The organism is Duganella sp. 3397 (assembly GCF_031456625.1).
In the GTDB taxonomy this organism is placed as follows: Bacteria; Pseudomonadota; Gammaproteobacteria; order Burkholderiales; family Burkholderiaceae_D; genus Rugamonas; species Rugamonas phyllosphaerae.
Genome location: NZ_JAVDVB010000005.1, coordinates 569026 through 626533 on the forward strand (window position 1 = coordinate 569026; position 57508 = coordinate 626533).

Here is a 57508-nt window from a genome sequence, read left to right on the forward strand (position 1 = left end):
CGCAGGCCGGGCAGGGCCCCGAGGTAGGTGTCGTACATCAGGTAGTTGTAGCGGTGTTGGTCGATCAGGCGGCAGGCGATATCGGCCAGCAGCAGGTACATCACGCCGTCACTGTTGACGCCGAGCAGGCGATCGGTGGCGGCGAAGTCGCCGTAGATGCCCAGGTCGCAGTAGGCCACCAGCTTGCCGCTGGCATCGAGCACGCCGTAGTAGCGGAAACTGTCCACCGCCACGTAATGGTCGGTGCGGTCGGCGTAGGCCGGGTCCATCGGACGACCCTGGCGCACGTGTTGCGAGGTGTTGATGCGATGGATGTCGTCGATGTAATCGTTGCGGTCGATCTCGGCCACCGTGTAGCCGCGTGCACGGGCGCGCCGCGCCTGGTAGCCTGCATGGTCTTTTTGCGCCACCGACTGCAGGTAATCGGCGCCGCTGGCGAACGCGCGTAGGTCGATCAGCGCGACCCCCAGCGACTTGTTGCGCACGATGCGGTAACGCGGGTGCGGCATGGTGAAGCTGGCGTGGGTGCGCCGTACCAGCTCGGGATTGAGCGTGGCGTCGAAACACAGCCGGGCGCGTGGCAGGCGCACGATGTCGCCGATCAGTCGCAGCCGCGCCAGCACGGTGGGCCAGAATCCGGAATTGTCAGAGGTGGTCATAGAAGTCGATCAGCTTGGTGGACTGGCTGCGCCAGTTGTAGCGGGTGCGCACCGCGCGGCGGCCGTTTTCGCCCATGCGGCGGGCGATGTCCGGGTGGCCGGCCAGGTAGTCGATGGCGGCGGCTATCGCCGGCGGGTCGTACGGATCGACACACAGGCCGCAGGCGCCATCCGTGCCGCCCGCGCCGCTCACTGAGCCGTTGGCGCCATCGCCTTCGATGATCGCCCGCCAGCGCGGAAAGTCGGAGGCGATTACGGGTATGCCGGCAGCCATGTACTCGAACATCTTGACCGGCAGCGCGTCGAGGTGATTGAGCGTGGGGTGCAGCGTAACCAGTCCCGCGCGCGAGGCGCCCAGCAGCGCCGCCACGTCGCCGCGCGCCAGCTGGCCGAGGGCGTCGACGTGGCGCCAGCCGGGGCGGGCGCGCAGTTGCGCGGCCAGTGCCGGTTCGCTGAAAGCGCCGGCCAGCTGCAGCCGCACCGGGGTTTGCAGCAGTTCGCAGGCGCGCACCAGTTCGGCGATGCCGCGTATCGCCGAGAGCCCGCCGGCGTAACACACTTGCAGCGGCTTGTCGGCCCAGGCCAGGTCGGCGCCGAATTCCTCGGGCATCGGGTAGTTGTTGATGTCCACGGTGGCGCGGTTGATGCGCTCGAACCGTTCGCGGATGAACGGCGTGGCCGTGATCACGCCATCGAGCCGGCGGCAGGCCTGGTGCTCGAACCGTGCATAGGCGGCGGCCAGCGCGCGCCGCGCCCAGGGCGGCAGGTAGGGCTTGCCGAGCAGCTGGCGCGGCACGTCTTCGTGGGCGTCGAAGATCACCTTGCAGCCGTGGCGTTGCAGCAGCAGGCCAGCCGGCAGCAGCTCGGGATCGTGCAGCTGCACCACGTCGGGCGCCAGCGCCAGCGCGCAGCGGTAGACCCGGGTGGTGGCCGAGATCATCCGTTGCAGCCGTCCGCGCGCGGCCCCCGCATCGACGATATGCACGCCATGGCAATGTTCGTCGCCACGGCCGTCGGCCACCACCAGCGTGACCCGGTGGCCGTGGTCGGCCAGCGTGCGGCACTGCTTGCCGAAGATGCGGGCGTCGTGACGCGGATGGGCAGACGTCAGGTGGGCGATGCTGAGCATGTCAATCTCCGGCGCGGTACCGCGCATAAGCGCCCAGCGCGGCGCCGATCAGCATGTCGCTGAAAAAATGCGACAGGCACAGTAGCAGCAGGGTGCTGGCCAAGAGGCTCCAGGCCAACAGGAAACGGTGGTCGCGGCTGGTGCGTCCACCCAGCAGGTAGCCGTGGATGGCCAGGTGCGTGAGCGGGTAAAGCAGTAACGCCAGCAGCGCTGCAAAGCCCAGCAGGCCCAGGTCCACCCACGCCGACAGGATGTTGTGGGCATAGCGCCCACTCGGGTAGCTGCCGTAGTCGCCCAGAATTGGATGGTCGGCGATGGTGCGCAGCGCCTGTTCGGTCAGTGCATGGCGCGCGCTGGCCGACGTGGAGTGCGACAGGTCGAGCAGTTCCAGGGTGCGGTTGCCCGGCACTGCCGCCACCAGCGCATCGAGATTGAGCTGCAACAGCATGATGGCCCCTGCCATCAGCACCAGCATGGCCAGGCGCGAACGGGCCGCGTGCAGCTCGAACAAGGGGATCAGGAACAGCAAGGCGCCGAACTCGCTGCGTGCGGTGTTGATGTACAGCGTGGGCAGGCCCAGCGCATACAGCGCCCAGCGCAGCGCCGCGCGCCGCGTGCAGGCCAGCAGCACCACCATCGGCAGCAGGTACGAACGCGAGAACCCCTGGTAGGTGGCCACGCTTTCCGGGTCGCGCGCGGCGCCCAGTGCGGCGAGGTAAAACGTGCCATCGACCGCGTAGGCGAACACCACTGCCGACATGGCCGCCAGGCTGGCCAGCAGCATGACCTGAAAACGTTTCGATTCAAAGTCGAGGGTCTTGAAGATCACGAACAGCAGGAACATGTACAGCAGGCCCAGGGTATGGTGGCTGGTGGCGCCACCGCCAGCCAAGCCCATGTGCAGCACGATGATGGCGGCGTAGTAGGCCAGGAAGGCCAGCCACGCGACATCGACCCGGTGCACGCGCCAGCCTTGCGCGCTCATGCGCAGCAGGTAGGACAGCAGCAGCGGCGGCAACATCAGCAGCGAAATCCAGGCAAAGTAGCCGCCCAGGTAGGCGCGGATCAGGCCCAGTCCGAGCAGCGTCTGGTAGGCGAAAAAGCCGGGGAACAGCAGCCAGAATGCCAGTTCGGCCCAGGTCGGCCCGAGCAGACTGAGCAGACCTGGCGCACCGGCGCGGCTGCCGGCCGCATGGACCTGCGCCAGCGGCGTCGACTGGAAGGTGATCGCGTCAGCCGGCAACATGGAGCCTCCGGCCCGACGGGCGCTCGCGTGCGTAGCGGTAAGACAGGTGCAGGTACACCAGGTACAGCAGCGAATAGCCGATGCTGTAGGCCAGCACATTGTGCGCCAGCGACAGCGGTGCCACGAAGGCAGCCACCGTGGTGGCAAACAGCGCGACCTGCCATAGCAGCTCGATCTTTTGCCGGCCCGCCACCGAGAATACGTAGCTGAGCGGTCCGGCGACAAAATTGAGGAAGAACAGCGGCGCCATGATTTGCGCCAGTTCGCCGGCGCCGCGCCAGGCCGGCCCGAACACCAGGCCGAACAAGGCGGGGGAGGCCAGCCACAGCACCAGCGCCGGCGCCGCGCCCAGCGCCAGCAGCACGCGCAGCGCGTGACGGTAGGCGGGGCGGCAGTCGCCATGCTCCTGGTACTGGCGTACCGATTCGCGCTTGAACACTTCCAGCACCGAGGCCGCCAGCAGCGAAATCGGCGCGGCCAGCACGCGCTGGGTGAGCGCAAACAACCCGGCCGCCATCACGCCGTGGCGCGCGCCGATGATCAGCAGCGGCAACTGGCCGACGGCCGCGTTGAGCAGACTCGATGGCAAAGTGAAACGCCAGAAGGCGCGGTGGCGGCGCAGGTAGCGGCGCTGCGCGGTGGTGGGCAGCAGGGCGGCCAGGTTTTGGCGGCGCAGCCGGCGCAGGTAAGCCAGCCATCGCAAGGCTGCGCTACTGGCGACTGCGGCCGCGTTGCTTGCTCCAGCGGCATTGACATCGTCAGCTTGCCGCGCCGTGATGCCGGAACCGAAGCGGCGCAGCGGCAAGTTCAGCAGCCGGCGCGCAGCCACCAGGCCGACGGCCATGCCCGCCAACTGGCCGGCCAGCAGGGCGTCGCCGCCGGCACCGGCCAGGTGCGAGGTCAGCCAGGGCAGCCCCGTCAGCAAAGCCAGTAGCGCCAGCTGCACCCCGGCCACGCCACCGGCGGCCACGATGCGCGCCTTGGCGGCAGCGGCAAAGCCGTTGTGCGAGGCGGCGTAAGCCAGCGTGGTCTGCATGCCGGCGGTGAGCCACGCCGCCAGGCCCAGCGTCAGTATGCCTGGCCACGACAGGGCGACCAGGTCCAGCCACCGCGCCGCCAACAGCGCCACCGTCAGCACCACCGCCAGCCAGCTTGACGACCATGCCACCACGCCAAAGCACAGCCGCTGGCGGATGCGGCCCGGATCGACCACCATCGCGAACTCCATGCGCAAGGTGGCCGCCACGGCGGCAATGGCGACGATGCCCAGCCACACGCTGAACGCGCCCAGTTCGGCCGGGGTGCACAGCCGTGTGATCAGTGGCGCGGCCACGATGGGCAACGCCTGCGCGGCCAGCGACCCGCCCAGGACCGTGAGCAGGTGCTTCCAGAAGGTGGGCAGGGTGGTCAGGGCGGTCATGGCGGTCATCCCGGCTCAAGCAGTCAGGCGTCGAGCGCGGCCAGCACGGTGGCGGCCACGCGGGCTACGTCGGCCTGGCCCAGGTGCGGTCCCATCGGCAGGCTCAGCACCCGCCCGGCCAGCAGCTCGGCCACCGGGCAGGAGACGTCGTCGTAGCGCAGGTAGGCCGGCTGCAGGTGGATCGGCTGCGGGTAGTGCACCACGCTGGGGATGCCGGCGGCCGTGAGCGCGGCCTGCACCGGTTGGCGGCGCGGCGGCACGATGGTGTACTGGGCCCAGGCGCTGGCCTCGCCGCCACCCAGGGTTTCGACACGGCTGCCGAAACAGCGGTCGTAGGCGGCAGCCACGCGGCGGCGGGCGGCGATCTCGTCGTCGAAGGTGGGCAGCTTGGCCAGCACCACCGCGCATTGCAGGGTGTCCATGCGGCCGCCCACGCCTACGCGGGTGTGGCGATAGCGCTCGGCCTGGCCGTGGATGCGGATCTCGCGCATGGCGCGCGCCAGTTCGTCGTCGCTGGTGAAGATGGCGCCGCCGTCGCCGTAGCAACCGAGCGGTTTGCTGGGGAAAAAGCTGGTGCAGCCGATGGTGGACAGGTTGCCGCTGCGCTGGCCGCCGGTTTGGCCAGGATAACTGGCGCCAAAGCTTTGCGCGCCATCCTCGATCACGGCCAGGCCGTGGCGGCGGGCGATGTCGTTGATGGCGTCCATGTCGGCCGGCTGGCCATACAGGGAGACGGGCATGATGGCGCGGGTGCGCGCGCCGATGCGGCGCCCGACGCGGGCCGGGTCGAGATTGCCGGTGGCGCGCTCGACATCGACAAACACCGGCCGCGCGCCAGCGAGCACGATGGCTTCGGCCGTGGCGATGAACGAAAACGGCGTGGTGATCACCTCGTCGCCGGGCTGCACACCGAGCGCCATCAGGGAAATGAGCAGCGCCTCGGTGCCGGACGAGACGGTGATGCAGTGGCGCGCGCCACAGTACTCGGCCAGTTGCGCTTCCAGCTGCGCCACCTCGGGTCCCATGATGTACTGGCCGTGGTCAAGCACGCGCTGGATGCCGGCCTTGATATCGTTGCGCAGCAAGTCGTATTGCTGTTTCAGGCTCGTGAATTCCATCTGTCTCTCCTGGATTAGCTTGCTGTTTGAACGGTGCAGACACCGCCCGCCACCGTGTACACGTCGCCGGTGTGCGGGCAGCGCGCCTTTCCATCGCCGGCGCGCGGCAGGTCGAGGCGATCGCCGTGGCGGCTGACCCAGCCGATGTGGCGCGCCGGCACCCCGGCCATCAGTGCGAAATCGGCCACGTCTCGAGTGACCACGGCGCCGGCGCCGATCATCGCGTATGCGCCGATGGTCACGCCGCACACCACGGTGGCGTTGGCGCCGATCGACGCGCCCCTTCGCACCAGCGTGCGCCGGTACTCGTGCTTGCGCACCACGGCCGCGCGCGGATTGTGGACGTTGGTGAAGACCATGCTGGGACCGCAGAACACGTCGTCTTCCAGTACCACGGCGTCGTACACCGAGACGTTGTTCTGGATCTTGACGTTGTGGCCGATGACGACGTCATTGCCGATGAAAACGTTCTGGCCCAGCGAGCATTGGCTGCCGATGCGCGCACCGCCGCACACGTGGCTGAAGTGCCAGACGCGGGTGCCGGCGCCCAGCACCGCGCCGGCATCGACTATCGCGCTGGCGTGCACAAGGTTGTCCATGGTGCTCTCCTAGTAGTCGAGCGGCAGCGCCACGCGGCGGCCGTCGCGCGCGGAGCGGTAGGCGGCGATCAGCACTTCCAGCGATTTCAGTCCTTCGCGCCCGTCGGTTTCCGGCTCGGCCTCGCCGCGCAGCACCTTGACCACGTTGTCGTAGTAGAGCGGGTGGCCGAAGCCGTAGACCGAGGCGGTTTCGTAGCTGGCCTGTTGGACTTTGGCGTCGTCGTCGTGGGGTACGGCAAAGTCCCATTGCTGCACTTCGTTGACGGCTACGCCGCCGATGCGCGCGGTGCCCGTCTCGCCGAGGATGGTAATGCTGCCCTCGAGGTTGTGCGGGTAGGCCAGCATGGTGACGTTCATGGAGCCGAGCGCGCCGTTGCGCCAGCGCAGGCTGATCACGCCGGTGTCTTCCACTTCGATGTCGCGCGCCAGGGTGGCGGTGTACGCTTGCAGGCTCTCGATCGGGCCGATGATCCAGTCGAGCAGGTCGACATAATGGCTGGCCTGGTTCATGAAGGCGCCGCCGTCGAACTCCCAGGTGCCGCGCCACGGCGCGCTGTTGTAATAGCTTTGCGGGCGAGTCCAGAACACGTTGAGATTGACCATGTAAATACGGCCGAAGCGCTTTTGGTCCACCGCGCGCTTGAGCAGTTGCAGCGTGGCGTTGCGGCGGTTCTGCTTGACCACGAACATGCGCACGCCGGCTGCATCGCACGCGCCTACCATGCGCTTGGCGTCCTCCCAGCGCGTGGCCATCGGCTTTTCGGTGATGACGTGGCGGCCAGCCCGCGCTACCCGCACCGCCTGGTCCGGGTGCAGCCCCGACGGCGTGGTGATGATGCAGGCGTCGATATCGCTGCGCGCGAGCATGTGGTCGAGGTTGTCGAACGGGACGGCGCCGGTGTCGGTAGCGGCGCAGTCGAGGGCGGCGGCATCGACGTCGCACACGGCGACCAGTTCGCAGCGGTCGGCATGCTGGGCCAGCGCGCCAAAATGGTTGCGGGCGATACGGCCGCACCCGACCAGGGCGAAGCGCAGCTTGCGGTCGGTGACGGCAGGGCAGAATTGACGCATGGGGCTACTCCTTGCGGTGGAATAAAGATCTGGAACGACAATTGGAAGCACAGTCAGGAAGCAAAATCAGGAAGCGTGGACCGCCACCGGCGCCACGGCCGCCACCGGTTGCACGCGCAGACGGCGCAGCGCAGCCTCGCTGTCGGCGCTGCGCACGGCGGTTTGCGGCGTGAATTCGGTGATGATGGTCTTGAGCATGGCCTCGATCAGGCAGCGGTCGTTGCTGGCGCAAGCCACCAGCAGCAGTTCCAGGTACTGGTCGAGCAGGGCGGCGGGCAGCGCCTGTTCCTTCATGCGCAGGATGCGCGGGTGGCGGCTGGGGGTGGCGCCGTCGGCGATGAGCAGCTCTTCCTGCAGCTTTTCTCCGGGGTACAGGCCGACGTAACGGATTTCGATGTCGCCCTGCGGATAGTGCGGGGTGCGCTCGGTCAGGCCGGCCAGCGCAATCATGCGCCGCGCCAGGTCGACGATGCGCAGCGGCGCGCCCATGTCGAGCACGAACACCTCGCCGCCTTCGGCCATGGCGCCGGCCTGGATCACCAGTTGTGCGGCCTCCGGGATCAGCATGAAGTAGCGTTCCATGGCGGCGTCGGTGATGGTGAGCGGGCCACCTTGCTGCAACTGCTGGCGAAACAGCGGTACCACCGAGCCGGACGATCCCAGCACGTTGCCGAAGCGGACCATGCTGAACGTGGTGGCGCCGGAAGCATCATCTTGCGCGGCCTGGAACACCAGTTCCGACAGGCGCTTGCTGGCGCCCATGATGGTGCTGGGCCGTACCGCCTTGTCGGACGAGACCAGCACGCAGGTGTGCACGCCGTGGCGCGCGGCGGCGGCAGCGACGTTGCGGGCGCCGACGACGTTGTTGCGCAGTCCCTCGACCATATTGGTTTCGACGATGGAGACGTGCTTGTAAGCCGCCGCGTGGTAGATGGTGTGGATGGCCGCGTGGCCCATCACGCGTTCGAGCATGCGTTCGCTGCACACGGAGCCCAGGTGGGCGTGCAGCACCAGTTGCGGCCAGCTTGTGCGCAGTTCCTGGGCGATGGTATAGAGCGCGAACTCGCTGTGATCGACCAGGTGCAGGCAGCGCGGCGCCAGGCTGGCGATTTGCCGGCACAATTCGCTGCCGATCGAGCCGCCGGCACCGGTGACCAGCACGTTCCTGCCGCGCACGCAGCGGGCGAAGAGCGCGCTGTCGGGCTGCACCGGCGGGCGGCCCAGCAGTTGTTCGGGGGCGAAGTCGGGCAGGGGGAGGCGCGCGGCGCGATCGAGCGTTGGCGGTACCTGGTGATGCAGGAGCGAGCGCAGCAGGGCGCGCATGCCGGCGCGCGAGGCGATCAGGTACAACATCGCCAGCGGCCAGTACATGGCCAGCACCGGGCCGGGAATGCGCGCCACCGCGCCATCCTTGGTCAGCAGGTACAGCGCGACAATGGCCGCGCCCAGCGCCAGGCCGGCCAGGATGAGCGTGCGCTGTTCGAGCTGGCGCAGGGCGGCGCCGTACAGCGATGCAATCGACAGCGCCGAGACGCTGAGCGCGGTGAGCAGAAAGGCGGCGGGCCACGGCGGCATGGCGCCGGTGATGACTGCCATCGCCAGCACCAGGCACAGGGGCAATGCCGCGCCATCGGCCACGCACATCAGCAGGCGTTTGCCGCTGCGGTTGATGGCGGCCAGCCGCACGCACAGCTGGCGGAATAAAACAGCGGGGTATTGGACGGAAACGGACATTGTGCGGTACCTTCAAAAAGCATGCGAGGCCTGGGTGGGCGGCTCGGGATGCACTGATTGTCGGCTGACCAGCACTGAGGGACTTGACTCCCGTCAAACGGCCACACGGAGCTTGTCCATGCGGCTTGACAACTAATTTCCTGTTCCTACTATTTTCCGGAATTAAAGTTTATTTGGAGACCATTTGGAGGGTCTAACAAAACCTTCAGAGCAAGGCGCAGCAACGTCGCTATGGAGGTTTTGTCAGACGCTCTTGATGACGTAAACGCAGCGTCTCGCGCCGTTGAGCATGTGCTCCACGCGTCCAACCGAGCAATCGCTGCCCAGCACGCGCTGGAACAAGTCCAGCTCCGAGCGGCAGAATTGCTGGCACTGGCGCGCGGCCGCGCAGATCGGGCAGTGGTTTTCGATCAGGAGCAGGGCGCCGTCATCGGCGGTTTGCACTTCCGCCATATAGCCTTCCACGCTGCGCGCCTGCACCAGCGCGGCCACGCGGTCGGGCAGGGCGCGGGCCCCGGCTGCGGCCAGGTGCTGGCGGTACTGCTGCTCGCTGACCTGCTCGCGCGAGGCGATCAGCTGGTCGAGGCCCGCGTCGCCGAACAACTGGCGCACCTGGGCGATCAGCTGCACCGTCAGATCGGCGTGGCGGTCGGGGAAGCGCGCGTGGCCCGCTTCCGTCAGCAGCCAGCGCCGCGATGGACGACCAGGTTTGTCGGCCACGTCCTCGTAAGTGAGCATGCCTTTTTCCTGCCACGCTTCGAGCTGGCGGCGTGCGCCCATCGAGGTGAGGTCGAGCAGCGCGGCCAGCTGCTGCGCGGTTTGCGGGCCGCGTGTCTTGATCAGGAACAGCGCCTGGTCGGCGGTGTTCATGACAGCGCTCCTGCCGCCGGCACCGCCTGCTGCAGGCTGTAATGCCAACGTTGCAGGCGCCATGCCGACCACGCGCCCAGGGCGGCCGACAGCAGCAGGATCAGGCGCGTGTCGATCAGCGTGAGCACCGCCCCGATCAGCGCCATCACGATATTGGCCAGGCAGAAAGTGGTGGAGATCAGGCCCATCACCGCGCCCTGGCCATGGGCGCCGAAGCGCTCGGCGCACCAGTGCGGCACGATGCTGCTGTGGAAGGCGTGCGGTATGCCGAACAGCACGATGGCGGCCAGGCCGATGTTGGCGTCGCCCACCGCGAGCACCGCGATCAGGCTTGACGTCACGTACGCGAAGCCGCGCGCCCGCAGCAGCGGCTCGCCCGCGAACTTGCGGCCGGCGATGATCGTCGTGGCGGTCATTACCGCGCACATCGCGGCCGTGGCCCAGGCGATGCCGCGCGGGCCGTAGCCCGGCACTTCCACCAGCCACAGCGGATAGAACTCGTAGAAGCCGGTCACGCAGCAGCTGTAGGCCAGCGTGATAATGAACAGCGTGCGCAGTTCCGGCTCGCGCAGCAAATTGAGGGCGTGGCGGTGGCGCGCCACCTGCCACCACGAGGTGGTGGCGGCCGACGGCGCTTCGTGCGGCAGCGCCTTGGCCACCAGCACGGCGGTGCCCAGCAGCAGGACCACGGCGATCCAGAACGGCGTGGTAACGCCATACCCCAGCGTGAAGCCGGCCATCAGCGGCCCGACCAGCCAGCCCATGTAGAACGCGCCGTTGAGCCACGACAGCGCCTTGCGGCGCAAGTCGCCTTCCAGTTTATCGGCCAGCATGGCGCGCGCCACCGAGCCGTTACCTTCCAGTAGGCCAGTGATGAAGCGCGCCACGATAAACAGCGGGAACGATTCGAGCACCAGCGCCAGCGCGGTGATGGCGTGGCCGATGGCCGCACCGACGGCGGTCACCAGCAGCACCGGCCGGCGGCCATAGCGGTCGGACATGGGACCGAGCAGCGCGGAGCCGATCAACAGGCCCAGCGGATTGATGGTCAGCGCCAGGCCCAACAGCAGCTTCGGCGGCAGGCCGAGGAAGGTGTTGAGGCCGTTGGCGGTGCCGTCCGCAAACAGCGGTGCCAGGATCGGGTACGGCAGCGCGGCGCCGACCGTGGAGAGCAGTGCCAGCAGGCAGGCGCTGCTGATGAGCAGGGAGTTTTTCATGACGTTACTGTAACGGCGCACCCAACATAAGTAAACAAAAATGTTTATTAATTACCGGGGCCGCAAGCGCACGGTATGATGGCGCTCTTTTTACGGAGCGAAAATGGCGGAGCATGATCAGCAAGTGGCGTAACTGGTTCGGCGGCCGGCGTGGCGGGGTGTTCTTCCTGCTGCTCGGCATCGGCATCATCGGCATCTTCATCGCGCTCGAACTGCGCCTGCCCAGCGCCGCGCAATTGCAGACCGTCACCGGCCGGGTGGACTGGACCTACGACAGCCGGGGCGCCATGTATTTTGCCGCCCGCACCACGCCGCAGCAGTTCGTGGTGCACGTGAAGGGTGACGCCGATGGTCGCTTGCGCGCGGCGCTGCGCTCGGCCACCAGGCTGTACCCGGTCACGGTGCGCTTCGACCCCAGGCAAACCAACCATCCGGGCTTTTTGCCGGGCGACTTTCACGTGGCGTACGGCGTCTCGGTGGGCGGCAAGGAGGTCACCAGCCTGGACGACGTGCGCGCCAGCTACCGGCGCGACAACCTGGTGGCGCTGGCGATGGGACTGGTGTTCATGCTGCTGGGCGCGCAGCGCTTGTACATCTATCGCGACTGAAAACTCAGCGGAGATCGCGCTGGCGGCGGAAAGCGAGCCAGCCGGCGATTGCCGTAAAGCTGGCCACGATCAGCACCACCACCAGGAAGCCGTGCGGCGCGTCGGCCAGCGGGATCCCGCCCACGTTCATGCCCAGCAGGCCGGCGATGATGTTGATCGGCAGGGCCAGCACGGTCACGATGGTCAGCACGAACAGGCTGTGGTTGTTGCCCTCGTTGACCAGCGCCGCGATTTCTTCCTGGATCAGCTTGATCCGCTCCTGCAGCGAGGCCATGTCGGCCAGCACCATCGAGAATTCCTCGGTGGACTGGCGCAGTTCCTGGGCGTCGATCTCGGCCACCCAGGCCGGCGGCCTTTGCAGCAGCCGGAACAGCGCGGCCGGTTCGGGCGCCAGCAGCCGGCGCAGGCGTACCAGCACCCGGCGCAGTTCGCCCAGGCTGGCGCGCTTGGTATTGAGTTTGCCGGCCAGCAGATTGTCTTCGATGCTGTCCACGGTGGCGATCGCGTGGCGCACGATCTTGATCAGCGCGTCGGCCTGGTCGCGCAGCAGGTGGATCAGCAGTTCCACCGACGAGCGGATCGGTTCGCCATTGCGCACCGCGTTGCGCAAGCTGTCGATGGCGCGCAGCGGCTTGCGGCGGGCGCTGATGACCACCTGCTTGTCCACGCTCAGCCACAGGGTGGAGATGTCGGACGGGTCGAACGAAAAATCGTGCAGCACGTCGTTGACCACGGCGATCAGCGTGTTGTCGGCCACTTCGATGCGGGTGGAGCGCGGTCCTTCGTGCAGGCTCTCGTAGAATTCCTCGGGCAGCGACAGGTGCTCGTTGAGCCACTTCTCGCTGGCGGTATTGGCCAGGTTGTAGTGCAGCCAGATGAACTCCGCCGGGTGCTGCTCGCGGTTGTCCAGCCACGCGCAGGCTTCGTCGGCGTTGAGCGGCATGCCCACGCCTTCCTGGGCGCGGCCGAACACGTAGCCGCACACCAGGCCCGACGCGTCGGAACCGTAGGACAGGGGCGCTTGCTGCATGCTCACACCAGCAGCGCGGCGCTCATCTCGGCGGCGTTGTCGCGCGCCTGCTTGAGCAGCGCCTGCATGCGCTCCGCGTCGATGAACAAATCGATCGCCGATTCGGAATGCGGCGGCAGATCGCGCTCGGCTTCCTGCAGCGGCGAGCGCACCGGTGTGAGCAGGTTGGCCAGCAGCAGCGTGTCTTGCAGCGAGTCGGGCGGGATCGACATGAAGGCGTCGCGCAGGCCTTCGATGGCGTCGGCCACCGGCTCGGGGATGCACAGCTTGCGCATTACCTCGCGGGTGATGATTTCTTCGCTGGCCGAGTGCCAGTTTTCCGGGTCTTCTTCGAGCAGGCCGGGGAACTCGTCGGCGCGCGAGAGCAGGTAGAAGCCGCCCACCTCGTGCACGATGCCGGCAAACAGCGCGGTGTCTTCGTTGACGCCGGTGACCTCGCGCGCGATCAGGCGCGCCAGCGCGGCGACGGCGATGGTGTGGTCCCACAGCTGTTCGGCCTTGACGCGCAGCGCCGGGTCCACGAGCTTGCTGCCGAACTGGCGCACCACCATGGCGGCGGCCAGCGCGAACAGGTTCTGGTAGCCGATGCGCATGATGGCGCCGCGCACGTTGGTGACCACCGGCGCACCGGCGCGCGCGAACATGGCGGAGTTGGAGATGGCGACGGTGCGCGCGGCCAGCGTGGGCTCGGCCAGCACCAGGCTGATCGCCTTGTCGATCGGGCAATCGGGATCGTCGAGGGCAAGCTGCACCCGCAAGGCGGCGTTGACGCTGGTGGGAAATACCAGTTCGCCACGGATGGCCATGGCCGCAATATGGCCGAATGCTTCGAGTTTATTCATGATCAAAATTATACGCACGCCAGCGCACAAGCTCAACGCCATGTTGGCCTGCGCGTGCCTCGATTCACGAATATAGGTCGCAATGCAACAGTGTTAATGTTGAAACGATAACCATCAAGCGCTGGCGAGCTGCGGCTGACGCACCGCAGGCGTTGCCGTGTAGCGCGCCACCGACAAATCGTCGGCCAGGATGGCCGGTTTGCGGGCCGAGATGATATCGGCCAGCAGTTGCGCCGAGCCGCACGACATGGTCCAGCCCAGGGTGCCGTGGCCGGTGTTTACAAACAGGTTGCGCAGGCCGGTGCGGCCGACGATGGGCGTGCCGTCCGGGGTCATCGGCCGCAGGCCGGTCCAGAAGCTCGCTTCGGCGGTGGCGCCGGCGCCGGGGAACAGGTCGTTGACCACCATCTCCAGCGTTTCGCGGCGGCGCGGATTGAGGCGCTTGTCGAAGCCGGCGATTTCGGCCATGCCGCCGACGCGGATGCGGTCGTCGAAACGGGTGACGGCGATCTTGTAGGTCTCGTCGAGGATGGTGGAGACCGGGGCCGCCTCGGCATTGACGATCGGTACCGTGATCGAATAACCCTTGAGCGGATAGACCGGGACGTTGACCAGGCCCTTGAGCAGCGGCGTGGAATAGGCGCCAAGCGCCACCACGTACGAATCTGCCGTCAGCAGTTCGCCGCCGGTTTGTACACCCTTGATCTGGTCGCCGCTGGTGACCAGCGCCTCGATCTCGATGTTGTAGCGGAATTTGACGCCAAGCTCTTCGGCCATGGCGGTCAGGCGCGTGGTAAACAGCTGGCAGTCGCCGGTCTCGTCGTTGGGCAGGCGCAGGCCGCCGACCAGCTTGGTCTGGTCCAGGCCCGGCTCGGCGCCGACCAGTTGCTCGCGGTTCAGCAGTTCGTACGGGACGCCGGTTTCCTGCAGAACGGCGATATCCTTGGCTGCATCATCGAGCTGCTTCTGGGTGCGGAACAATTGCGTGGTGCCTTGCTGGCGGCCTTCGTACTCGATGCCGGTGGTGGCGCGCAACACCTTGAAGCAATCGCGGCTGTATTCGGCCAGGCGCACCATGCGTTCCTTGTTGACGGCGTAGCGCTCGGACGTGCAGTTTTGCAGCATCTGCCACATCCACTGCAGCTGGAACACGGTGCCGTCGGGCGTGATCGACAGCGGCGCGTGACGCTGCATCATCCACTTGACGGCTTTCAGGGGAATGCCGGGGGCGGCCCATGGCGAGGCGTAGCCGGGCGAGATCTGGCCGGCGTTGGCGAAGCTGGTCTCGAGCGCGGGACCGGGCTGGCGGTCGATCACGGTGACATCGTGGCCGGCCTGGGCCAGGTAATAGGCGCTGGTGACGCCAATGACACCGCTGCCGAGTATGAGTACGCGCATGTGAGCCCCCGAAGATTGTGACTGGACGCAGCGCGCCCCTATAATCCGCTATGGTATGCTGGAATGACCAGCTTTTGTTACTGTAATACACGATAAATCTAGTGGAATTTCATGCGAATACAGAAGGAATCGGTCCGTACCCTGGACAAGCTCGACCGCAAGATCCTGCACATCCTGCAAGCGGACGGCCGCATCTCGATGAAAGACCTGAGCGAGCAGGTCGGCCTGTCGATCACGCCTGCCATCGAACGCGTGAAACGCATGGAGCGCGATGGCGTGATCACCGGCTACCACGCGCGCATCGATCCGCCGGCGCTGGGCGCCAAGTTGCTGGTGTTTGTCGAGATTACGCTCAACCAGAAGTCCGGGCCGGTGTTCGAGCAGTTCCGGCGCGAGGTGCTGCGCATCCCCGAGGTGCAGGAGTGCCACCTGGTCTCGGGCGACTTCGACTACCTGATCAAGGCGCGCATTCACGAAATGGCCGAGTACCGCAAGCTGCTGGGCGACATGCTGCTCAGTTTGCCGGGCGCGGCGCAGTCGAAAAGCTATGTCGTGATGGAAGAGATCAAGGAGACGCTGGTGCTGGCGACCGGGGCGTGAGGTCCGATTTGCTGTCATCCGTTAAAATAGGCTGACGAAACTTATGAAGCTTATGAAATTGATGAAGTATAGCCAGACGGAGCAAGTGTGAACCCCCACGGTACCCCCGCCAACACCATCCACGTGCGGACCCTCGACGAACATCTGTCCGCCGACCAGAGTTTCAGTTCTGCCTACGCGCGCACGATAGGCGCCATTGCCGGCCGCGATGGCAAACTGACGCTGGCGGAGTTTGCCGCCGTCACCGAGCTCGCTGGCGACGGCAAGTCGTCGGCCGTGTTCACCGCGCTGGTGCTCAACGCCATCGAGTCCGGCGTCGACGTGGACTGGGCCCTCAACGCGCTGGCCCGCAGCGCCGCCCCCATCGAACAGGCCGCGCGCGAGAATGCGCTTGGCAATGCGATTCCGCTGCTGGCGCTGCACGGCGGCGACGCCCGGGCGTTGGCGCAGCGGCTGGCCAAGGCCCTGTCGGTGCGCCTGGCGCCCGAGGACCTCAACCGTTTGCCGCAGGCGGAAGAACGCGGCCTGCTGGCCAACCTGGGCGAGCAGGCGCGGCGCCTGGTGCGTGGCCGCTCGCTGTCCGATGCGGTGGCCGATTTCGGCCGCAACGCCGGCCAGCCGGTGCTGGTGGAACATGCGCGCAATTATCAAACCGGCCAGATCGATCATGCGCAGCTGCACACGCTGGTCTCCAGCACCACCGAGGCCATCCTGCAGGACATCTCCGCCTACCTGGAGCAGGCGCGGCAAATGGGCCTCGATGAATCGATTGCCGCCACCCTGGTCGCCACGGCCGACGAAATGAAAAGCCAGGTGATGCAGCGGCTGGTGCTGGTCGAGCAGCGCATCGCCCACGAGCGGCGCCTGCTGGCCGAGGAAATCGACGACGCCGTGCATGACGCCGGCAACGCCATCGAACTGGCGATTGCCGACCGCCTGGCCACCGACAAGTGGAAAGAGGACGAGGTGTGGGAGAGCATCGGCCGCAACCAGTTCGGCCAGGAGATGGAGCGCCGGCTCGACCGCATCGTGCGGCGCAAGGAGCAGGCGCTGCACTTGCTGCAGGAAGACTTGCGGCTGTTCCAGTCCGGCATGCGGCTGGGGCAGGTGTCGATGTTCCAGCGCCAGCACCATTCCGCGCTGGCCCGCCTGATGCCGCGCCTGCGCATCGGCACGCGGCTGGCCAACAGTGTCGATACGGCTGCCAATGTCACCTTGATGAGCGGCGTGGTGGCAGCTGCCGGCACCGGTACCGCCGCCTACCTGATCGGCGCGGCCGTGGTGCTGCCGGTGGTGGCGCCGGCGGCGCCGTTCGTCGGTGGCGCGGTGCTGCTGGCCGGCGCCTTTAAATGGTTCACCGACGGCGGCAAGCGCAAGCGCACCGAAATCCGCGACAAGCGCAGCGCCTTCGAAGCCGAATTGCGCAAGCAGCTCGAAGGCGCCGAACACACGTTCAACGCCCAGCTGGACCTGGTGGCACAAGGCTTCCGCGAATCGGCCGAACAGATGCTGATGCCGCTGCTGCTCGAAGCGGAAGCAGCGGGCCGCGTACCCGGCATGCGCCAACGCATCGCCGACCGCGTGATCACCCAGGCCCAAACCGCCATCACCGAGCTCGACGCCGAACTGCGCAAATAGCCCAGGCCCGCAACCCCAGGTTCGGGGTCAGTGCCGACATTCGGACACGGTCTCAGCTACTGAAAGTTGAGCTCGTGTCCGAATGTCGGCACTGACCCCCGAAGTTTAGTGCAGGTTGCGGGTGATGATGGTGTCGGCGGCGGTGGTGGCCTGTTGCAGCGGCTGCGACAGGGCGGCGGTCTGGTACACCGGTTGTTGCGGCATGGCCGCGCCCAGTACCGGGCCGTCGGTTTTGCTGATGTCTACCTTGACGGTGGTCGACAGGCCGATGCGCAGCGGGTGGGCGCGCAGTTCGGCGGTGTCCAGGGCGATGCGTACCGGCAGGCGTTGCACCACCTTGATCCAGTTGCCGCTGGCGTTTTGCGCAGGCAGCAGCGAGAAGGCGCTGCCGGTGCCGGCTGACAAGCCCACCACCTTGCCGTGGAACTCAACCTTGTTGCCGTACATGTCAGCTTCCACCGTGGCCGGCTGGCCCACGCGGATGTTGCGCAGTTCCGATTCCTTGAAGTTGGCGTCCACCCACAGCTGGTCGAGCGGCACGATGGACAGCAGGGCCGTGCCCGGCGTGGCGCGCGCGCCCACTTGCACCGCGCGCCTGGCGATGTAGCCGGAGACCGGCGCGACGATGGTGTTGCGGCGCGCGGCCAGCCACGCCGCTTGATAGTCGGCCTTGGCTGCCAGCACGTCCGGGTGATGCGACACGTCCACGCCCGCCACCGACGCCTGCGCTGCCTGCTCCTGCTTCATTGCCACGGCCACGGCAGCGCGGGCGTTGTTGACCGCCTGGCGTGCGTGCGCCACTTCCTCGCTCGAGATCGTATGGTCGGCTGCCAGCGGCAGGCGCCGCGCCAGGTCGTCCTCGGCGCTCTTGAGTTCGAGCTGGCGCAGGACGACCGTGGCGCCGTATTGACCCACGTCGGCGTAGCGCTGGCGCTGCTGGCGCACGGCTGTGCCCAGCTTGGCGTCGGCCTGCGCCAGCGCGACGTCGGCGTCGGCCGCGTCGAGCGTGACCAGCGGCGCGCCCGCTTGCACCATCTGGGTGTCGTCGGCGCGGATCTCGGTGACGGTGCCGGTCACCTGCGACGACAGGTTGACCAGGTTGCCGCCCACGTAGGCGTTGTCGGTTTCCTGGATTTTCGACAGCACCGCCTGGTAATACACGGCATACGCGGCGCCGGCGGCGATGAGCAGCACGGTGATGCCGGCCAGGACGGTGTTGCGTTTCTTGTTGTTGGCGGTTTTGACGGCGTTGGCTGGTTGGTTTTCAGTGGTCATGATGGTCTCGTTTGCTTATTTAAGTACCTGTTTCATTGCGGTGGCCAGCGGCGCCTGCTCATGGTAGCCGCCACCCAGGGCGTTGGTCAGCGCGACTTCGGCCAGGCGCTGCACCTGTTGCAGGGTCAGGTCGGCGTCGCGCTCGCGCAGCACGGCCAGCTGCGCGTGGAGCACCGCGGCGTTGTCGGCCAGTCCGCGCTCGTAGCGTTTTTGCGCCGACGCCAGTTGTGCGGCGGTCGCCTTACTGCTGGCTGCCTGCTCTGCAATTTGCTGTTCGATGCCCTGCACCTGCAAGGCGTCCTGCGCCACTTCGCGCACCGCGTCCACCACGGCCTGGTTGTATTCGGCGATGCGCTCGTTGCGCGCGGTGCGGGTGGCGTCGAGCTGGGCGTCGAGCCGGCGGCTGTCGAAGATCGGCAAGCTCAAAGTAGGTCCCAGGTACACGGTGCGGCTGGCCGCCTGCAGCAGGTTCTCCACCTTGATGGTGTCGAGGCCAATCGAGCCGGTCAGGTTGACGTCCGGGTAGAACGCGGCCTTGGCGGCGTCGATCCGGCTCAGCGACGATTCGACCTTCCAGCGCGCGGCCTGCAAGTCGGGACGGCGCGCCAGCAGGTCGATGCCGAGCCGCGCGGGCAGGGCGTGCGCCACCGCCTTCGCCTGCACCGGCTTGAGATCGGCCAGCGCCGCGTGGTCGGCGCCGAGCAAGGCGCGCAAGGCTTCGCGCTCGACGCCGATGTCGGTGTTCAGTTGCGCGGTATGCTTGCGCAGCTGGGCCAGTTCGGCCTGCGCCGCGTGGCTGGCGTCGGCGCTGGCCAGGCCGCTGTCGATGCGGCGGTTGCGGTCCTGCGCCAGTGCAGTTTGTGCGGCAGTCATGCGCGCCAGGTTGTCCAGGCGCGCAAAGTCGCCTTGCAGGCGGAAATAACTCTGGGCGATGGCGGCGGCCAGCGCCTGTTCGGCCTGGGCATACGCGGCGCGGTCGACGTTGAGCGCGCCGACGGCAGCGGCCACCTGGGCGCGGTTCTTGCCCCACCAGTCGAAGTTGTAGCGCGCTTCGAGGCGCAGCGTCTCGGTGGTGAAATAGGCGCCGCCGATGGGCGCCGGGAACAGGCCGGTGCCCGAGTAGCGCTGGCGGTTGGCGTTGGCGTAGCCGCTGATGTCGATGCCCATGTCGGCCATGCTGCGCGACAGTTCCGACCGCGCGCTTCCGATGCGTGCCGCCGCCACTTCCAGGCTCGGGCCACCCTGCAACGCCTGCTCGACCAACGCGTTCAGCTGCGCGTCGCCATAGGCAGTCCACCAGCGCGCCTGCGGCCAGCCTTCGCGCGCCAGGTGGATGTCTGCGGTCAAATCGGCGGTGGTGATGTCGCGCTGGGCGGCAATGTGCGCGTCGGGTGGAATCGCGGCGCAGCCGGCCAGCAGCAGGGCCGCCATGGTGAGTAGAGATTTTTTCACGGTGTGTCTCATCAGGTGTCAATCGTGGGCGGCGTGCACCGCCGGCGCTTCGTGTTTTGCGGCTGGCCGTATCAACAGCAGCAGTGGCAGCACGCACAAGGTCAATATCAGCATCAGCCAGAAGTCGTCCACGTACGCGATCATCGACGCCTGCCGGGTGATCTCGTTGTTGAGCAGCGCGGCGCCCTGCGGTGCCTCCAACGCATCGAGCGCGGCCGGATTGGCGATGGTGATTTTCTCGGTCAGCGCCGCGTGCATGGTCTGCGTGTTGCGCACCAGGAGCGTTTGCACCAGCGCGATGCCGATCGAGCTGCCGATATTGCGCATCAGGCTGTAGATCGCCGTGCCCTCTGCGCGCATTTCCGGCGACAGCGTGGCAAAGGTGGCGGCCGACAGCGGCACGAACACCAGTCCCAGCCCCAGGCCCTGGATCACGCCGGGCCAGATGATGTCGCTCTGCGAGAGCACGAGCGTATAGCGCGTCATCTGCCACAGCGAAAACGCGGTAATCGCAAAGCCGGCGCCCAGCAGCAGGCGCAGGTCCACCCGGCCCACCAGTTTGCCGACGATGAGCATGGCGAGCATGGTGCCGATGCCGCTGGGCGCCGTCACCAGGCCGGCAATCGCGGCCGGGTAGCCCATCAGGCTTTGCAGCATGGTCGGCGTCAGCGCACGGGTGGCAAACAGCACCAGGCCCACGATGAAGATGAACAGCAGGCCGCTGACATAATTGGCGTTTTTCAGCAGCCGGTAGTCGAAGAACGATTTGCCGGCCGGCTGCATGGCCGTGTGCACGGCAAAATAGATAAACGCCAGCGCCAGCACGATCGCCTCGATCCAGGTTTCGGTGGCGGCAAACCAGTCGTTCTGTTCACCGCGGTCGAGCAGCAGCTGCAAGGCGCCGATGGCCACGCTGAGCGTGACGAAACCGAAAGCGTCGAACTTCATCTTGCGCGGCGCGCCGGTCTTGCCGATGTAGCGCCAGATGCCGTAAAACGCCATCGCGCCGATCGGCACGTTGATGAAGAACACCCAGCGCCAGTTGTAGGCGTCGGTCAGCCAGCCGCCCAGCGTGGGGCCGAGGATGGGGCCGATCATCACGCCCATGCCCCATACGGCCATGGCCGAACCATGCTTTTCACGCGGATTGATGTCGAGCAGCGTCGCTTGCGACAGCGGCACCAGCGCCGCGCCGAACACCCCTTGCAACATGCGCGCTGCAACGATCTCGCCCAGGTTCATCGACAGCCCGCACAGCACCGAAGCGAGCGTGAAGCCGGCTACGGCGGTAAGAAAAATATTTTTCTGGCCAAAGCGGTCGCACAGCCAGCCGGTGAGCGGCGTGGCAATCGCGGTGGCCACGATGAAAGAGGTCAGCACCCAGGTGATCTGGTCCTGCGAGGCCGACAGGCTGCCCTGCATGTGGGGCAGGGCGACGTTGGCAATGGTGCCGTCGAGCGCCTGGATCACGGTGGCCAGCATGATCGACACCGTGATCATGGTGCGGTTGATGCCCGCGTCTTCCGATACTACATCGCTCATATGCCCGACTCGATATCGCTTTGCATCTGCTCGAGAAAGTCCGTGACGATGGCCAGCACGGCCGGATCGGCCTTGGCCAGCAACTCGGTGCGCATCGCATCGGCTTCCTGTTTCACGCTGCGGTACACCTGCATGCCCGATTCGGTCAGGCTGAGCAGCTTGACCCTTCGGTCGGTCTCCGATGGGGTGCGGAGCATGTAGCCGGCTTTGACCAGGCGGTCAATGGTGGCGACCATGGTGGGGTCTTCCACGCCCACGCGGTTGGCCAGGCGGGTTTGCGACGGCGGCTCTTTTTCCTTGGCGGTAAGGGCAATCGCCATCCAGCTCGACTGGCTGATGCCGAGGTGGCGCAGGCGGCGGTCGATCGCCAGCCGCCAGGCGCGGGCGCTGCCGTGCAGGGCCATCGAGAACCGTTCTTCGATAGTGGGCATATAATTAAACTGTGAATGGTTAGGTGTCGAACTATTATTCTAGCATGGCGGACTCTGCTCGGAGGTGGAGAGAAAGATTTCGCCACCCTTGGTATCATGGGGATTACACAGAGATCGAGTCGAACAGGGAGAAAAACTTTGCATAGCAAAATTGTGATCGTAGGCGGCGGCGCCGGCGGGCTGGAGCTGGCATGTAAGCTGGGCCGCAAGATGCCGGGAGCGGTAATGCTGGTCGATAGCCGCCTGTCCCATATCTGGAAGCCGTCGCTGCACGAAGTGGCCGCCGGCACCCTCGACGTCCACCAGGAAGGCCTGTCGTACCAGATGCTGGCGCATGACAACGGCTTTACCTTTGCCTACGGCCCCATGCTGGCGCTGGACCACGTCCAGCGCACCATCACCATCGGCGCCATTACCGCCGGCGACGAGCGCGACGAAGTGGTGCTGCCCGAGCGCCAGGTCGGCTTCGACTCTTTGGTGATCGCGGTGGGCAGCACCTCCAATTACTTCGGCGTGCAGGGCGCTGCCGAGCACACGATTTCGCTCAACGCCACCGAGGACGCCGAACGCTTCCGCCTCACGCTGTTGAAACTGCTGACGCTGGCGTCGCTGCAAAAAGAGCACAACGTGCAGGCGGGCGTGGACGTGGTGATCATCGGCGGCGGCGCCACCGGTGTCGAGCTGGCGGCCGAGCTGCGCGAAGCCAGTGGCGTGTACGCCACCTACGGTTTCGGCCAGTTGAAGGCCGAGCGCGATATCCGCATCACCCTGCTCGAAGGCGCGCCGCGCATCCTCGCGCCCTTGCCGGAAAAAGTGTCGAGCGCAGCGCTCGACCTGCTGCACCAGCGCGCCGTCACGGTCGTGACCAATACCCGCGTGACGGCGATTGCGGCCGACAGCGTTACCGCTGGCGACATCGTCTATCCGGCCCAGCTGGTGGTGTGGGCGGCCGGCATCAAGGCGCCGGACTTTCTCAAGGAGCTGGGCCTGCCTACCGTGAAGTCGGGCGCGCTGGACGTGGACCAGCACTTGCAGGTTAAAGGTTTTCCCGGGATTTATGCAATGGGCGATTGCGCCGCCTGCATCGGGCCGGACGGCAAAGCGGTACCGCCGCGCGCCCAGGCCGCGCACCAGCAGGCCGACTACCTGCTCGACACCTTCCTGCGCCAGCGCGACAACAAGCCGCCACAGGCCAAGCCCTACGAATACAAGGATTACGGTTCGCTGGTGTCGTTCGGCCAGACCACGTCGGTTGGCAGCTTGATGGGTTCGCTCAAGGGCTTGAGCTGGTTCGTCGAAGGGTTTGTGGCGCGGCTGATGTACGTGAGCCTGCACCTGCTGCACCACAAGGCCGTGCTGGGTACGGTGCGCACCGGGGTGCTGGCGCTGGCCCGCTTCCTGATCAAGCGCAGCACCCCTTTAGTGAAACTGCACTAATTAAATCGAGCGCCTGACGGACCTTCAAAGCAAGGCGCAGCGACGAAGACAGTACGACTGTACGCCGAGGAGCTGCAGCGCAGCTTTGGCGGTTGGTCAGGTGCTCGGCGGCTTCGGCAATATCATCGTCAGCATGGCACCGCCGGCATGGCCGGGTGCCAGGGTGAGGGTGCCGCCCAGGTAGGCGGCGCGTTCGCGCGCCATGCGCAGGCCGAACTTGACCTGGTCGGCGCCAGCTGGCGCAGCAGCAGTGGTAGCGGCTGCGGCCAGGCCGACGCCATTGTCTTTCACCGTCATCATCACTTCGTCTTCATTGTCGTCCACGATCACGTCCACCTCGGTGGCGCCAGCGTGGGCGACGATGTTGCGCAGCGCTTCTTCCAGCGTGTGCAGCAGCACGATGCCGTGGCTGCGCGGGCAATCGAGTTCGTCTTCGGGCAGGCTCGACCGTGCGGTGATGTTGTGCTGCTGGCCGAACTGCTCGACCAGCTCGCCCAGCGCCACGCGCACGCCGAGGAACTCGAGCTTGTCGTTCCACAGCTTGATCTGCATCTGGCGGTTGGTTTCCACGATCTGGTTCAGCAGCTTTTTCATGTGGCCGGCGCGGTCCTGCAGCGCCTGGTCGTCCGGCAGCTTTTGCATCAGCAGGCCGAGGTGCATGGTCAGCGCGGTGAGCGACGAGCCCAGGCTGTCGTGCAGCTGGCGCGACAGCGATCGCCGTTCGTTATCCCAGCACGTGTGGACATGACCGAGCAATTCGCTCAGGTCGGCGCTGCGCTGGGCTTCGTGATGTTCTGGTGGGACCGGTACGGACATGGGCATCTCTGTTTGTATAGAAAGACTTGATGTAAGTTGTAAAGAAGGAGTCTCATTTCCGATGATACCCGAGCTTTCCGCAGGGCGGCGCTCCGCAGGGAAATCATTTTCCTGACATTACAGTTTTACCGGTTCCTGCATGGAACTTTCGATTGCATCCATTAATTGTTCGATGCCGACCGGCTTGACCAGGTGACGATCAAAGCCGGCTGCCATCACGCGCGCCAGGTCGTCCGCCAGGCCGTAGCCGGTGAGGGCGATCAGCTTGATGTGGCGGGTGGCCGGATCGGCGCGCAGGCGCCGCGCCACCTCGTAGCCGTCGATGCCGGGCAGGCCGATATCGACCAGCGCCAGGTCGGGGCAGAACTCGCGCACCGCGTCCAGTCCGCGCAAGCCGTCCGCGGCGGCGCGCACCTGGTAGCCATAGCAGCCGAGCATCATGGTCATCATCTCGCGACCGTCTTCGTTATCTTCGATCAGAAGCAGGCTCGGCTTGGCGCCGGCAACCGGCGCCACTGGCGTCACCACCGGTGCCTGGTGGGCAATGCGCGGCAGGCGCAACGTAAAAGTACTGCCGGCGCCGGGGCCTTTGCTGTCGGCTTCGATGTCGCCGCCGTGCAAGTCGGCCAGGCGCCGCACCAGCGACAGCCCGATGCCGAGGCCGCCCTGCGAACGGTCTAGCGTGCTCGCGCCTTGTACGAACACATCGAATACATGCGGCAGCAGCTCGGCGGCAATACCGACGCCATTGTCGCGCACGCTGAGCACGACCTGCTCACCCTCGGTCCAGGTGCGCACCTCGATGCGGCCACCGGCCGGCGTGTACTTGAGGGCGTTGTCGATCAGGTTGCTGGCGATTTGTTCGAGCCGGGTGGCGTCGCCGTCGACCCAGCCGCCGGCCAGGTCGTGCGCCAGGTCGTAGCCGCTGCTGCGGCCGGTGGCGCGAAAGGTTTCCAGCGTGCCGGCCACCAGGGCGGCCAGGTCGACCGGCGCACGGTCGAGCAGGATCTTGCCGGACATCGCGCGCGACAGGTCGAGCAGGTCGTCAACGATGCGGCCCAGGTGCCGGCTCTGGCGTTCGATGATGTTCTTGGCGCGCTGCACGCCATCGACGCTCACGCCCGGCAGCCCGATCAGCGCAGCGGCGCTGCTGATGGCGCTCAATGGATTGCGCAGTTCGTGGCCCAGCATGGCGAGGAACTCGTCCTTGGCGTGGCTCTCCCGCTCGGCCACCTGGCGTTCCGCGATCTCGCGCCGCAGGCGGCCGTTGGAGGCGGTCAGCTCGGTGGTGCGCAAGCTCAGTTCGCGCGCCTGTTTTTTCAGTTCCTCGTTCTTGGTGGCCAGCGCCACGAACACGGAAATCTTGGCATACAAAATTTGCGGGATCACCGGCGTGAACAGGAAGTCGACGGCGCCATGCTGGTAAGCCTTTAGCCGGTCGAGCTCGTCGGCCAGGAAGGCGGTGATGAAGATGATGGGGATGTCGGCCGAGCGCGCCCGCGCGTGGATCGCTTCGGCGGTCTCGAAGCCGTCCATGCCGGGCATGTTGACGTCGAGCAGGATCACGGCAAAGTCGTGCATCAGCACCTGGCGCAGCGCCTCCTGCCCGGTGCGCGCGGCCAATACTTCGTAGGACTCCTGCTCGGCCCATAGCCCAAGCAAACTGGTCAACGCGAACAGGCTGTTGGCGTCGTCGTTGACGACCAGGATTTTGGGTTTGTCTGGCATGGGCGCGTTGGTTGGACAGCAGCGGGAGAGACCGGACGATCATAACAATTGCTTGTATGAATGTCAAAAAACCGAAAGGCTATGGCGCTGTGCTACCAGTGCGCTGCCCTGTGTTTGCTTCCGCACAGACCTGCCGCGCTGGCGCTGTCACAGTGAACGTGTATCCACCCACTCAAGGAACACATCATGAATATCGATACTGTCGTGGACAAAGAATATGTCGGCCTGAGCTTTCGCGCTCTGGCCTCGTCGCCAGTGAGCGCACTGCGCGGCATCAGCGCCAAGGACGCCAAGGCGTTGGCGCAAGCCTTCAACGTGCACTCGGTGCGCGACCTGGCCAATATGGACTTCGTCAAATGGGCGCAAGCCATCACCACCCTGGCTGACCTGGAACAGTCCACCCCGGCCGAACAAGCCAAGGAAACCCTGCTCGACGACGGCCTGGAGATGACCTTCCCGGCCAGCGACCCGGTCTCGGTCGATGCGGGCATCACGCGCATCGAGGTGCCGCCGGAGATGGTCGATGCCAAGCATGACCACCAGCACAGCAACAGCGCAAAAAATCTGAAGGGTAAGGACAAGACGCCAGCGTAATTTGTCTGGCCTGGTCGGCAGGTGCGATGTCCGCCATGTCCGCAATCGCGGCATGGCGGATTTTTCTGTTTATACCGTGGTGGACAGCACTGGCTCGGCGGGGGACTGGGTGCGGAGGGTTTGCGCCGTGCAGCTGCGGTTCTTGCCCGAGCGCTTCGCTTCGTACAGCGCCGCATCGGCTACAGCAATGACTGCCGCCACTGCATCGGCGTCGTCCGGGAAGATGCCGATACCGATACTGGTGGACAGTTGCAGCGTATGGCCGTTGACGATATACGGCTGCGACACCGATTCGATCAGCTTGTTGGCGGGCTCCTGGGTATCGCCCACGTGCGAGATATTGCCCATCACGATGACGAACTCGTCGCCACCCACGCGCGCGACCGTGTCTTCCTTGCGCGCACAACTGACCAGGCGCTGGGCCACCAGCTTGAGGATCTCGTCGCCGGCCGCGTGACCATAGGTGTCGTTGATGGGCTTGAAGCCGTCGAGGTCGAGGTACATCACGGCAGCCTTGTTCTGCTGGCGCGTGGCGTGTTGCAGCACCGTGGCGATGCGGTCTTCGAGCAGGCGGCGGTTGGGCAGGCCGGTGAGCGGATCGTGCAGCGCCAGTTCCTGCTGCTGCTTGCTGTATTGCGCCAGCTCTTTATAGAGCAGGCGCACCTCGAGCATGTTGTGGATGCGCTTGTGCACCTCGAGCAAGTCGAATGGTTTGCTGATGAAGTCGCGCGCGCCGGCTTCGAGCGCGGCGATCTTGAAGCTCGGCTGCGCGGTGAGCGCCAGCACGGGCAGGTAACCGCCTTGTTCGATTTCCTTCAAACCCTTCATCACCTGGAAACCGTTCAAACCTGGCATTTGCAGGTCAAGCAGGATCAGGTCGTAGCAATGCTGGCGATGCATGGGGCATACCTGCTCGGGCAGCATGGTCGAAGAAACGTCGGTGTAACCGGCTTCGCGCAGGATTTCCAACATTAGCTCGACGTTGTCGGCGCTGTCATCCACCACCAGGATCTTGGCGTGCAGAATATCGTCACGGCTCGGCATATTTTTTTCTCAATCTGTGTCATCTAAGCGGCGGGGGCCCGGCCGCGAAACGTCATTGCATAATAAATAGATAATATCGCAAACCGCTGTGCTGCGGCGCACACATCTACAATTAATTTCTGCATAGAAACAATTCTACCTGGTTTCCATGATTTTTCTAGTGTAGCAAGCATGCTCGTGATTGCTTGTAGGACATTGCCGCGTCTAAAAGTAGGAGCGGTAAATGTGCTAAATTGCAATAAATTTTACCGTTGTTTATTGAATCACATCGCTGCTCAGAGGGGCGACTGTCAACCTCCGCGTTTGTCGCTGCGCGCAGCGGCGACTTTGGCGATCAGTTCGCCGGGCTCCACCGGCTTGGAAATATGTGCGGAAAAACCACTTGATAACGCTTTCACGCGGTCTTCCACGCGTGCAAACGCTGTCAGCGCAATGGCCGGCATGTCGCCGCCGCGCGCCGCGCCCAGCGCACGTACCCGTTCGAGCAGACCGTAGCCATCGACATCGGGCATGCCCAGGTCGGTCAGCAGCAGGTGGGGGCGGGCATGTTCGAGCATGTCCAGCGCCTCGGTGGCATTGGCGGCAGTGAGCACGTCGGCGTGGCAGTCGTGCAGAATACGGCGAATCAATTCGCGCGAGTCGTCGTCGTCATCGACCACCAGCACTTGCAAGCCGGCCAGATCATGCGGTGCAGCACATGCCGACGTCGGCGCCGCGTCGTTCTTGCCGGGCCGGCGCGGCAAGCGCAGCGTAAAGCAGGCGCCCTGGCCGGGACCGTCGCTGTGCGCGGCGATGGTGCCGCCGTGCTGCTCCACCAGGTGCTTGGCGATTGCCAAACCCAGGCCCAGTCCGCCATGCTTGCGAGTGGTGGTGGCGTCGGCCTGGCGGAAGCGCTCGAACACGTGGCCGATGAAATCGGCGGTGATGCCGGCGCCGGTATCGCGCACCTCGACCGCCACCTGGTCGGCTTCGCGCCGCACCGCCACCGTGACGCTGCCGCCCGCCGGCGTAAACTTGATGGCGTTGGTGAGCAGGTTCCAGATAATTTGCTGCAAGCGGCTGGCGTCGCCCGACACCATCCCGGCCGTGTTGTCGAATTCGGTGGTGACGTTGATTTGCCGCGCTTCGGCGGCGGGGCGCACGGTATCGATGGCGGCGCTGGCAATCGCCACTGGCGACAGCGGCAGCAGTTCGAGCCGCACCTTGCCCGAGGCAATGCTGCTCATGTCGAGCAGGTCTTCGATCAGTTGTGCCTGGGCGCGGGCATTGCGTTCGATGGTTTGCAGGCCGCGATGCAGGTCGGCCTCGTCGCGGGTGCCGCGCCGCAGTACTTGCGACCAGCCGAGGATGGCAGTGAGCGGCGTGCGCAGCTCGTGCGACAGGGTGGCCAGGAATTCATCCTTCATTTGGCTGTTGCGTTCTGCTTCGGCGCGGGCCTCGCGCTCGCTGTCGAGCAATTGCCTGCGCTCTTCGGCCGCTTGCTGGGTCGCTTCGTACAGGCGCGCATTGTCGATGGCAATGGCCGCCTGGGCGGCGATGCCGCCGATGATGCGCTCGGTGCGTTCGGTAAACATGGCGCGCTCGGGATGGCCGAAAAACAGGCAGCCGATCACCGCGCCGGTGCCCAGCGCCACCGGCACCGCCAGGTAGCTGCGCACCAATGGCGTGCCCGGCGGCAGGCCATGATTGGGACTGGCCTGGTCGGCGCCGGCTTCTGCCGGCAAATCGACACTGCGGATGGGTGCCTGGCGGTGCAGCGCATCCACGCTGCCGGAGTTGCTGACCAGTAGTGCCTCCGCGCGCGGCGCGCAAAAGCCGGCGAAGCTGTCGCCAGCGCCATCCGACAACGTATGCCGCATGGCGCTGGCGCCGCTGTCGTCGGGCGCCTGGTAAAAGAACGCGCCATAGCGGGCACCGCTGATGCTGGTGGCGGCGTCGGTCAGTTCCTGCAGCAGCGGGTGCAGGTCGCGGCGTGCAGCGAGGGCGGTGCCGGTGCGGTTGACCAGTTCGAGTGCGGCGGTTTCATCGCGCAAGGCTTCCTGGGCGCGCTTGACCTGGTCGACGTCGGTGCTGGTGCCGAACCAGCGCACCAGCTTGCCGTCGGCGTCGCGCACCGCGTTGGCGCGCACCAGGAACCAGCGGAACTCGCCGCTGGCGCTGCGGATCGGCACTTCCAGCTCGAAGGCTGCGCCGCTGGCGCGGCACTGGTCCCACATCTGATCGAGCGCGTCAATGCAGTCGGGCGCGTACACGCGGCGCCAACCGTCATCCAGCATGTCCTGTGGCGTGGTGCCGGTGTAATCGTACCAGCGCTGGTTGTACCAGATCATCGCGCCGTCCTGCTCGGCGATCCACGCCAACTGCGGCATGGAATCGGCCAGCGCACGCAGTTCGTGCTGGCTCTGGCGCAGCGATTCGCGCGCGCGGCGCAGTTCGTCGAGAGCGTGCGGTAGATAGTCGAGCGCGGCGTCTTCTACCGGGACGGCAGAGGTGGCGCTCACAGGCTCATTTGGAGAAATCATGGGTGGCGGCGGCCTTCGCGCCACTCCTGCACGCCGTGTGGCGCACGGGGAAGCGCGAAGCTAACACTGGACAGTTAACGGTTTGACCATTCTAGCGTGATAGTTCGCCTCGCCACCGCACGGTTGAAACGGCGCCGGAAGCTTACGCCGCCTTGACTTGCACGCTGCGTGCCAGCTGCACCAGGGCGTCTTGCAGCACGTCGATGTCGTAGGGTTTTTGCAACGAACGGGCAGGGAATTCCAGGTGGCGGGTGAGCTCGTCGCCGTAGCCGGAAGCGAACAGCACTTCCAGCGCCGGCTGGTCGCGCCGGGCCTGGCGCGCCAGGTCCACGCCGGACATGCCGGGCAGGCTGACGTCGGTGAACAACACGTCGAATTGCTGGCTGGCCAGCTGCGGCAGCGCTTCTTCTGCGCTGGCGGCCGCTTCCACCTCGTGGCCCAGTGCGCGCAGGGTTTCGCACACCAGGTAGCGGGCGTCGGCATTGTCTTCCACCACCAGCAGCGTCAGGGCACGACCGGCGTCGGCCGCCGGCATTGCCTGCGCCGGTGCCAGCGCGCACAGCACGCCTTGCACCACGTTGTAGTCGTCGCGCACCGGGGTGTAATACAGGTCGAGCGGCTTTTGCGTAAAGGCGTGGTCGCGCCATACCGGCAGGTTGCGGCTGCGGTAGCTGGCGCTATGGCCCTGGCGCGCATGGACGATGACGTCCGGATTCCAGCTCCACACCGACGGCTGCATCGGCGGCACGTTGCCACCGGGCGCGCGCAGGCTGGGCAGGCCGAGCAACTCGACATACGCGTCGTTATGGACCATGATTTGTTGCTCGCCCCATTGCAGCACCATGGGCAGCGGGGAGTTGAGCAGAATGTCGACCGTCAGCCGCAAAGTGGCGGGCCAGGCAGCGCTATCGCCAAGGGCGGTGCGGGTCCAGTCCGGGGCGGGCGCTGCGATCGAATCGGGAAATGACATACGAGTTGACCTCTTCACAAGATGAACGCATCGTACACGGTAAAAAAAAAGCCCGCTACGGGAGCGGGCTAAATCTATTTCCTTGGAGGAGAATAGAGGAGACAGCTCAATAATGCTGCAACGCGCAAACGAATGCAAATTTTTATTGATGATGATCGAGATAAGCACCGTGAATGGCGTGCTTTTTCGTCCATGTTGCAGTGCAGATTTAATACGGGGGAACCATGGCAACGGTAGTCAAACACAGGGGCGTCAACATCATCTTGCTGGAGGCGGGCGAGCAGTTGCTGCAGGTCTGCCGGACTGGCGACATCGGCATCATCGAGGATGGCCAGGGCTGGTGGATCAAATTTATTGGCGATAACGGCGCCATCGATTGCTATGGCCAACCGTATCCCTCGTACAACGAAGCGCTGTGGACCGCCAAGGCGGCTGCAGAATATGGCGTGTGATGCAGCGTGAATTGAATCTCGATCGAGGGGTGGACAAGCGCGATAACCGTCCCTATAATGCTGCTTCTTTCGAACGGCACGCCGGTTGAAAGAAGCGCAGCAGAGTAGGGGTAAACTGTTTGCAAAGGCTTTGTTCGGTGTTTCGTGCGCCAGGCAAACAGAACCGATAGAAATGTCGGACTTTGCGAAATAAAGTTTATCTGATACAATGTTGCAGATGATGTTTTGGCGGCTGTAGCTCAGCTGGATAGAGTACTTGGCTACGAACCAAGGGGTCGTGGGTTCGATTCCTGCCAGCCGCACCAAAAAATCATGTTTTACCATGCAAGAAACGCTGTTACAATCTTGTTTTTTGCGGCTGTAGCTCAGCTGGATAGAGTACTTGGCTACGAACCAAGGGGTCGTGGGTTCGATTCCTGCCAGCCGCACCAAAAATTCGTGTTTTACCGGACAAGAACGCTGTTACAATCTTGTTTTTAGCGGCTGTAGCTCAGCTGGATAGAGTACTTGGCTACGAACCAAGGGGTCGTGGGTTCGATTCCTGCCAGCCGCACCAAAATTCGTAAGATGAAAGGCCTGATGAGTGATCGTCGGGCCTTTTTTCTTTAAATGTAAGCCCTTGAAAGATAATGAGTATTCTTCTTTTGAGTGCTATACCGGACGACAGAACGCTGTTACAATGTTGTCTTTCGCGGCTGTAGCTCAGCTGGATAGAGTACTTGGCTACGAACCAAGGGGTCGTGGGTTCGATTCCTGCCAGCCGCACCAAAATTCGTAATATTCGTAAGATTCGTAAGAAGCGGGGCCTGATGAGTGATCATCAGGCCCTTTTTCTTTGCTCTTCAGCTTGCAGGCTGCAGCGGAGCTGCCTGCTTGGCGCAGCGGGCCGACAGGATCGAACGTTCAATCGGATCGGCCACCGCCCGGATCGCCTCCTGCGAACAATTGGCCGCTGTAGCGTCTGGGACCTTGGGCTTCTTGCCCAGCTGGTGCCAGGCCCACGTTGACAACAGCACCACTGCAATCAAGGTCATCACGGTACTGGGCTGGATTTTCATGCCACCACCTGGCGCGGCGCGCCCGCCACCCATGCTTCCACGTTGTCGATCAGCTGGTCCGCCAGCACCTGCATGGCTTGCGTGCTGGCCCAGGCCGAGTGCGGCGTGAGGATGAAGTTCGGCAGTCGCAGGTTCAGCAGCGGGTTGTCGGCCGGCGGCGGCTCTTGCGTGAGCACGTCGACACCGGCGCCGCCGATCACGCCGGCGCGCAATGCATCGGCCAGCGCCTGCTCGTCCACCAGGCCGCCGCGCGCGGTGTTGATCAGCAGTGCGCTGCGCTTCATGCGCACCAGTTCCGCCGCGCCGATCAGGTTGCGGGTCTGGTCGTTGAGCGGCAGGTGCAAACTCAGGACGTCGGAGGTCTCCAGCAGTTCGTCCCACGACACCTGCGCCACACCTTCGTCGGTCACCGGCGAACGGTTGAATACCACCACCTCCATGCCGAACGCGCGCGCGATCGCGGCCACCGATTTACCCAGCGCGCCGTAGCCGGCCAGGCCGAGGCGGCTGCCGGCCAGGTCCTGGACCGGATGGCCGAACAGGCAGAATTGTTCGGCCTTCTGCCACAGGCCCGCTTCGATATCGGCGCGGTAGGCCACCAGTTGCCGCCGCAATGCCAGCATCAGCGCAAACGTATGCTCGGGCAGGGTGTGCACCGCGTAGTTGCGGATGTTGGAGACCACGATGCCGCGCGCGCGGCACGCAGCCAGGTCGATGATGTCGGTGCCGGTGGCCGACACCGCGATCATCTTCAACTCCGGCAGCTGGTCCAGCGTGTCCGCGCGCAGCGGCACCTTGTTGGTGATGGCGATGGTGGCGCGCGCATCGCGCAGGCGCGCGACCGCATCGGCAGCTTTCGTGGCCGGATACTCGGTCCACTCGTGTGGAAAGGACGGCTGGCGCACGTTGGCGATCAGGCTGTCGCGGTCAAGGAAGACGATGCGGTGATTGTCATTATTGCTCATACGGCGGACTCCAAGGTTGAGGGTGCGGTGCGCTTGCCGGCGGCGGCGCCTTCGGCAAGCGCATGCCGGGGTGGCTGGCAAACAGTTCGGCGATCCATTCCACGAACACGCGCACCTTGGCCGACAGGTGGCGGTTTTGCGGGTACACCACGTGCACCGGCAGCGGGTCGATCGACCAGTCGTCGAGGATGGTGGTCAGGCGGCCGTCCGCCAGCATGGCGTCGACCACGAAGCCGGCGGTCTGGATGATGCCCAGGCCCGCCACCCCGGCGGCGATGTAGGCGTTGGTATCGTTGACGGCGATCAGGCCGGGCAGGGCGACCTGCAGCCGTTCGCCGTCGCGGGTAAAGTCCCATTCGAGGATTTTACCGCTGCGCGAGGAAAAATAATTCACGCACCGGTGCTGCAGCAGTTCGCGGGGATGGGCAGGAATACCGTAGCGCCGCAGGTAGTCGGGCGCGGCGCAGCAGATAAAGTCGAGCATGCCCACCCGGCGCGCGATCAGGCTCGAATCGACCAGCACGCCGCCGCGCACCGCGCAATCGACGCCTTCCTCCACCAGGTCCACGCTACGGTCGCTGCACCCCATCTCCACCTGGATGTCCGGGTAGCGCGTGAAAAAGTCGGGCATGGCGGGAATGATGACGTCGTGCGCCAGGCCGGTGGGCACGTCCACCCGCAGCCGCCCGCTGGGACTCAAGCGCGTGCGCGACAGCGATTCCTCGGCGTCGCGCACATCGGACAGGATGCGCAGGCAGCGTTCATAATAGGCGGCGCCGTCGGCGGTTACGCTCACGTGGCGCGTGGTCCGGTGCAGCAGCTTGACCGACAACGCCGTCTCCAGCGAGGCGATCAGGGTCGACACCGTGGCCTTGGGCAGTTGCAGGTTGTCGGCCGCGCGCGTGAAGCCGCCGGTATCGACCACCTCCACAAAAACTTCCATCGCTTGTAGTTTATTCATTTGTTCGCCTCATTGTTCAGGATCCTGAACAATCAATTCAGTTTTGCCGTCTTTATCGGATTGTAGAACAGGTTTAAGATTGCTGTACTGCACAAAGAAAAAGAAATGATTCCGGTGGCAGGCTACAGTTGAGGAAGGGACCTATCATGAAAAATCTGGATGGAATGTTTGCCACGATCGCCATTGCGCTGACCACGGTCGCGCTGGCGGGCGTCATTTCCACCGATGCCTATCTGCAGACGGCCAAGGCCGAAGTGCAAGGCGTTCGTGCCCTGACCGAAGTCGCCAGCGGCGACGCGCTGGCCTGTGCCGACACCTCGCTGGTCGCCGGCGACGGCTTGACGGTGACCCGATGAACACCGAGTCCAGCACCAGCGCTAGCCAGCAGGAGCAACCGCTGCCGCAGCTGTCCGACCGCATCAAGGTGCGCGCGCTGGAAGTGGGCGGCGCCGAAGGCCCGCTCGCGGCGCGCCTGTACACCAGCGGTGATTCGGCTAAACGCGATGGGGGCAAGCGCGACACCCTGCTGGTGTTCTTCCACCCGGGCGGTTTTGTCGGCGGCGACCTCGATGGCGCCGACATCTTCCTGCGCCACCTGGCCGACGACAGTCCGCACATCGCCGTGCTGTCCTCGAGCTATACGCTGGCCACCGAACGCGCCTTCCCGGCAGCGGTGGAAGACGCCCATGCAGTGCTCAACTGGGCCAAGAAGAACAAGGCCAAGACTGCATGGACCGGCAAGCGCTTGCTGGTGTGCGGGATCGAAGCGGGCGCCAATCTGGCGGCAGTCTGCGCCTTGATGTCGCGCGACCGCGGCGGCCCGGCGCTGGCCGGCCAGATCCTGATCATGCCCATGCTCGACCCGGGCCTCACCACCTGCTCGATGCGCGAACTGCAGCAGGCGCCGGAACTGCTGGAGGTGGCCGATGCCTGCGCCGCCGCCTACGCCGGCTACCTGCCCAATTGCGCCGACCGCACCCACCCGTATGCTTCGCCGCTGCAATCGAGCCGCCTGAAAAACCTGGCCCCCGCACTGATCCTGTCCGCCGAGGACGATCCACTGCGCGACGAGGCCGAACAGTATGGCGCCAAACTGATCGCCAACGGCGTCAAGACATCCGTGATCCGCATGGCCCCCGCGCTGCAGTCAGAAGCGGGTGAGCGTAACGAGTGCGCGTGCAAGTGCGTCGCGCTCGGCGAGATCGCCACCTTCATCGCGGGCCTCGACCGGCCCGGTGCGGAGTCTCCTTCTTAGCGGTACCGATTACCTGTTAGTCCAACAGTAACACCCACGTCCCCACTGGCTTGCCGGCGGGGCGCTCGACTCTTGTTGTCTGTTTTTCCGTGCATCGCCCTGGCTGTCGGCAGGCGCCGCCGTTTCTATTAATAATTTTCATGCATAAAGGGATAAAAAATGAAAACCATTAAACAAATGACCGCTTTGGCAGGGCCGCTGGCCGCTGCCATGGCGCTGGCGGGCCTGGCCACGATAGGCCTCACCGGTTGCGACGATGCCAATAGCAAGACCGCACAAGCGCAGGGCGCACCGCAAGGCGGACCGCCGGTGTCAGCAGCGGCCGTGGTCGAAAAGACCCTGACCGAAACCCAGGAATTCTCGGGCCGCCTGGAGGCGATCGAACAGGTGCAGATCCGTCCGCGCGTGGCCGGCTTCATCACGGCGATTAATTTCAAGCCGGGCAGCCAGGTCAAAAAGGGCGACGTGCTGTTCGTGATCGACGCCCGTCCGTTCCAGGCCGAAGCCAACCGCGCCAGGCTGCTGCCGGTTCGGCCCGTGCCAAGGCCGAACTGGCCAAGCTGGAATTCGATCGCGCTGAAAAGCTGCTGGCCGATAAAGCCATCGCCCAGCGCGAACTCGACGAACGCTCGTCGAACTTCAAGCAGCTCGACGCCGACGCCCGCGCCGCGCAAGCCCAGTACGAAGCAGCCAAGTTGAACCTTGATTACACCCGCGTGACGTCGCCGATCAGCGGCCGCGTCTCGAAAGCGGAAATCACGCTCGGTAACCTGGTCGATGCCTCGGCCGTGCTGACTTCCGTGGTCTCGCTGGAAAACATCTACGCCTCGTTCGACGGCGACGAAGAGACCTACCTGCGCGTGGGCGCCGCTGCCCACAAGGGCCAGCCGGCCGTGGTGCGTATCGGTCTGGCCAACGAAGAAGGCTTCCCGCACGAAGGCAAGCTCGAATTCGTCGACAACCAGCTCGACGCCCGCAGCGGCTCGGTGCGCATGCGCGCCCGCCTGGCCAACGACGACGGCGCCCTGGTGCCTGGCCTGTTCGCCCGCGTGCAACTGGCCGGTTCCACCGGCGCCAAGCCGGTCATGCTGATCAACGACCGCGCCGTGAGCACCGACCAGAATCGCAAGTTCGTCTTCGTGGTCGGCGCCGGCAACAAGGCCGAGTACCGTCCGGTCACGCTCGGCCCGCAAGTCGATGGCCTGCGCGTGGTGCGCTCCGGTCTGAAAGCCGGCGAGAAGATCGTCGTCAACGGCCTGCAGCGCGTGCGCCCCGGCGCGCCGATCACGCCGACCATCGTGGCGATGGACGCCGACCCGCTGGCCGCCAACGTGGCGCAGCCAGAAACCAAAAAAGATGAAAAAGTCGCCGCAGTGTCCACTGCTGCCAAGGCTGGCGCTACCAAGGAATAATTACAATGAACATCTCCCGATTTTTTGTCGACAAGCCGATTTTCTCGGCCGTCCTGTCGATCATTATTTTTGTGGCCGGCTTGATCGCAATTTTCAAGCTGCCGATTTCCGAGTATCCGGACGTGGTGCCGCCATCGGTGGTGGTGCGCGCGCAGTACCCGGGCGCCAACCCCAAGATCATCGCCGAAACCGTGGCCGCGCCACTGGAAGAGCAGATCAACGGCGTCGAGAACATGCTGTACATGTCCTCGCAAAACACGTCCGACGGCGCGCTGGCGCTGACCGTGACCTTCAAGATCGGCACCAACGTCGAGCAGGCTGAAACGCAGGTGCAGAACCGCGTCCAGCGCGCCTTGCCGCGCCTGCCGGAAGAAGTGCGCCAGATCGGTGTCACGACCGTCAAGTCGTCGCCCAACCTGACCATGGTGGTCCACCTGCTGTCGCCGAACGGACGCTACGACGACCTGTACCTGCGTAACTACGCGGTACTGAACGTCAAGGATCAACTGGCGCGCCTGCCCGGCATGGGCGAGGTGCAGCTGTTCGGTTCCGGCGACTACGCCATGCGTGTGTGGCTCGATCCGCAAAAAGTCGCTGCGCGCGGCATGACCGCCGGCGACATCGTCGACGCGATCCGCGAGCAGAACGTGCAGGTCGCTGCCGGTGTAATCGGCCAGGGCCCGAGCAAGGGCGCCGACTTCCAGCTGACCGTCAATACCCACGGTCGCCTGCAGAACGAAGAAGAATTTGGCAACATCATCGTCAAGGCCAGTGCCGACGGCGCTGTCACGCTGCTCAAGGACGTGGCGCGCCTGGAAATGGGCTCGAACTCGTACGCTTTGCGCTCGCTGCTGAACAACAAGTCTGCTGCCGCAATTCCGATTTTCGAAGCGCCGAACGCCAACGCGCTGCAACTGTCGGCCGACGTGCGCGCCACCATGGAACGCCTGTCGAAGGACTTCCCGGAAGGTGTCGCTTACGACATCGTTTATGACCCCACCCAGTTCGTGCGTGAGTCGATCAAGTCGGTCATCCACACCCTGATCGAAGCGATCGTGCTGGTCGCCCTGGTGGTGATCATCTTCCTGCAAACCTGGCGCGCCTCGATCATTCCGCTGCTGGCCGTGCCGGTGTCGGTGGTCGGTACCTTTGCGGTGATGCTGGCCTTCGGCTTCTCGATCAACACGCTGTCCCTCTTTGGGCTGGTGCTGGCCATCGGTATCGTGGTCGATGATGCGATCGTGGTGGTGGAAAACGTGGAACGTAACATCCACGACGGCCTGTCGCCGCATGACGCGACGATCCAGGCGATGAAGGAAGTCAGTGGCCCGATCATTGCGATCGCCCTGGTGCTGTGCGCCGTGTTCGTGCCGATCGCCTTTGTGTCCGGCCTGTCCGGCCAGTTCTACAAGCAGTTCGCGCTGACCATCGCCATTTCGACCGTGATTTCGGCATTCAGCTCGCTGACCCTGGCCCCGGCCCTGGCCGCAGCGCTGTTGAAGCCACACGACGCACCGAAAGACATCGTCACCCGTGGCATGGACAAGGTGTTCGGCGGCTTCTTCGGCTGGTTCAACCGTTTCTTCAACCGCGCGTCGAACAACTATGAAAAAGGCGTGACCGGCGTATTGAAGCGCAAGGGCGGCTCGCTGGTGGTGTACGCGGTGCTGGCCGTCGCTGCCGGTTTCATGTTCAAGGTGGTGCCGCCGGGCTTCGTGCCGGCGCAGGACAAGCAGTACCTGATCGGCTTTGCGCAATTGCCTGATGCCGCTTCACTCGACCGCACCGACGCCGTGATCCGCAAGATGTCGGACATCGCCAAGGACATTCCTGGCGTGGCCAACTCGATCGCGTTCCCTGGCCTGTCGATCAACGGTTTCACCAATGCGCCGAATGCCGGTATCGTGTTCGTCGGCCTGTCGGACTTCCACCAGCGCACCAGCAAGTCGCAGTCGGCCGAAGCCATCGCCGGCGAGATCAACAAGCGCATGGGCGCCATCGAAGGCGCGTTCGTGATGGTGCTGCCACCACCGCCGGTGAATGGCCTCGGCACCACCGGTGGCTTCAAGCTGATGCTCGAAGACCGCGACAACCTCGGTTACGACGCGCTGTACAAAGCGGTGCAGGCAGTGCAGGCCAAGGCCGCGACCAACCCGAAGCTCGCTGGCGTGTTCTCGAGCTACCAGATCAACGTGCCGCAGCTGTTCGCCGACGTCGACCGCGTAAAAGCCAAGCAGCTCGGCGTGCCGCTCAACACGATCTACCAGACCTTGCAGATCAACCTCGGTTCGCTGTACGTCAATGACTTCAACCAGTTCGGCCGTACCTACCAGGTGCGGGTGCAGGCCGACCAGCAGTTCCGTTCGCACGCAGAAGACATGGGTCAACTCAAGGTCCGCAACGACCGTGGCGAGATGATTCCGTTGTCGTCGCTGATGCGCGTGAAAGACAGCTATGGCCCTGACCGCGTACAGCGCTACAACGCTTTCGTCGCCGCTGAAATCAACGGTGCACCGGCGCCTGGCGTATCGTCGGGCGAAGCACAGGCCGAGATGACGAAAATTGTCGAGGAAGTGCTGCCGAAGGGCATCTCGTACGAGTGGACCGAATTGGTCTACCAGGACATCCTGTCCGGTAACACCATGATGTACGTGTTCCCGTTGTGCGTGCTGCTGGTGTTCCTGGTGCTGGCCGCCCAGTACGAAAGCTGGACCCTGCCGCTGGCCGTGATCCTGATCGTGCCGATGTCGATCCTGTGCGCACTGATCGGCGTGAAGCTGACCGCTGGCGACAACAACGTCTTCACCCAGATCGCGCTGTTCGTGCTGGTGGGGTTGGCGTCCAAGAACGCGATCCTGATCGTGGAGTTTGCCCGTGAACTGGAACTGCAAGGCCGCACCATCGTCGAAGCGGCGCTGGAATCGTGCCGCCTGCGTCTGCGCCCGATCCTGATGACGTCGATCGCCTTCATCATGGGTGTGCTGCCGCTGGTATTCTCGAGCGGCGCCGGTTCGGAAATGCGTCATGCGATGGGTGTGGCGGTGTTTGCCGGCATGCTGGGCGTGACCTTCTTCGGCCTGTTCCTGACGCCCGTGTTCTACGTCCTGCTGCGCAACCTGTCGGTCCGGCTGGAGCGCAAGAAAACCGTGGTAGCCGGCGCACCTGTCGTCACCGCACCAAAACTGGAAGGGAACCATTAACATGGACACTAAGATGAACAAGCTGCAAATGATCGCCAAAGGCGTGGCTCCCGTCTTGGCCGCATTGCTGATGACCGCATGCGCCGCCCCCGAGTTCAAGCAACCTGCCATCGACGTGCCGACCGCCTTCAAGGAATCGCAGGCGCCGGTACCGTCGGAGGTCACCACCCACGTGCAGACCGCTGCCGACGGCAGCACCTGGAAACAGGCGCAGGCTGCCGAAGCGCAGCCGCGCGGCGAGTGGTGGCTGGCCTTCAACGATACGGCCTTGAATGAGCTGATCGCCGAAGCCACCCGCGCCAACGCCAACCTGGCCGTGGCAGCGGCCCGCGTCAAGCAGGCCCGCGCGATTGCCGGCGTGGCCGAAGCGGACCGCATTCCGCAAGTGGGCGCCAACGTCGGCGCCCAGCGCCAGCGCGCCTCGGCGCCGTCGCTCGGCCTGCCGGATGGCACGCCGGTCCGCCCCGGCAACGTTTATACCGCCAACCTGTCGGCCAGCTACGAAGTCGATCTGTTCGGCCGCGTATCGTCCAACGTGGCGGCAGCCCGCAACGATGCCGCCTCGGTTGAAGCGACCTACCGATCGGTGCTGCTGTCGGTGCAGGCCGACGTGGCGCAGACCTACTTCCGGCTGCGCGCCACCGACGCCGAACTGGAAACCCTGGCGCGCACCGTGCAGACGCGGGAAGAAGATGTGCAGGTCAACCAGCGCCGCTTCGACCTGGGCGACATCGGCGAATTCGACCTGTCGCGCGCGAAGACCGAACTGGCGACGGTGCGGTCCGAAGCGATCGGCCTGCAACGCCAGCGCGTCACGGCCGAACACGCACTGGCGGTCCTGCTGGGCAAACCGGCGGCCAGCTACACGGCCGGCGCCAGCCCGCTGCTCGATACCGCGCTGCTGCCGGTGATTCCTGCCGGCCTGCCGTCGTCGCTGCTCGAGCGCCGTCCCGACATCGCCGCCGCCCAGCGCACCATGGAAGCGGCCAACGCCCGCATCGGCGTGGCCCGCTCGGCCATGTTCCCGGCGCTGACCCTGAGCGCCACAGGTGGTGGTACCGCCGCGCAGTCGTTCTCCAACGTGTTCGAGTGGAGCAGCCGTTCGTGGATACTGGGTGCGCTGATGTCGATGCCGATCATCGACGGTGGCCGCAACAAGGCCAACATCACGCGCAGCGAAGGCGCGCTGGAAGAATCGGTCGGTACGTATCGCCAGAGCGTGCTGGTAGCCTTCGCCGAGGTGGAAGACAACCTGGCCGGCCTGCGCATCCTGGCCGGACAAACCGCGCAGATGGAAGCTGCGCTGGTGTCGGCCCGTCGTTCGGCCGACCTGGCGCAAAAGCTGTACGCGGCTGGCCGGTCGAGCTATATCGACCTGCTCGACGCGCAGCGCAACCTGGCGGCGGTGGAACGCACCGCAGTCCAGCTGCGCGGCACCCGCGCGGTGACCACGGTGGCGCTGATCCGTGCGCTGGGCGGGGGCTGGGATAGCCCGACCGCGCAGACGGTGGCGCAGCAGTAAATGAAAAACGGACCTCAAAGGTCCGTTTTTTTATTCCCCCGCACTGCCAGAGCCGGGGTCGGACCCCTCCGGGTCCGCCCCCCAAACCGGAGCGATCGCGCGCCACAGCACGCGATTCAGGGCTTACTTGGCTGGGGTAGCTGGCGTTGCTGGCATCGCCGCTGCATCAGCTTTCACGGTTTTTTCGTGGGCTTTGGCCTTGGTTTTGTGGGCCTTGGCGTGGGCGTCGGCCTTGTCGGCTTTGGCATCGGCCTGGGCTACGGCGACGTCCTTGTTGGCTTCGGCTTCTGCCTTGGCGGTTTTGGCGTCGGCCTTGATGTGGGCCTTGGTTTCCTTGGCGGTGGCTTTGGCATCAGCCTTGGCTTCTTTCGCTTCGGCCTTGGCTACAGCCGGTGCCGCTGGGGTGGTGGCTGGGGTTTGAGCGAAAGCTGCGGTAGCGAACAGGCCGGCGATCACGGTAGCGATAATTTTTTTCATGATGAAGTTTCCTCGTTTCGGTTGATAGGGCCCGGGACTATTCCCGTGTCTCTGAGCGTAAAAACGCGTGCCGATCAGTTGTCGTTGACGGCCTTTACAATCGCTTACATGTTCGTCATCGCACAGAAACACAGCGGCGTCGGGCCTACGCTGGAGCCATGACAGCCTCTCTCAAAACCTACAAGTCCAAGCGCGACTTCACCATCACCCCGGAACCGGCCGAAGGCGGCACCGAGGGCGGTGAACACCTGGCCTTCGTGATCCAGAAACACTGGGCCAGCCGTCTGCATTACGACTTTCGCCTCGAGCTCGATGGCGTGATGATGAGCTGGGCCGTGCCGAAAGGCCCAAGCTACGACACCCACGACAAGCGCATGGCCGTGCACGTGGAAGACCATCCGATTTCCTATAACGACTTCGAAGGCACGATCCCGGCCAAACAATACGGGGCAGGGAAGGTCATCATCTGGGACAAAGGCAGCTGGCAGCCGGACGGCGATCCGCGCCAGGGCCTCGCCGCCGGCAACCTCAAGTTCACACTGCACGGCCACAAGCTGCGCGGGCGCTGGGTACTGGTGCGCATGCGCGGCAAGGGCGAGAAGCAGGAGCCGTGGCTCTTGATCAAGGAGAAGGACGATTACGCACGGCCTGCCACCGAGTTTTCCGTGATCGATGAGATGCCCGACAGCGTGAAGGCGCTGCCGATGCCCGATGGCGCCGGCAAGCTGACCGAGGCCGCCGCGAAGGCGGCCGATACCGCCAAAGCCACTGGCGGCGCCAGGGCTGCAAAAGCCGGAAGGTCCACGGGAGCTGCAAAGGGCGCCAAGCCAGCTGAAAAAACCACCACTGCCAAAACTGCGAAGCCTGCCAAGGTCGCACTGCCGGAAAAGCTGTCGCCCCAGCTGGCCACCCTGGTGGACGGCCCGCCGCCCGACCCCGAGAACTGGCTGTTCGAGATCAAGTTCGACGGCTACCGCATTCTGGCCCGGGTGGATGGCAAGGATATCCGCCTGATTACCCGCAACGGCAACGACTGGACCCACAAGCTGCAGCCATTGCAGAAAGCGCTGGCGAGCATGAAGCTGCCGCCCGGCTGGTACGACGGCGAAATTGTCGTCCATAACGAAGAGGGAAGGCCCGACTTCGGGCTGCTGCAAAACGCTTTCGATGTCAATTCGCCTGGCGAGATGGTGTACTTTATTTTCGACGCGCCGTTCCTCGATGGCCGTGACTTGCGCGATACGCCACTGGAAGAGCGCCGCGCGCAGCTCGAAGCGGTACTCGATAAACGTCCGAACGACACGGTGCGCTACAGCGCCGCCTTGGCCGCCGCGCCCGAAGACATGATCGCCGCCGCGTGCAGCATGGGGCTGGAAGGCATCATCGGCAAGCGCCGTGATGCCAGCTATGCGGCGCGGCGCAACAGCAGCTGGATCAAGCTCAAATGCGGCCAGCGCCAGGAATTCGTCATCGGCGGCTATACCGACCCGCAGGGCGCGCGCAGCAGTTTCGGCTCGCTCCTGCTGGGCACCTACGATGCGGACGGCACGCTGCGCTACGCCGGCAACGTGGGCAGTGGCTTCAATGGCGCATCGCTGCGCGACCTGAAAGCGAAGATGGACAAGCTGGCAACGGGAAAAAGCCCGTTCGCGCCCAGCCGCGACATCGACCGCAAGGCGCACTGGCTCAAGCCCACGCTGGTGGCGGAGGTGGCGTTCGGTGAATGGACCAGCGCCGGCTCGATCCGGCATTCGGTTTTCAAGGGGCTGCGCAAGGATAAAAAGGCGACGTCCATCGTGCGCGAACTGCCCGCCCACATGAAGGAGGAAAAATCCGTGAAAGAGCCCGAGCCACTGGTAGCGGGCAAACTGCCCCCATCGTTCAAGGTCACCAATCCGGACCGTGTGATCGACAAGCAGAGCGGCGCCACCAAGATCGACCTGGTGCGGTACTACGCGCTGGTCGGCGCGCTGATGCTGCCGCACCTGAAGGGCCGCCCGGTCTCGCTGGTGCGTGCGCCGGCCGGCGTGGGGGGCGAACTGTTTTTCCAGAAGCACGCCGATACCGACAAGATGGACGGCGTGAAAAACCTCAAGCAGTCGCTCGATCCCGAACACGCGCCGATGCTGGAAGTGTCCACCCAAAAGGGGCTGCTGTCGGCAGCGCAGTGGAACGTGGTGGAGCTGCACACGCAAAACGCCAATGCGGCCACGTACGAAAAGCCCAACCGCATGGTGTTCGACCTCGACCCCGGCAAGGGCGTGGAATGGAAGCAGGTGCAGGAGGCGGCCATGCTGATGAAGGCTTTCCTCGACCAGCTGGAATTGCCGGCATTTTTAAAAACCAGCGGCGGCAAGGGGCTGCACGTGGTGGTGCCGATCAAGCCCGGTTATGGCTGGGACGATGTAAAAGCGTTCTCGCAGGCGATCGTGGCGCACATGGCGCACAATATTCCGGAGCGCTTCGTGCTCAAGAGCGGTCCGAGCAACCGGGTAGGGAAGATCTTCATCGATTACTTGCGCAATGGACGCGGCGCCACCACCGCCTGCGCCTGGTCGGCGCGTTCGCGTCCCGGCCTGGGCATTTCGGTGCCGGTGAGCTGGGAAGAGTTGGGCGAGCTCCATGGTGGCGACCACTGGACGGTGGCCACCGTGCACACCCGGCTCGATGTCGGCAATACGCCGTGGGATGGCTATGCCAAGGCCGCCAAGGGGCTGGCGCCGGCGATGAAGATGCTCGACTTCAAACCCCAAGGCCGCTAGGTTCAGCCGGACGTCTTATTTTGCCAGGCTGGAGATGTCGTCCCCGCGCAGGCGGGGACCCAATGGGCAGGCGTTGACGTCAAGCCGCCTTGCGCGCAGTGGGAGACTTGGCGGCAGGCTTGCGGGCAGCCGCCGTTTTGGCCTTGGCGGGGGCAGTTTTGGCAGCGGCCCGCTTGCGCGGCGCCGGCGCCTCTTCCTCGGCTTCCTCGTCCTGCGCAGGCGTGGCCTTGGCTGCACCCTTGCCGGAGCGCTTGCCCAGGCTGTCCTGCAACAGTGCCACCAGGTCCACCACGTTCGACGACCTGGGCGCCTTGCGTTCCGGTTCCGGCGCAGTGAGGGTCTTGGTCTGGCCGGCCTTGATCTTCTTCTTGATCAGGGCCATCACGTCTTCCTTGTAGGTGTCGTGATATTGCGACGGATCCCATTCCTCGGCCATACCCTCGACCAGCGAGAGCGCCATTTTCAGCTCCTTGTCGCTGATGCCAGCGCTTTTAAGTGACACCGGCGGGAGCTTGAGATCTTCGCTGTCGCGGATCTCGGTCTCGAAGCGCAAGGTGTTGAGCACGATCTTGTCATCCATGCACACCAGCGCGCACAGGTGCTGCTTGGTGCGGATGACCACCGTGGCGATGCCGATCTTGCCGGCGCGGCGCAGCGTTTCGCGCAGCAGCGCATACACCTTGGCGCCGCCTTTCGACGGCGCCAGGTAATACGGATGCTCGTAATAGGTGAGCGGCACGTCGGCCGCATCGACAAAGGCCTGAATGTCGATGGTGCCGGTGGCCTCCACGTTGGCACGCTTGAGGTCTTCGTCGGACAGCACCACGTATTCGCCGTCCTCGTACTCGTAGCCCTTGACGATGTCGTCCCAATCGACGTCCTTGCCGTTCTTCTTGTTATAGCGTTTGTAGCCCACGGGCGAAAAGTCGCGCCGGTCGAGCATCGACAGATCAAGGTCGTGCTCCTGTACCGCCGTGTACAAATCCACCGGGATGTGCACCAGGCCGAAGCTGATGGCGCCTTTCCACAACGCGCGGGCGGCCACTGTCAGCTCCCCACCGAGCCGGTTACCGGCAGCACGATGCCGGTGATGTAGCTGGCGCAGCTGGGCGCGGCCAGGAACACGTAGGCAGGCGAGAGCTCCTGCGGTTGCGCGGGCCGGCGCATGTCGGCCTGGGCGCCGAATTCGGTGATCTTGTCGGGCGACTGGTCGGCCGGGTTGAGCGGCGTCCAGACCGGGCCGGGCGCCACGGCATTGACGCGGATGCCAAGCTCGAGCAGATTCGACGCCAGCGACATGGTAAATGCGTGGATCGCGCCCTTGGTGGTCGAGTAGTCGATCAGTTTGGCAGAACCCTTGAGGCCGACGACCGAACCGGTATTGATGATCGCTCCGCCTTTTTTCAGGTACGGCACCACCGCCTTGGCCATGTGGAAGTAGCCATACACATTGGTCTTCATCGTCATGTCGAACCGTTCCTCGGTGAGGTCGGTGATTTTTTCGGCATGTTCCTGGAAGGCGGCGTTGTTGACCAGGATGTCGAGCCGGCCGAAGCGCTGGTGCACCTGCTCGGCCACCTCGCGGCAGAACTGCGCTTCGCGCACGTCGCCGCGTATCAACAGGCAGCTGCGGCCTTCCGCTTCCACGTACCGCTTGGTGTCGATCGCGTCCTGGTCCTCGTCCAGGTAGACGATGGCGACGTCGGCCCCTTCGCGCGCATACAGTACCGCCACCGCGCGGCCAATGCCGGAGTCGCCGCCGGTGATGATGGCCGCCATGCCTTCGAGCTTGCCGCTGCCCTGGTAGTCGGGCGCCATGAATTCCGGCTTCAGGTCCATCTGCGCCTCGAGCCCCGGCTTGGCCAGGTGCTGCGCCGGCAGCGGTGTTCCCGGATAATCGTGGTCGGTGGTCTGCACCGGCCCCTTGCTTTCCCCGGACTGGCTGCCGCCCGATGGTGTTTTTTGCTGGTCATGCTGATCCTGGCGCTGCTGGATCTCGCGCTGTTCGCTGGCGGTGCTGCCGCCGCTGCTGTTGCCTTGATTGCCGTGATTGTGCTGGTTGTCCATGGTGCCTCCGATTGCGATGAACTATCAGTATTGGCGCCGCCCCCATCGATGACGGTGCGCTCTTTCACACAAGCCCGGATTTATGACGACTTCGACACGGCCAACCTGGCTTCCTTATATGTTTTTCGCATTAACAAAGTCGAAAAACGCATTTGGCGCTGGACCGGCCAGGGTCAATCGCGTACCCTGTCGCTTTCCCCGATTTTTGTACCCAGCATGCTGCATTGGTTGAAGCACTACCGGCGCGCGCTCCTGCCCGGCGATATCAGCGCCGGCCTGGTCGTGGCCATGATGATGATCCCGCAGGGCATGGCCTACGCCATGGTGGCCGGCCTGCCGCCGGTGGTGGGCCTGTATGCCAGCATCATGCCGCCCGTGGTGTACGCGCTGTTCGGCAGCAGCATGACGCAATCGGTCGGCCCCATGGCCATCATCTCGCTGATGACCGCCGCCGCCATCGGTCCGCTGGCCGCTCCCGGTTCCGCGCTGGCTGGCGTGCTGGCGGCGCAGCTGGCGCTGGTGGCCGGCGCCACCTTGCTGCTGTGCGGCCTGCTGCGCATGGGCTTTCTCGCCAATTTCTTCTCGCGTCCCGTGATGAGCGGCTTTACCGTCGGTTCGGCCATCGTGATCGCCCTCGACCAGGTTCATACATTGCTGGGCGCGCCCATTGCCGACGTGCTCAAGCTGCATGTGCATGGTCCCAGCGCGCTGCTGGGCGTGGGATCGCTGCTGTTGCTGCTGCTGGCGCGCCGCTACCTGGCTGCCCTGTTGCGCGCCTGCGGCCTGCCGGCGATTGCCGCCGACATCGGCGCCAAGCTCGCGCCGATGCTGGTGGTACTGGGCGGGATCGCCCTGATGGCCACGACCAGCCTGCACGACCTGGGCGTGCGCACCACGGGCGCGGTGCCGGCCGGGCTGCCGGGGCTCAACCTGGCCACGTCCGGCGCCCACTGGCCCGCGCTGCTGCAACCGGGTCTCTTGATCGGCTTCATGGTGTTCCTGATGTCGATGTCGGCGGCGCAGTCGCTGGCCCTCAAGCGCAACGAAAAACTGGTGAGCAACCATGAGCTGATCGGCCTTGGCGCCGCCAACGTCGCCAGCGCGCTGTCGGGCGGCTTTCCCGTGACCGGCAGCCTGTCGCGCTCCGCCGTCAATTTCGCCGCCGGCGCCAACACCCCGCTGGCCAGCCTGATCACCGCCGCCTTGCTGGCCGGCGCACTGCTGGCGCCCACCGGCTGGCTCGCCTTGCTGCCGCTGCCGGTGCTGGCGGCCACCATCATTGTCGCCGTGCTGGGCATGCTGGAGCTGGGCATCGTGCGCACCGCCTGGTCGTACGACCGCAGCGACGTGCTGGCGTGGGCCGCCACCTGCCTGGGCGTGCTGGTGCTGGGCGTGGAGGCGGGCGTGATCGTCGGCGTGGCGCTGTCGATGGGTACCCTGATCTGGCGCGCCAGCCGGCCGCACATCGCGGTGCTGGGCCGCATCGCCGGCACCGAACATTTCCGCAATATCGAGCGCTATCCGGCCGCCACCCAGCCCGAGCTGCTGATCCTGCGCATCGACGCCAATCTGTTCTTCGGCAACGTCGAATCGGTCAGTGAACGGATCGAGTGCGAGCTGCGCACCCACCAGAGCGCGCGCGACCTGCTGCTGGTGATGACGGCGGTGAGCTCGATCGATACCACCGCCCTGTACGCGCTGGCGGAACTGAACCAGAGCCTCAAGCGGCGCAGCATCGGCCTGCACCTGGCCGAGGTGAAGGGGCCGGTGATGGACCGCCTGCGCCACAGCGACCTGCTGCGCGACCTGAACGGCAAGCTGTTTCTCAGTACGGCCATGGCCTGCGACCATATCCAGGCCGGCCAGCGCTAATACGCATGGACTTCCGGGCAGTTTGACAATATGATCAGGGGCAACGTTCCACATCCACCCACCGATGGCCCGCTGATACCGATGCTGCACCAACTTGCCCGCCGCGCGGGACGTATTTCGATCGCCGCCTTCGTCAGCGTCACGCTGACCGCCGTGGTCACCGTGGTGCTGGCCACCTTTGCGCTGTACTTCTACACGCTCGAACGCGAGCAGCGCTGGGAGCAGTTGCACAAAACCCTGGTCAACAGCGCCGACGAACTGGCTGCCGCCGTGGCGCTGCCGGCCTGGAATTTCGATGACAACCAGATCACCACCATCATCAAGAGCGGCTTGAGCAACCGCGACCTGTACGCCGGCGCCGTCACCCCAGCCCTCGGCGGCAAGACCTTCATCCTCACCCGCAACGCCCAGGGGCAACTGACCGAAGCCACGCGCCTGCCCGACAATCCCGACCTGCTGTCGGCCCGGCGCGACATCGTCGCCGCCGGCCAGTCGATCGGCGCCATCACCGTGTATGCCTCGCCCGAGGCGATGACCGAGCAGCTGCGCCAGCGGCTCTACACCATCGCCGGCATGATCTTCGTGCTCGACGTAACGCTGGTGTTCTGCCTGTACCTGCTGCTGTCGCACCTGGTCTTCAAACCGATCACCACCATCGAGCGCTACGCCGCCAACGTCAAGGCCGGCCAGAACCCGGGCGCCTTGCCGCCGCGCGACTGGTACTTCGGCGAGCTGCGCACGCTCAACGCCTCGATCCGTGAGATGGTGCAGCTGATGGACAGCCGCTACAAGTCCATGCACGACAGCGAGGAGCGGCTGCAGATCGCCAGCAGCGCGGCCTCGATCGGTATCTGGGACTGGAATATCCACAGCGACAGGATGGTGTGGGACGACCAGATGCACCGCCTGTACGGCGTGGAAGACGGCCACACCGGACCGCACGTCTCGGCGGTGGACAACTGGATGCTGCTGGTCCATCCCGACGACGCGGTGCCATTGCGGACACTGCTCGGCAGGGCGCTGGGCGGTGGCGGGGATTTCGACAGCGAATACCGGGTGCTGTGGCCGGACGGCTCGCTGCATCACCTGCATGGCGAGGCGGTGATCTTCCGCGATGCGGACGGCAGCCCGGCGCGCATGGTGGGCGTGTGCTACGACGTCACCGAGCAGAAAACTGCGGAACAGGAGCTGCGCCGCCACCGCATCCACCTCGAAGAACTGGTAGCCGAGCGCACCAACGCGCTGTCGGTGGCGGTGCGCCAGGCGCAGGCGGCCAACCAGGCCAAGAGCATTTTCCTCGCCAATATGAGCCACGAGCTGCGCACACCGCTCAATTCCGTGATCGGCTTCTCGCGCCTGATGGCCGACTCCAAGCACATGCTGCCGGAAGAAAAGCGCAACCTCGCCATCATCCACCGCTCCGGCGAGCACCTGCTCACGCTGATCAACGCGATCCTCGAACTATCCCGCATCGAGGCCGGCCGCGCCACCCTGCAAACCGAGGCTGTGCGCATCGACGACGTACTCCAGGAAGTGATGGACATGGTGAGCATGCGCGCCGGCCAGACCGGCGTGCACCTGGCGCTGGAAGCGGCCGGGTTGCCGCCAGGCGCGCGGGTGGATGGCACCAAGCTGCGCCAAGTGCTGCTCAACCTGATGTCGAACGCGGTCAAGTTCACCGGCCAGGGCAACGTCACGCTGCGCGTGGCCGGCACGCTCGTGGGCGACGGCCAGTGCGAGCTGGCCTTTGCCGTGATCGACGACGGTCCCGGCATCTCGCCCATCGACCAGACCCGCATTTTCGAGCCGTTCATCCAGGCCCAGGGGCCCGGCGCCAAGGAGGGCACCGGCCTGGGTCTGACCATCTCGCGCGAGTTCGTGCAGTTGATGGGGGGCGTGCTGTCGGTGCAGTCGGTGCCTGGCGCCGGCGCCACGTTCCAGTTCACCATCCGGGCGCCGGTGGCCGACGCGGCGCAGCTGGCGGCTGCAGGCGGCATCAGCGCCCAGGAGATGCTGCGCGCGCGCCGCTTGCTGACCGCGCCGGCCGAGGGCCCCGGTCCGCGCAACGCCGCGCCGCTGGCCGCTGCCGACCTGGCGCAGCTGGCGCCGGACCTGCGCGCCCAGCTCAAGGCGGCACTGCAGGAACTGAACCTGGCCCGGGTGGCGCTGCTGCTCGAACCGCTGCCACCGGTATTGCACGCCGTGGTGGAGGGCATCGAACACATGGTGCGGCTGCACCAGTACCCGCAACTGTGCACGTTGCTGGACCAGGCTGGAGAACCGGGCCATTGAGGTATATGATGACGTTTGGATCACACGCAATATTGGCGCGATAGAGAGTATTCATGCACCGGGATTTATCGGAACCACATACCAAGGGTGAAGTGCTGATCGTGGAAGACACGCCGGCCTCGCTCAAGCTGCTCAGCGACCTGCTGACCGACGCCGGCTACGACGTGCGCCAGGCCCCCAACGGCGAACTGGCGCTATGGACCGCGCAATCGCGGCCACCGGAACTGATCCTGCTCGACATCCGCATGCCCGGCATCGACGGCTTCGAGGTGTGCCGGCGCCTGAAGGAGTCGCCCGAGCTGCGCCAGGTGCCGGTCATCTTCCTCTCGGCCCAGCATGACACCGACGACAAGGTGCGCGGCTTTGCGCTGGGCGCGGTGGACTTTATCGCCAAGCCGTTCCAGGCCGAGGAAATCCTGGCCCGCACCGACGCCCACGTGCGCCTGGGCCGCGCCCAGCACGCGTTGGCGCAGGAGCGCGCCACGCTGGAACAGCGGGTGGCGGAGCGCACGGCCGAACTGGCGCGCGAGATCGAGCAGCGCCGCGCCAACGAGGAATTCATGCGCCTGTCGAGCCAGGTGTTCGAGGCCACGCGCGACGCCATCGTCGTCACCGATCCCGAGGCGCGCATCGTCGCCACCAATCCCGCCTTCACGCAAATCTCCGGCTACAGCCGCGATGAAGTGCTGGGCAAGAACATCACCATGCTGCACGCCGGCGAGCAGGACGCCGCCAACCTGGCGGTGATGGCACAGGCCATGGGCAAGAGCGGCCACTGGTCGGGCGAGCTGCTGGCGCGCCGCAAGAATGGCGAAACTTATCCGGGCCTGCTCAGCGCCTCGTCGCTGCGCAACGGCGCGGGGGAGGTGACCAATCACGTCGCGCTGTTCCTCGATATTACGGAGCGCAAGGCCGAGCAGCACCTGATCGACTTCCTGTCCCACCACGATGCGCTCACCGGGCTGCCCAACCGCCTGCTGGCGCGCCAGCGCTTCGAGCAGTCGCTGGCCAACGCCCGCCGCGAGGGGCGCTGCGTCGCGGTGATGTGCCTGGACCTGGACCGCTTCCGCAGCATCAACGACTCGTATGGCCACGAGGTGGGCGACAAGGCCTTGCAGGTGGTGTCGCACTTCCTTACCGACAGCGTGCGCGAGGGCGACATCGTCACCCGCCAGGGCGGCGACGAATTCCAGATCGTGGTGCAGGACGACGCCCAACTGGGCGCCACCATGGCCCTGGCGCAGAAAATCCTGGCCGGTTTGCGCCGCGAGCTGGTGATCGACGGCCAGCAGATCACCGTCACCGCCAGCATCGGCATCGCCGTCAGTCCCCTCGATGGCAACAGCTTCGACGAACTGCTGCGCAACGCCGACACTGCGCTGTACCGCGCCAAGGAAACCGGCCGCGATAACTACGCCTTCTTCACCGAACGGATGGACGCCGAGATCCGCGACAAGCTGGCGATCCAGAGCCAGCTGCGCGGGGCGATTGCCCGCGACGAATTCGAAGTCCACTACCAGCCGCAAATGTGCTTGCGCAGCGGTCGGCTGGCTGGCGCCGAGGCGCTGCTGCGCTGGAATAACGCGGTCCTGGGCCGGGTGCCGCCCAACCGTTTCATCCCCCTGGCCGAGGAATATGGCCTGGTCAACTCGATCGGCGACTGGGTGCTGGAAAGCGTGTGTGCGCAAATCCGTGTGTGGCAGGACCAGGGACTGGGCGACGTCAAGGTGTCGGTCAACCTGGCCGCCGGCCAGTTCGCCAACGACGCCACCGTGCCGTACGTGGAAAGCACGCTGCGCCGCTATGGCCTGGCGCCGTCGTGCCTGGGCCTGGAAATTACCGAAGGCACCGTGATGGGCGATCCGGACAAGGCGGTGGCCGCGCTGCACCGGCTCAAGGATATCGGCGTGTCGATCTCGCTCGACGACTTCGGCACCGGCTACTCCAGCCTCGGTTACCTGAAGCGCTTCCCGATCGACACCCTCAAGATCGACAAATCCTTCGTGGACGACGTCACCACCAGCGCCAACGACGCGGCGATTGCGCTGTCGGTGATCTCGCTGGCGCACAACCTCAATATGCAGGTGATCGCCGAGGGCGTGGAAACGCGCGAGCAGGTGCAGTTCCTCACAGAGCGCGGTTGCGACGAAATGCAGGGATACTTTTTCAGCCGACCGGTGAGCGCCGGCGAATTTACCGAATTGCTGCGCGAGCGGCGCAACCTGTTTGACGTTTAGGAGCCTTATGCACAAGAAGTTCAGCACCATCGCCGGCGTAGTCGCCGGCGCCTGCCTTGTCCTGTCGATGAACGCGCAAGCGGCAACCAGGCCCGGACCGGCCGACGCCCGCTTCAAGGCCATCTACACCGAAGAACTGAAGTGGCGCCACACGCAGCAGCAGGAAAGCGATGAAGACGATGACAATGGCGTGACGTCCGCGCTGCCGCGCATCGACGCCGCCACCCAGGCCAGGCGGCTGGCGTACTGGCAGGGCGTGCTGAAAAAACTCGATGGCATCAAGCCGGCCAGCCTGTCGGGCGAGGAGAACATCAACTACCAGGTGTACAAGGCGCAGATCGCCGCGCTGGTGGCGGAGATCGCGTACCGCGAATACGAAAAGCCGCTCAATGCCGACACCGCGTTCTGGTCCAACCTGGCCTACAGCGCGCGCCGCCCGATGACCACCGAAAAGGACTACCGCGCCTACATTCGCCAGTTGCAGGATGTGCCGCGCTACTTCGACGAGGAGATCGTCAACATGCGCGCCGGCCTGGCGCGCGGCTTCACGCCGCCCAAGGTAACGCTGGTGGGCCGCGATGCGTCGATTTCATCGGTGGCCGAAGCCAGGACGCCGCAGGACAGCATTTATTATGAGCCGTTCAAGGCCATGCCGGCCACCATGCCGGCGGCAGTGCAGGAAGACCTGCGCGCGCAGGGTATAAAAGCCATCGCGACGGCGGTGCAGCCGTCGTTCGTCAAGCTGCTGGGTTTCATGCGCGACGAGTACGTGCCCAAGGCGCGCGAGGACCTCGCTGCCGAAAATCTCCCCGACGGCAAAGCCTATTACCAGTCGAAGATCGTCGAGTTTACGACGACTACCATGACTGCCGACGAGATCCACCAGGTGGGCGTGGCGGAAATGGCCAAGATCCGCGCCGAGATGCAGGACGTGATCAAGCAGACCGGCTTCAAAGGCGACTTGCCGGCGTTTTTGCACTTCCTGCGCACCGACCCGCAGTTCTACGCCAAGACCCCGGAAGAGCTGCTGATGCGCTCGGCCTGGGTGGCCAAGAAGTTCGACGGCAAGGTAGCCCAGTATTTCGGCTACCTGCCGCGCCGGCGCTTTGCCATCATCCCGGTGCCGGCTGACCAGGCGCCGTTCTACACGTCGGGGCGGGGTGGGCCGGGCGTGTACCTGGTCAATACGTACAACCTGCCGTCGCGCGCGCTCTACAGCATGCCGGCGCTGACGCTGCACGAATCGGCGCCGGGCCACGCATTCCAGATGCCGATCGCGATGGAGCAAAAGGGCCGGCCGTCGTTCCGCAACGCGTATATTTCGGCCTATGGCGAGGGATGGGCGCTGTACACCGAGCGCCTGGGCGCCGAGATGGGCATCTACGAAACCCCGTACGAAACCTTCGGCATGCTCAGTTACCAGGCCTGGCGCGCTTCGCGCCTGGTGGTCGATACCGGCATCCACAGCAAGGGCTGGACCCGCAAGCAGGCGCAAGACTACCTGCGCGCCAATACCGCGCTGTCGGACCACGAGATCGAGACCGAGGTCGATCGCTACATTTCCTGGCCGGGCCAGGCGCTGTCGTACTACCTGGGCCAGATGAGCATCATCAAGGCGCGCCGCAAGGCCGAAGCCGCGCTGGGCGAGAAGTTCGACATCCGCAATTTTCACGACACCGTGCTGCAACTCGGTTCGGTGCCGCTGCCGGTGCTGGAAGCGCGCATCGACCAGTTCATCAAGGACGGCGGCAAGAGCCCGTATCCTGCCCTGGAATAAGGGCGGCAGTGACAATTTGCGTGTTTTTCAATGTGGCGGATGGAGTAATATTGTTCTTTTGGGCAAACTTATTTCATCCGTCTTTTGATAGGCATTCTCCGTGTATAAAAAATCGATCGCGCTCGCCACGTCCATCCTGGTATTGAGTCTCGGCGCCCATGCGCAACCGCCGGCCCCGGCGCCGGCTGCAGCCAATGTGCCAACGCCCGAGATCATCCAGGTCACCACTGCGGCCGCCAAGGAACTGGGCCTGCTCGATGCCAGAGAACCGAACATCAACAAGCGCATCGCCGCGTACGACAAGTTTTCATTCTCGCCCGAGCTGCAGCCGCGCCTGAAGGCGGTTTTCGGCACCGACAAGCCGTTCGCGCCGCAGCGCCTGCCAGATAGCGGTGGCCGCCAGCACTACCAGAGCATCCTCAAGGCTGGCGGCCACGCGGAAGCGCAGGCGTACGCCGCCTGGAGCGATGTCATCCTCAAGACCAACACCAGCCCGGCCGGCAACCAGATGGATTACACGGGCGAGGCGGCCTCGCTGACGTTTGGCGTGGTGACACGTGCGCAAGTGTCCGATCTGCGTTTCGCGGGCCGGCAGTCGCGCGCCAGCGATGGCCTGTGGTACGGCGCCATGAACATGAGCGTGGCCAGCATCGCCGTCAAGGGCGCCGGCGGTCCGTTACTGGTCGAGGACTTGCGGCTCAAGACCGAAGTGCAGCGGCGCGGCAAGAATGTCGATCTCGCGTACGGCCTGTCGATGCGCTCGGCCGGCGTGGGCGAGCACAAGATCGAACGTCTCAACATTGCCACGCGGGTGCTGGGCATGGACGGCCAGGTGGTGGCCGACTTCACCCGGTTCGTCAGTTCGCCGCAGTTGCAGCAGCTGGCGCCCGAGGCGCAAATGCAGGTCATGCTGATGAAATTCAAGGAACTGGGCCGGGCGCTGCTCAGGGGCGGCGTCACGGTTGTCATCGATGACATCAGCGCCGCCTGGCGTGACCAGGTCGCCTCGATCAAGGGTCGCATCGGCTTTGCCAAGGGCGCCGACGCAGAACTCGATTCGATGCCGGCCTTGCTGAACAAGCTGCTGGTGCGCCTGGAAGTGCGGGTTCCGGTGCTGGCCTTCCGTGAGTATGCGCGTTTTGCCGCCGCCAGTGCTATCAAGGCTCAGTCCGCAGAAGACCGCGCACCCGATCCGGCGCAACTGGCAACCATCGAGCAGCAGATGTCCGACAAGATGCTCGGCGATATCAGGAAGTCCGGCTTTGCCGTGGTGGACAAGGACGAGGTGCGCACGGTGATCGAGTTGAAAAACGGCGTGCTGACCCTGAATGGCAAGGGACCGTCGATGCCCGGCATGAAGGACGGCAAGCTGGCCCTGCCGCCCAAAGCCACCAAATAACCGGTATGGGCCAGCAATGATCGCACCTCACATGGTTTTCTCCGGCCTGGTATTGCGGCCGTTCGCCGACACCGATGCCGATGCCTTTGCCGCCGCCGTGGTGGAATCGGTAGCATCGGTGTCGCCGTGGATGGGGTGGTGCACCAGCGACTACACCGCCGCCGATGCGCTGGAATGGTTTGCCATGTGCCGCGCTGGCCAGGCGGCGGGCACCGCCTTCGAGTTCGGCATCTTCGACCAGCAGTCGGGCGACTTCCTGGGTGGTGCTGGCCTCAACGACATCCGCATGTTGCACAGGTTCTGCAATCTCGGCTACTGGGTGCGGCAATCGCGCCAAGGACAGGGCGTGGCCTCGCGCTGCGTGCAGGCGCTGGCCGCGCACGCATTCGGCGCGCTGGATTTGCACCGGGTGGAGATCGTGGTCGCCGTCGGCAACGCGGCCAGCCTGGCGGTGGCGGCGAAGTCGGGCGCGCTGGACGAGCGCATAGCGCGCAACCGGCTGTGCATCGATGGCCGGGCGGTGGATGCGCATGTGTTTTCGCTGATCTCAGCGCACGGTGCAGCCCCCGAATACCGCGTGCTGCCGCACTGACGGCGTAAACAGGCTGTAGAGCATCTTCATCTCCGGCGCGCTCACCGCATCGAGCGCGGCCCTGTGCTCGTCAGACAGGCGGACGTCGAGCGCGGCGATATTGTCGGCAACTTGCGCAGCGCTGCTCACACCCATCAACGTCGATGTAACACCCGCACGGCCGGTAATCCACGCCAGTGCGATGCTGGTCTGGCTCAATCCCGTCTCGGCCGAAATCC

General features: G+C 65.1%; 46 protein-coding genes, 4 tRNA genes and 1 pseudogene (2 of these 51 running past the window's edge). 22 read left to right on the top strand and 29 right to left on the bottom strand.

Going from position 1 to position 57508, the window contains the following annotated elements:
- From J2X54_RS18885 to J2X54_RS18930, 10 genes are all read right to left on the bottom strand, one after another.
- Nucleotides 1–659, bottom strand: the 5' portion of a protein-coding gene (locus J2X54_RS18885; protein ID WP_310182610.1) for a hypothetical protein. The gene continues 58 nt to the left of window position 1, outside the view; 659 of the gene's 717 nt are visible here — the first part of the coding sequence; it begins with the start codon at nt 657–659; its stop codon lies beyond the left edge, outside the window.
- Complete coding sequence (locus tag J2X54_RS18890) at nt 646–1788, bottom strand: glycosyltransferase family 4 protein (protein ID WP_310182611.1); 1143 nt, start codon at nt 1786–1788, stop codon at nt 646–648. Before J2X54_RS18890 ends, J2X54_RS18885 begins: the two co-directional genes overlap by 14 nt.
- A gap of 1 nt (nt 1789) precedes the next feature.
- On the bottom strand, nt 1790–3034 hold the full coding sequence (locus tag J2X54_RS18895; protein ID WP_310182612.1) for a hypothetical protein: 1245 nt from the start codon (nt 3032–3034) through the stop codon (nt 1790–1792).
- Entirely contained in the window at nt 3021–4463 is a 1443-nt protein-coding gene (locus J2X54_RS18900; RefSeq protein ID WP_310182613.1) for a lipopolysaccharide biosynthesis protein, read from the bottom strand. The genes J2X54_RS18895 and J2X54_RS18900 overlap by 14 nt, the downstream gene beginning before the upstream one ends.
- Before the next feature lie 14 nt (nt 4464–4477).
- Nucleotides 4478–5572, bottom strand: a complete 1095-nt coding sequence (locus J2X54_RS18905; RefSeq protein ID WP_310182614.1) for a DegT/DnrJ/EryC1/StrS family aminotransferase — start codon at nt 5570–5572, stop codon at nt 4478–4480.
- Nucleotides 5573–5586: 14 nt separating this feature from the next.
- The gene (locus J2X54_RS18910) at nt 5587–6171 is read right to left on the bottom strand and encodes an acyltransferase (RefSeq protein ID WP_310182615.1); all 585 of its coding nucleotides are present in this window, start codon (nt 6169–6171) and stop codon (nt 5587–5589) included.
- Nucleotides 6172–6180: 9 nt separating this feature from the next.
- A complete protein-coding gene (locus J2X54_RS18915) occupies nt 6181–7242 on the bottom strand; it encodes a Gfo/Idh/MocA family oxidoreductase (protein WP_310182616.1) in 1062 nt (353 codons plus the stop codon).
- Between the two features lie 66 nt (nt 7243–7308).
- The gene (locus J2X54_RS18920; protein ID WP_310182618.1) at nt 7309–8976 is read right to left on the bottom strand and encodes a polysaccharide biosynthesis protein; all 1668 of its coding nucleotides are present in this window, start codon (nt 8974–8976) and stop codon (nt 7309–7311) included.
- Nucleotides 8977–9219: 243 nt separating this feature from the next.
- On the bottom strand, nt 9220–9846 hold the full coding sequence (locus J2X54_RS18925) for a metalloregulator ArsR/SmtB family transcription factor (RefSeq protein ID WP_310182620.1): 627 nt from the start codon (nt 9844–9846) through the stop codon (nt 9220–9222).
- Nucleotides 9843–11063 (bottom strand): MFS transporter, encoded by a 1221-nt coding sequence (locus J2X54_RS18930; RefSeq protein WP_310182622.1) that lies wholly within the window; start codon nt 11061–11063, stop codon nt 9843–9845. Before J2X54_RS18930 ends, J2X54_RS18925 begins: the two co-directional genes overlap by 4 nt.
- A 113-nt stretch (nt 11064–11176) precedes the next feature.
- On the opposite strand from J2X54_RS18930, the gene J2X54_RS18935 reads away from it, so the two are divergent.
- Entirely contained in the window at nt 11177–11671 is a 495-nt protein-coding gene (locus J2X54_RS18935) for a hypothetical protein (RefSeq protein ID WP_310182623.1), read from the top strand.
- A gap of 4 nt (nt 11672–11675) precedes the next feature.
- Here the strand turns inward: J2X54_RS18935 and J2X54_RS18940 are convergent, their stop codons facing one another.
- The 3 genes from J2X54_RS18940 to J2X54_RS18950 all read right to left on the bottom strand — a co-directional run bounded on the left by J2X54_RS18940 (nt 11676) and on the right by J2X54_RS18950 (nt 14941).
- Nucleotides 11676–12701 (bottom strand): transporter, encoded by a 1026-nt coding sequence (locus J2X54_RS18940; RefSeq protein WP_070245703.1) that lies wholly within the window; start codon nt 12699–12701, stop codon nt 11676–11678.
- 2 nt (nt 12702–12703) lie between these two features.
- Nucleotides 12704–13543: an HDOD domain-containing protein gene (locus J2X54_RS18945; protein ID WP_070245702.1), complete on the bottom strand. Its 840-nt coding sequence runs from the start codon at nt 13541–13543 to the stop codon at nt 12704–12706.
- A gap of 114 nt (nt 13544–13657) precedes the next feature.
- Complete coding sequence (locus J2X54_RS18950) at nt 13658–14941, bottom strand: D-amino acid dehydrogenase (RefSeq protein WP_310182624.1); 1284 nt, start codon at nt 14939–14941, stop codon at nt 13658–13660.
- 111 nt (nt 14942–15052) lie between these two features.
- Here J2X54_RS18950 and J2X54_RS18955 point away from each other — a divergent pair, with 111 nt between their 5' ends.
- Both J2X54_RS18955 and J2X54_RS18960 read left to right on the top strand, forming a co-directional pair.
- Nucleotides 15053–15541, top strand: coding sequence for an Lrp/AsnC ligand binding domain-containing protein (locus J2X54_RS18955; protein ID WP_070245700.1), 489 nt, complete (start codon nt 15053–15055; stop codon nt 15539–15541).
- A gap of 87 nt (nt 15542–15628) precedes the next feature.
- Nucleotides 15629–17179: a hypothetical protein gene (locus J2X54_RS18960; RefSeq protein WP_070245699.1), complete on the top strand. Its 1551-nt coding sequence runs from the start codon at nt 15629–15631 to the stop codon at nt 17177–17179.
- Between the two features lie 105 nt (nt 17180–17284).
- Here the strand turns inward: J2X54_RS18960 and J2X54_RS18965 are convergent, their stop codons facing one another.
- From J2X54_RS18965 to J2X54_RS18980, 4 genes are read right to left on the bottom strand one after another with little or no spacing between them, the layout of a single operon-like run.
- Nucleotides 17285–18454 (bottom strand): efflux RND transporter periplasmic adaptor subunit, encoded by a 1170-nt coding sequence (locus J2X54_RS18965; RefSeq protein WP_310182628.1) that lies wholly within the window; start codon nt 18452–18454, stop codon nt 17285–17287.
- Between the two features lie 15 nt (nt 18455–18469).
- Nucleotides 18470–19906, bottom strand: coding sequence for an efflux transporter outer membrane subunit (locus tag J2X54_RS18970; RefSeq protein ID WP_310182631.1), 1437 nt, complete (start codon nt 19904–19906; stop codon nt 18470–18472).
- A gap of 18 nt (nt 19907–19924) precedes the next feature.
- Complete coding sequence (locus J2X54_RS18975) at nt 19925–21448, bottom strand: DHA2 family efflux MFS transporter permease subunit (protein ID WP_310182633.1); 1524 nt, start codon at nt 21446–21448, stop codon at nt 19925–19927.
- The gene (locus J2X54_RS18980) at nt 21445–21879 is read right to left on the bottom strand and encodes a MarR family winged helix-turn-helix transcriptional regulator (RefSeq protein ID WP_070245695.1); all 435 of its coding nucleotides are present in this window, start codon (nt 21877–21879) and stop codon (nt 21445–21447) included. Before J2X54_RS18980 ends, J2X54_RS18975 begins: the two co-directional genes overlap by 4 nt.
- Nucleotides 21880–22017: 138 nt before the next feature.
- Here J2X54_RS18980 and J2X54_RS18985 point away from each other — a divergent pair, with 138 nt between their 5' ends.
- Nucleotides 22018–23316, top strand: a complete 1299-nt coding sequence (locus J2X54_RS18985) for an FAD-dependent oxidoreductase (RefSeq protein ID WP_310182634.1) — start codon at nt 22018–22020, stop codon at nt 23314–23316.
- Between the two features lie 96 nt (nt 23317–23412).
- Here the strand turns inward: J2X54_RS18985 and J2X54_RS18990 are convergent, their stop codons facing one another.
- Together J2X54_RS18990 and J2X54_RS18995 are read right to left on the bottom strand one after the other, a co-directional pair.
- Nucleotides 23413–24138 carry an ATP-binding protein gene (locus tag J2X54_RS18990; protein ID WP_310182635.1) on the bottom strand — a complete coding sequence of 242 codons (726 nt, stop codon included), beginning with the start codon at nt 24136–24138 and terminating at the stop codon, nt 23413–23415.
- Between the two features lie 111 nt (nt 24139–24249).
- Nucleotides 24250–25860, bottom strand: coding sequence for a response regulator (locus J2X54_RS18995; protein ID WP_310182636.1), 1611 nt, complete (start codon nt 25858–25860; stop codon nt 24250–24252).
- A 186-nt stretch (nt 25861–26046) separates the two neighbouring features.
- Here J2X54_RS18995 and J2X54_RS19000 point away from each other — a divergent pair, with 186 nt between their 5' ends.
- Nucleotides 26047–26454: a hypothetical protein gene (locus J2X54_RS19000; protein WP_310182637.1), complete on the top strand. Its 408-nt coding sequence runs from the start codon at nt 26047–26049 to the stop codon at nt 26452–26454.
- A 69-nt stretch (nt 26455–26523) separates the two neighbouring features.
- Here J2X54_RS19000 and J2X54_RS19005 read toward each other — a convergent pair whose 3' ends face one another.
- From J2X54_RS19005 to J2X54_RS19015, 3 genes are all read right to left on the bottom strand, one after another.
- Nucleotides 26524–27498 carry a diguanylate cyclase domain-containing protein gene (locus J2X54_RS19005; protein ID WP_310182638.1) on the bottom strand — a complete coding sequence of 325 codons (975 nt, stop codon included), beginning with the start codon at nt 27496–27498 and terminating at the stop codon, nt 26524–26526.
- Between the two features lie 290 nt (nt 27499–27788).
- Nucleotides 27789–29999 carry an ATP-binding protein gene (locus tag J2X54_RS19010; protein WP_310182640.1) on the bottom strand — a complete coding sequence of 737 codons (2211 nt, stop codon included), beginning with the start codon at nt 29997–29999 and terminating at the stop codon, nt 27789–27791.
- A gap of 163 nt (nt 30000–30162) precedes the next feature.
- The gene (locus J2X54_RS19015; protein ID WP_310182641.1) at nt 30163–30990 is read right to left on the bottom strand and encodes a response regulator; all 828 of its coding nucleotides are present in this window, start codon (nt 30988–30990) and stop codon (nt 30163–30165) included.
- Between the two features lie 224 nt (nt 30991–31214).
- Between J2X54_RS19015 and J2X54_RS19020 the strand changes: the two genes are divergently transcribed.
- The 5 genes from J2X54_RS19020 to J2X54_RS19040 all read left to right on the top strand — a co-directional run bounded on the left by J2X54_RS19020 (nt 31215) and on the right by J2X54_RS19040 (nt 32210).
- A complete protein-coding gene (locus J2X54_RS19020) occupies nt 31215–31442 on the top strand; it encodes a hypothetical protein (protein WP_310182643.1) in 228 nt (75 codons plus the stop codon).
- Nucleotides 31443–31670: 228 nt separating this feature from the next.
- Nucleotides 31671–31747 (top strand) — tRNA-Arg (locus tag J2X54_RS19025).
- Nucleotides 31748–31796: 49 nt separating this feature from the next.
- Nucleotides 31797–31873: transfer RNA gene (locus J2X54_RS19030), tRNA-Arg, on the top strand.
- 48 nt (nt 31874–31921) lie between these two features.
- A tRNA-Arg gene (locus tag J2X54_RS19035) sits at nt 31922–31998 on the top strand.
- 135 nt (nt 31999–32133) lie between these two features.
- Nucleotides 32134–32210, top strand: a tRNA-Arg gene (locus J2X54_RS19040).
- 74 nt (nt 32211–32284) lie between these two features.
- On the opposite strand, the gene trbK is transcribed toward J2X54_RS19040, so the two are convergent.
- From trbK to J2X54_RS19055, 3 genes are read right to left on the bottom strand one after another with little or no spacing between them, the layout of a single operon-like run.
- On the bottom strand, nt 32285–32500 hold the full coding sequence (trbK, locus tag J2X54_RS19045; RefSeq protein WP_310182644.1) for an entry exclusion lipoprotein TrbK: 216 nt from the start codon (nt 32498–32500) through the stop codon (nt 32285–32287).
- A complete protein-coding gene (locus tag J2X54_RS19050; RefSeq protein ID WP_310182645.1) occupies nt 32497–33465 on the bottom strand; it encodes a D-2-hydroxyacid dehydrogenase in 969 nt (322 codons plus the stop codon). The genes trbK and J2X54_RS19050 overlap by 4 nt, the downstream gene beginning before the upstream one ends.
- Nucleotides 33455–34426 carry a LysR family transcriptional regulator gene (locus tag J2X54_RS19055; RefSeq protein ID WP_310182646.1) on the bottom strand — a complete coding sequence of 324 codons (972 nt, stop codon included), beginning with the start codon at nt 34424–34426 and terminating at the stop codon, nt 33455–33457. The genes J2X54_RS19050 and J2X54_RS19055 overlap by 11 nt, the downstream gene beginning before the upstream one ends.
- A gap of 146 nt (nt 34427–34572) precedes the next feature.
- Here J2X54_RS19055 and J2X54_RS19060 point away from each other — a divergent pair, with 146 nt between their 5' ends.
- The 5 genes and pseudogenes from J2X54_RS19060 to J2X54_RS19080 all read left to right on the top strand — a co-directional run bounded on the left by J2X54_RS19060 (nt 34573) and on the right by J2X54_RS19080 (nt 41815).
- Entirely contained in the window at nt 34573–34782 is a 210-nt protein-coding gene (locus J2X54_RS19060) for a hypothetical protein (RefSeq protein WP_070246520.1), read from the top strand.
- A complete protein-coding gene (locus J2X54_RS19065) occupies nt 34779–35681 on the top strand; it encodes an alpha/beta hydrolase (RefSeq protein WP_310182648.1) in 903 nt (300 codons plus the stop codon). Before J2X54_RS19060 ends, J2X54_RS19065 begins: the two co-directional genes overlap by 4 nt.
- Before the next feature lie 159 nt (nt 35682–35840).
- Nucleotides 35841–37093: pseudogene (locus J2X54_RS19070) on the top strand (efflux RND transporter periplasmic adaptor subunit).
- A gap of 5 nt (nt 37094–37098) precedes the next feature.
- Nucleotides 37099–40293 (top strand): efflux RND transporter permease subunit, encoded by a 3195-nt coding sequence (locus tag J2X54_RS19075; RefSeq protein WP_310182649.1) that lies wholly within the window; start codon nt 37099–37101, stop codon nt 40291–40293.
- A gap of 13 nt (nt 40294–40306) precedes the next feature.
- Nucleotides 40307–41815: an efflux transporter outer membrane subunit gene (locus tag J2X54_RS19080; RefSeq protein WP_404990936.1), complete on the top strand. Its 1509-nt coding sequence runs from the start codon at nt 40307–40309 to the stop codon at nt 41813–41815.
- 123 nt (nt 41816–41938) lie between these two features.
- Here J2X54_RS19080 and J2X54_RS19085 read toward each other — a convergent pair whose 3' ends face one another.
- On the bottom strand, nt 41939–42292 hold the full coding sequence (locus J2X54_RS19085) for a hypothetical protein (RefSeq protein ID WP_070246524.1): 354 nt from the start codon (nt 42290–42292) through the stop codon (nt 41939–41941).
- Between the two features lie 158 nt (nt 42293–42450).
- Between J2X54_RS19085 and ligD the strand changes: the two genes are divergently transcribed.
- Nucleotides 42451–45054, top strand: a complete 2604-nt coding sequence (gene ligD, locus J2X54_RS19090) for a DNA ligase D (protein ID WP_310182652.1) — start codon at nt 42451–42453, stop codon at nt 45052–45054.
- 79 nt (nt 45055–45133) lie between these two features.
- On the opposite strand, the gene J2X54_RS19095 is transcribed toward ligD, so the two are convergent.
- Nucleotides 45134–46099, bottom strand: a complete 966-nt coding sequence (locus J2X54_RS19095; RefSeq protein ID WP_310182653.1) for a Ku protein — start codon at nt 46097–46099, stop codon at nt 45134–45136.
- 2 nt (nt 46100–46101) lie between these two features.
- Nucleotides 46102–47121 carry an SDR family oxidoreductase gene (locus J2X54_RS19100; protein ID WP_310182655.1) on the bottom strand — a complete coding sequence of 340 codons (1020 nt, stop codon included), beginning with the start codon at nt 47119–47121 and terminating at the stop codon, nt 46102–46104.
- A 216-nt stretch (nt 47122–47337) separates the two neighbouring features.
- On the opposite strand from J2X54_RS19100, the gene J2X54_RS19105 reads away from it, so the two are divergent.
- From J2X54_RS19105 to J2X54_RS19130, 6 genes are all read left to right on the top strand, one after another.
- On the top strand, nt 47338–48993 hold the full coding sequence (locus J2X54_RS19105; protein WP_310182656.1) for a sulfate permease: 1656 nt from the start codon (nt 47338–47340) through the stop codon (nt 48991–48993).
- An 81-nt stretch (nt 48994–49074) separates the two neighbouring features.
- Entirely contained in the window at nt 49075–51285 is a 2211-nt protein-coding gene (locus J2X54_RS19110; protein WP_310182657.1) for an ATP-binding protein, read from the top strand.
- Between the two features lie 53 nt (nt 51286–51338).
- Nucleotides 51339–53522 (top strand): EAL domain-containing protein, encoded by a 2184-nt coding sequence (locus tag J2X54_RS19115; protein WP_310182658.1) that lies wholly within the window; start codon nt 51339–51341, stop codon nt 53520–53522.
- Between the two features lie 7 nt (nt 53523–53529).
- The gene (locus J2X54_RS19120) at nt 53530–55299 is read left to right on the top strand and encodes a DUF885 family protein (RefSeq protein ID WP_310182660.1); all 1770 of its coding nucleotides are present in this window, start codon (nt 53530–53532) and stop codon (nt 55297–55299) included.
- Nucleotides 55300–55399: 100 nt separating this feature from the next.
- Nucleotides 55400–56698, top strand: a complete 1299-nt coding sequence (locus J2X54_RS19125) for a DUF945 family protein (protein WP_310182662.1) — start codon at nt 55400–55402, stop codon at nt 56696–56698.
- Nucleotides 56699–56714: 16 nt separating this feature from the next.
- Nucleotides 56715–57290 (top strand): GNAT family protein, encoded by a 576-nt coding sequence (locus J2X54_RS19130; protein ID WP_310182663.1) that lies wholly within the window; start codon nt 56715–56717, stop codon nt 57288–57290.
- Here J2X54_RS19130 and J2X54_RS19135 read toward each other — a convergent pair.
- Nucleotides 57246–57508: the 3' end of an aldo/keto reductase gene (locus J2X54_RS19135; protein ID WP_310182665.1), read on the bottom strand. 838 nt of this gene lie beyond the right edge of the window; 263 of the gene's 1101 nt are visible here — the last part of the coding sequence; the start codon falls outside the window, past its right edge; it ends in the stop codon at nt 57246–57248. The genes J2X54_RS19130 and J2X54_RS19135 overlap by 45 nt on opposite strands.

What these genes read in the sequence shown, in the direction of transcription:
- J2X54_RS18890 (WP_310182611.1), bottom strand. Translation starts at nt 1,788, where the DNA reads ATGCTCAGCATCGCCCACCTGACGTCTGCCCATCCGCGTCACGACGCC.
- J2X54_RS18895 (WP_310182612.1), bottom strand. Translation starts at nt 3,034, where the DNA reads ATGTTGCCGGCTGACGCGATCACCTTCCAGTCGACGCCGCTGGCGCAG.
- J2X54_RS18900 (WP_310182613.1), bottom strand. Translation starts at nt 4,463, where the DNA reads ATGACCGCCATGACCGCCCTGACCACCCTGCCCACCTTCTGGAAGCAC.
- J2X54_RS18905 (WP_310182614.1), bottom strand. Translation starts at nt 5,572, where the DNA reads ATGGAATTCACGAGCCTGAAACAGCAATACGACTTGCTGCGCAACGAT.
- J2X54_RS18910 (WP_310182615.1), bottom strand. Translation starts at nt 6,171, where the DNA reads ATGGACAACCTTGTGCACGCCAGCGCGATAGTCGATGCCGGCGCGGTG.
- J2X54_RS18915 (WP_310182616.1), bottom strand. Translation starts at nt 7,242, where the DNA reads ATGCGTCAATTCTGCCCTGCCGTCACCGACCGCAAGCTGCGCTTCGCC.
- J2X54_RS18920 (WP_310182618.1), bottom strand. Translation starts at nt 8,976, where the DNA reads ATGTCCGTTTCCGTCCAATACCCCGCTGTTTTATTCCGCCAGCTGTGC.
- J2X54_RS18925 (WP_310182620.1), bottom strand. Translation starts at nt 9,846, where the DNA reads ATGAACACCGCCGACCAGGCGCTGTTCCTGATCAAGACACGCGGCCCG.
- J2X54_RS18930 (WP_310182622.1), bottom strand. Translation starts at nt 11,063, where the DNA reads ATGAAAAACTCCCTGCTCATCAGCAGCGCCTGCCTGCTGGCACTGCTC.
- J2X54_RS18935 (WP_310182623.1), top strand. Translation starts at nt 11,177, where the DNA reads ATGATCAGCAAGTGGCGTAACTGGTTCGGCGGCCGGCGTGGCGGGGTG.
- J2X54_RS18940 (WP_070245703.1), bottom strand. Translation starts at nt 12,701, where the DNA reads ATGCAGCAAGCGCCCCTGTCCTACGGTTCCGACGCGTCGGGCCTGGTG.
- J2X54_RS18945 (WP_070245702.1), bottom strand. Translation starts at nt 13,543, where the DNA reads ATGAATAAACTCGAAGCATTCGGCCATATTGCGGCCATGGCCATCCGT.
- J2X54_RS18950 (WP_310182624.1), bottom strand. Translation starts at nt 14,941, where the DNA reads ATGCGCGTACTCATACTCGGCAGCGGTGTCATTGGCGTCACCAGCGCC.
- J2X54_RS18955 (WP_070245700.1), top strand. Translation starts at nt 15,053, where the DNA reads ATGCGAATACAGAAGGAATCGGTCCGTACCCTGGACAAGCTCGACCGC.
- J2X54_RS18965 (WP_310182628.1), bottom strand. Translation starts at nt 18,454, where the DNA reads ATGACCACTGAAAACCAACCAGCCAACGCCGTCAAAACCGCCAACAAC.
- J2X54_RS18975 (WP_310182633.1), bottom strand. Translation starts at nt 21,448, where the DNA reads ATGAGCGATGTAGTATCGGAAGACGCGGGCATCAACCGCACCATGATC.
- J2X54_RS18980 (WP_070245695.1), bottom strand. Translation starts at nt 21,879, where the DNA reads ATGCCCACTATCGAAGAACGGTTCTCGATGGCCCTGCACGGCAGCGCC.
- J2X54_RS18990 (WP_310182635.1), bottom strand. Translation starts at nt 24,138, where the DNA reads ATGCCCATGTCCGTACCGGTCCCACCAGAACATCACGAAGCCCAGCGC.
- J2X54_RS18995 (WP_310182636.1), bottom strand. Translation starts at nt 25,860, where the DNA reads ATGCCAGACAAACCCAAAATCCTGGTCGTCAACGACGACGCCAACAGC.
- J2X54_RS19000 (WP_310182637.1), top strand. Translation starts at nt 26,047, where the DNA reads ATGAATATCGATACTGTCGTGGACAAAGAATATGTCGGCCTGAGCTTT.
- J2X54_RS19005 (WP_310182638.1), bottom strand. Translation starts at nt 27,498, where the DNA reads ATGCCGAGCCGTGACGATATTCTGCACGCCAAGATCCTGGTGGTGGAT.
- J2X54_RS19015 (WP_310182641.1), bottom strand. Translation starts at nt 30,990, where the DNA reads ATGTCATTTCCCGATTCGATCGCAGCGCCCGCCCCGGACTGGACCCGC.
- J2X54_RS19020 (WP_310182643.1), top strand. Translation starts at nt 31,215, where the DNA reads ATGGCAACGGTAGTCAAACACAGGGGCGTCAACATCATCTTGCTGGAG.
- trbK (WP_310182644.1), bottom strand. Translation starts at nt 32,500, where the DNA reads ATGAAAATCCAGCCCAGTACCGTGATGACCTTGATTGCAGTGGTGCTG.
- J2X54_RS19050 (WP_310182645.1), bottom strand. Translation starts at nt 33,465, where the DNA reads ATGAGCAATAATGACAATCACCGCATCGTCTTCCTTGACCGCGACAGC.
- J2X54_RS19055 (WP_310182646.1), bottom strand. Translation starts at nt 34,426, where the DNA reads ATGAATAAACTACAAGCGATGGAAGTTTTTGTGGAGGTGGTCGATACC.
- J2X54_RS19060 (WP_070246520.1), top strand. Translation starts at nt 34,573, where the DNA reads ATGAAAAATCTGGATGGAATGTTTGCCACGATCGCCATTGCGCTGACC.
- J2X54_RS19065 (WP_310182648.1), top strand. Translation starts at nt 34,779, where the DNA reads ATGAACACCGAGTCCAGCACCAGCGCTAGCCAGCAGGAGCAACCGCTG.
- J2X54_RS19075 (WP_310182649.1), top strand. Translation starts at nt 37,099, where the DNA reads ATGAACATCTCCCGATTTTTTGTCGACAAGCCGATTTTCTCGGCCGTC.
- J2X54_RS19080 (WP_404990936.1), top strand. Translation starts at nt 40,307, where the DNA reads ATGAACAAGCTGCAAATGATCGCCAAAGGCGTGGCTCCCGTCTTGGCC.
- J2X54_RS19085 (WP_070246524.1), bottom strand. Translation starts at nt 42,292, where the DNA reads ATGAAAAAAATTATCGCTACCGTGATCGCCGGCCTGTTCGCTACCGCA.
- ligD (WP_310182652.1), top strand. Translation starts at nt 42,451, where the DNA reads ATGACAGCCTCTCTCAAAACCTACAAGTCCAAGCGCGACTTCACCATC.
- J2X54_RS19100 (WP_310182655.1), bottom strand. Translation starts at nt 47,121, where the DNA reads ATGGACAACCAGCACAATCACGGCAATCAAGGCAACAGCAGCGGCGGC.
- J2X54_RS19105 (WP_310182656.1), top strand. Translation starts at nt 47,338, where the DNA reads ATGCTGCATTGGTTGAAGCACTACCGGCGCGCGCTCCTGCCCGGCGAT.
- J2X54_RS19110 (WP_310182657.1), top strand. Translation starts at nt 49,075, where the DNA reads ATGCTGCACCAACTTGCCCGCCGCGCGGGACGTATTTCGATCGCCGCC.
- J2X54_RS19115 (WP_310182658.1), top strand. Translation starts at nt 51,339, where the DNA reads ATGCACCGGGATTTATCGGAACCACATACCAAGGGTGAAGTGCTGATC.
- J2X54_RS19120 (WP_310182660.1), top strand. Translation starts at nt 53,530, where the DNA reads ATGCACAAGAAGTTCAGCACCATCGCCGGCGTAGTCGCCGGCGCCTGC.
- J2X54_RS19130 (WP_310182663.1), top strand. Translation starts at nt 56,715, where the DNA reads ATGATCGCACCTCACATGGTTTTCTCCGGCCTGGTATTGCGGCCGTTC.